The 52,500-nt window shown below is 74.5% G+C and carries 40 protein-coding genes (1 of these 40 cut by a window edge); 20 read left to right on the top strand and 20 right to left on the bottom strand.

Features of this window, described 5'->3' with window-relative positions; all coding sequences use genetic code 11:
* Window positions 1-134 precede the first annotated feature (134 nt).
* On the bottom strand, window positions 135-1,988 hold the full coding sequence (locus ABZ172_RS12270) for a glycoside hydrolase family 3 protein (protein WP_356883002.1): 1,854 nt from the start codon (window positions 1,986-1,988) through the stop codon (window positions 135-137).
* A gap of 134 nt (window positions 1,989-2,122) precedes the next feature.
* On the bottom strand, window positions 2,123-3,055 hold the full coding sequence (locus ABZ172_RS12265) for a LysR family transcriptional regulator (protein ID WP_356883000.1): 933 nt from the start codon (window positions 3,053-3,055) through the stop codon (window positions 2,123-2,125).
* Between the two features lie 99 nt (window positions 3,056-3,154).
* Here ABZ172_RS12265 and ABZ172_RS12260 point away from each other — a divergent pair, with 99 nt between their 5' ends.
* Window positions 3,155-4,057 carry an EamA family transporter gene (locus ABZ172_RS12260; protein ID WP_356882997.1) on the top strand — a complete coding sequence of 301 codons (903 nt, stop codon included), beginning with the start codon at window positions 3,155-3,157 and terminating at the stop codon, window positions 4,055-4,057.
* 1 nt (window position 4,058) lies between these two features.
* Here ABZ172_RS12260 and ABZ172_RS12255 read toward each other — a convergent pair whose 3' ends face one another.
* The 7 genes from ABZ172_RS12255 to ABZ172_RS12225 form a co-directional block, all read right to left on the bottom strand.
* Window positions 4,059-4,847: a sugar phosphate isomerase/epimerase family protein gene (locus ABZ172_RS12255; protein WP_356882995.1), complete on the bottom strand. Its 789-nt coding sequence runs from the start codon at window positions 4,845-4,847 to the stop codon at window positions 4,059-4,061.
* A gap of 107 nt (window positions 4,848-4,954) precedes the next feature.
* Window positions 4,955-5,530 (bottom strand): GAF domain-containing protein, encoded by a 576-nt coding sequence (locus ABZ172_RS12250; RefSeq protein ID WP_356883014.1) that lies wholly within the window; start codon window positions 5,528-5,530, stop codon window positions 4,955-4,957.
* Window positions 5,531-5,534: 4 nt separating this feature from the next.
* A complete protein-coding gene (locus tag ABZ172_RS12245) occupies window positions 5,535-6,416 on the bottom strand; it encodes a S8 family serine peptidase (RefSeq protein ID WP_356882993.1) in 882 nt (293 codons plus the stop codon).
* Window positions 6,417-6,419: 3 nt separating this feature from the next.
* Window positions 6,420-9,542: an adenylate/guanylate cyclase domain-containing protein gene (locus ABZ172_RS12240; RefSeq protein WP_356882991.1), complete on the bottom strand. Its 3,123-nt coding sequence runs from the start codon at window positions 9,540-9,542 to the stop codon at window positions 6,420-6,422.
* 148 nt (window positions 9,543-9,690) lie between these two features.
* Window positions 9,691-9,936 (bottom strand): aroma-sacti cluster domain-containing protein, encoded by a 246-nt coding sequence (locus ABZ172_RS12235; protein WP_356882989.1) that lies wholly within the window; start codon window positions 9,934-9,936, stop codon window positions 9,691-9,693.
* Entirely contained in the window at window positions 9,933-10,667 is a 735-nt protein-coding gene (locus ABZ172_RS12230) for an iron-containing redox enzyme family protein (protein ID WP_356882987.1), read from the bottom strand. The genes ABZ172_RS12235 and ABZ172_RS12230 overlap by 4 nt, the downstream gene beginning before the upstream one ends.
* Window positions 10,664-11,749 (bottom strand): radical SAM protein, encoded by a 1,086-nt coding sequence (locus tag ABZ172_RS12225; protein ID WP_356882985.1) that lies wholly within the window; start codon window positions 11,747-11,749, stop codon window positions 10,664-10,666. The genes ABZ172_RS12230 and ABZ172_RS12225 overlap by 4 nt, the downstream gene beginning before the upstream one ends.
* Before the next feature lie 361 nt (window positions 11,750-12,110).
* Here ABZ172_RS12225 and ABZ172_RS12220 point away from each other — a divergent pair, with 361 nt between their 5' ends.
* The 3 genes from ABZ172_RS12220 (at window position 12,111) to lanKC (ending at window position 16,534) form a co-directional block, all read left to right on the top strand.
* Entirely contained in the window at window positions 12,111-12,266 is a 156-nt protein-coding gene (locus ABZ172_RS12220; RefSeq protein ID WP_356882983.1) for a hypothetical protein, read from the top strand.
* Window positions 12,267-12,509: 243 nt separating this feature from the next.
* Window positions 12,510-13,844: an MFS transporter gene (locus ABZ172_RS12215; protein ID WP_356882981.1), complete on the top strand. Its 1,335-nt coding sequence runs from the start codon at window positions 12,510-12,512 to the stop codon at window positions 13,842-13,844.
* A 53-nt stretch (window positions 13,845-13,897) separates the two neighbouring features.
* Window positions 13,898-16,534 carry a class III lanthionine synthetase LanKC gene (gene lanKC / locus ABZ172_RS12210; RefSeq protein WP_356882979.1) on the top strand — a complete coding sequence of 879 codons (2,637 nt, stop codon included), beginning with the start codon at window positions 13,898-13,900 and terminating at the stop codon, window positions 16,532-16,534.
* Here the strand turns inward: lanKC and ABZ172_RS12205 are convergent.
* From ABZ172_RS12205 to ABZ172_RS12185, 5 genes are all read right to left on the bottom strand, one after another.
* Window positions 16,521-18,404, bottom strand: a complete 1,884-nt coding sequence (locus ABZ172_RS12205) for a BTAD domain-containing putative transcriptional regulator (protein WP_356882977.1) — start codon at window positions 18,402-18,404, stop codon at window positions 16,521-16,523. The two genes, lanKC and ABZ172_RS12205, sit on opposite strands and share 14 nt — an antisense overlap.
* Window positions 18,405-18,619: 215 nt before the next feature.
* Complete coding sequence (locus ABZ172_RS12200; protein ID WP_356882975.1) at window positions 18,620-21,535, bottom strand: AAA family ATPase; 2,916 nt, start codon at window positions 21,533-21,535, stop codon at window positions 18,620-18,622.
* 81 nt (window positions 21,536-21,616) lie between these two features.
* A complete protein-coding gene (locus ABZ172_RS12195; protein WP_356882973.1) occupies window positions 21,617-21,811 on the bottom strand; it encodes a hypothetical protein in 195 nt (64 codons plus the stop codon).
* The gene (locus ABZ172_RS12190) at window positions 21,808-24,942 is read right to left on the bottom strand and encodes a type 2 lanthipeptide synthetase LanM family protein (RefSeq protein ID WP_356883012.1); all 3,135 of its coding nucleotides are present in this window, start codon (window positions 24,940-24,942) and stop codon (window positions 21,808-21,810) included. Before ABZ172_RS12190 ends, ABZ172_RS12195 begins: the two co-directional genes overlap by 4 nt.
* Before the next feature lie 415 nt (window positions 24,943-25,357).
* Complete coding sequence (locus tag ABZ172_RS12185) at window positions 25,358-26,425, bottom strand: LacI family DNA-binding transcriptional regulator (protein WP_356882971.1); 1,068 nt, start codon at window positions 26,423-26,425, stop codon at window positions 25,358-25,360.
* 110 nt (window positions 26,426-26,535) lie between these two features.
* On the opposite strand from ABZ172_RS12185, the gene ABZ172_RS12180 reads away from it, so the two are divergent.
* Genes ABZ172_RS12180 through ABZ172_RS12170 form a run of 3 tightly spaced genes read left to right on the top strand, consistent with a single transcriptional unit; the run spans window position 26,536 to window position 29,656 of the window.
* Window positions 26,536-27,687, top strand: coding sequence for a Gfo/Idh/MocA family oxidoreductase (locus ABZ172_RS12180; protein WP_356882969.1), 1,152 nt, complete (start codon window positions 26,536-26,538; stop codon window positions 27,685-27,687).
* A complete protein-coding gene (locus tag ABZ172_RS12175) occupies window positions 27,684-28,826 on the top strand; it encodes a dihydrodipicolinate synthase family protein (RefSeq protein ID WP_356882967.1) in 1,143 nt (380 codons plus the stop codon). The genes ABZ172_RS12180 and ABZ172_RS12175 overlap by 4 nt, the downstream gene beginning before the upstream one ends.
* A complete protein-coding gene (locus tag ABZ172_RS12170; protein ID WP_356882965.1) occupies window positions 28,823-29,656 on the top strand; it encodes a sugar phosphate isomerase/epimerase family protein in 834 nt (277 codons plus the stop codon). Before ABZ172_RS12175 ends, ABZ172_RS12170 begins: the two co-directional genes overlap by 4 nt.
* Window positions 29,657-29,979: 323 nt before the next feature.
* On the opposite strand, the gene ABZ172_RS12165 is transcribed toward ABZ172_RS12170, so the two are convergent.
* On the bottom strand, window positions 29,980-30,363 hold the full coding sequence (locus tag ABZ172_RS12165) for a helix-turn-helix domain-containing protein (RefSeq protein WP_356882963.1): 384 nt from the start codon (window positions 30,361-30,363) through the stop codon (window positions 29,980-29,982).
* A 121-nt stretch (window positions 30,364-30,484) separates the two neighbouring features.
* On the opposite strand from ABZ172_RS12165, the gene ABZ172_RS12160 reads away from it, so the two are divergent.
* A complete protein-coding gene (locus tag ABZ172_RS12160; protein WP_356882961.1) occupies window positions 30,485-30,892 on the top strand; it encodes a RidA family protein in 408 nt (135 codons plus the stop codon).
* A 230-nt stretch (window positions 30,893-31,122) separates the two neighbouring features.
* Window positions 31,123-32,451, top strand: a complete 1,329-nt coding sequence (locus tag ABZ172_RS12155; protein ID WP_356882959.1) for a hydrogenase expression protein HypA — start codon at window positions 31,123-31,125, stop codon at window positions 32,449-32,451.
* A gap of 39 nt (window positions 32,452-32,490) precedes the next feature.
* On the opposite strand, the gene ABZ172_RS12150 is transcribed toward ABZ172_RS12155, so the two are convergent.
* The gene (locus ABZ172_RS12150; RefSeq protein ID WP_356882957.1) at window positions 32,491-33,255 is read right to left on the bottom strand and encodes a class I SAM-dependent methyltransferase; all 765 of its coding nucleotides are present in this window, start codon (window positions 33,253-33,255) and stop codon (window positions 32,491-32,493) included.
* A gap of 417 nt (window positions 33,256-33,672) precedes the next feature.
* On the opposite strand from ABZ172_RS12150, the gene ABZ172_RS12145 reads away from it, so the two are divergent.
* From ABZ172_RS12145 to ABZ172_RS12135, 3 genes are all read left to right on the top strand, one after another.
* The gene (locus ABZ172_RS12145; protein WP_356882955.1) at window positions 33,673-34,074 is read left to right on the top strand and encodes a hypothetical protein; all 402 of its coding nucleotides are present in this window, start codon (window positions 33,673-33,675) and stop codon (window positions 34,072-34,074) included.
* A gap of 116 nt (window positions 34,075-34,190) precedes the next feature.
* Window positions 34,191-36,422: an ATP-dependent RecD-like DNA helicase gene (locus ABZ172_RS12140; protein ID WP_356882953.1), complete on the top strand. Its 2,232-nt coding sequence runs from the start codon at window positions 34,191-34,193 to the stop codon at window positions 36,420-36,422.
* A gap of 197 nt (window positions 36,423-36,619) precedes the next feature.
* The gene (locus ABZ172_RS12135; RefSeq protein WP_356882951.1) at window positions 36,620-37,918 is read left to right on the top strand and encodes a citrate synthase; all 1,299 of its coding nucleotides are present in this window, start codon (window positions 36,620-36,622) and stop codon (window positions 37,916-37,918) included.
* 1,114 nt (window positions 37,919-39,032) lie between these two features.
* Here ABZ172_RS12135 and ABZ172_RS12130 read toward each other — a convergent pair.
* Window positions 39,033-39,293, bottom strand: a complete 261-nt coding sequence (locus tag ABZ172_RS12130; RefSeq protein ID WP_356882949.1) for a heavy-metal-associated domain-containing protein — start codon at window positions 39,291-39,293, stop codon at window positions 39,033-39,035.
* Window positions 39,294-39,388: 95 nt separating this feature from the next.
* Window positions 39,389-40,243 (bottom strand): TetR/AcrR family transcriptional regulator, encoded by an 855-nt coding sequence (locus ABZ172_RS12125; protein WP_356882947.1) that lies wholly within the window; start codon window positions 40,241-40,243, stop codon window positions 39,389-39,391.
* A gap of 158 nt (window positions 40,244-40,401) precedes the next feature.
* On the opposite strand from ABZ172_RS12125, the gene ABZ172_RS12120 reads away from it, so the two are divergent.
* Together ABZ172_RS12120 and ABZ172_RS12115 are read left to right on the top strand one after the other, a co-directional pair.
* Window positions 40,402-42,657 (top strand): MMPL family transporter, encoded by a 2,256-nt coding sequence (locus ABZ172_RS12120; RefSeq protein ID WP_356882945.1) that lies wholly within the window; start codon window positions 40,402-40,404, stop codon window positions 42,655-42,657.
* Between the two features lie 248 nt (window positions 42,658-42,905).
* Window positions 42,906-43,958, top strand: a complete 1,053-nt coding sequence (locus tag ABZ172_RS12115; RefSeq protein ID WP_356882943.1) for a zinc-dependent alcohol dehydrogenase family protein — start codon at window positions 42,906-42,908, stop codon at window positions 43,956-43,958.
* A 219-nt stretch (window positions 43,959-44,177) separates the two neighbouring features.
* Here ABZ172_RS12115 and ABZ172_RS12110 read toward each other — a convergent pair whose 3' ends face one another.
* Both ABZ172_RS12110 and ABZ172_RS12105 read right to left on the bottom strand, forming a co-directional pair.
* Window positions 44,178-44,369 (bottom strand): MerR family transcriptional regulator, encoded by a 192-nt coding sequence (locus ABZ172_RS12110; protein ID WP_356882941.1) that lies wholly within the window; start codon window positions 44,367-44,369, stop codon window positions 44,178-44,180.
* 155 nt (window positions 44,370-44,524) lie between these two features.
* A complete protein-coding gene (locus ABZ172_RS12105; RefSeq protein WP_356882939.1) occupies window positions 44,525-45,451 on the bottom strand; it encodes a sugar phosphate isomerase/epimerase in 927 nt (308 codons plus the stop codon).
* A gap of 372 nt (window positions 45,452-45,823) precedes the next feature.
* Here ABZ172_RS12105 and ABZ172_RS12100 point away from each other — a divergent pair, with 372 nt between their 5' ends.
* The 6 genes from ABZ172_RS12100 to ABZ172_RS12075 all read left to right on the top strand — a co-directional run.
* On the top strand, window positions 45,824-46,999 hold the full coding sequence (locus ABZ172_RS12100) for a 5-dehydro-2-deoxygluconokinase (RefSeq protein WP_356882937.1): 1,176 nt from the start codon (window positions 45,824-45,826) through the stop codon (window positions 46,997-46,999).
* Window positions 46,996-47,883 carry a deoxyribose-phosphate aldolase gene (locus ABZ172_RS12095; RefSeq protein WP_356882935.1) on the top strand — a complete coding sequence of 296 codons (888 nt, stop codon included), beginning with the start codon at window positions 46,996-46,998 and terminating at the stop codon, window positions 47,881-47,883. The genes ABZ172_RS12100 and ABZ172_RS12095 overlap by 4 nt, the downstream gene beginning before the upstream one ends.
* Window positions 47,884-47,964: 81 nt before the next feature.
* Window positions 47,965-48,852: a 5-deoxy-glucuronate isomerase gene (iolB, locus tag ABZ172_RS12090; protein ID WP_356882933.1), complete on the top strand. Its 888-nt coding sequence runs from the start codon at window positions 47,965-47,967 to the stop codon at window positions 48,850-48,852.
* A complete protein-coding gene (iolD, locus tag ABZ172_RS12085; RefSeq protein ID WP_356882931.1) occupies window positions 48,849-50,762 on the top strand; it encodes a 3D-(3,5/4)-trihydroxycyclohexane-1,2-dione acylhydrolase (decyclizing) in 1,914 nt (637 codons plus the stop codon). Before iolB ends, iolD begins: the two co-directional genes overlap by 4 nt.
* Before the next feature lie 13 nt (window positions 50,763-50,775).
* A complete protein-coding gene (gene mmsA / locus ABZ172_RS12080) occupies window positions 50,776-52,275 on the top strand; it encodes a CoA-acylating methylmalonate-semialdehyde dehydrogenase (protein WP_356882929.1) in 1,500 nt (499 codons plus the stop codon).
* Between the two features lie 72 nt (window positions 52,276-52,347).
* Window positions 52,348-52,500, top strand: the start of a protein-coding gene (locus ABZ172_RS12075) for an aminoglycoside phosphotransferase family protein (protein WP_356882927.1). 891 nt of this gene lie beyond the right edge of the window; only the first 153 of its 1,044 coding nucleotides appear in the window; its start codon is at window positions 52,348-52,350; the stop codon falls past the right edge of the window.

Below are 52,500 nucleotides of genomic sequence, written 5' to 3'. Positions count from 1 at the left end.
CGTCGTCGCGCCTGTTGTGCTTGGGGTCGTGGCCGGGGGCGCCGCGGGCCCTGGCGGGCGTGGCCTGGCTGTGCGGGCTCGTGGGGTCGGCCGGCACCCGGCGGGCACGGCCCGCCGCTCGTCCGCCGGGACGGCTACGGAGCCGAGGACCCGGCGCGGTACGACAGCCCGTGGCCGACCGGGTACAGGTTCCGGTCGGGCGCGTCCGCCCGCTGCACCGGCACCGGGAGCCGCCCCTCGGGCCGGGCCCGCCCCGCGATCACCCGGGCGGCGGCCCGCAGCTCGACGTCCGTCCAGGAGTACGTGGCGAGGCTCGCCGCGTAGCCCGTACCGGCCAGCTGCGCGATGTCGTACGGATTCCGGATCGCCACCGTGACCACCGGGACGCCGGTCGCCGCGAGGGCGCTGACCAGGGTGCGCTGCGAGCTGGTCGCCGTGACGTTGTACGTGCCGACGACCACCGCGTCCTTGCCCCGGGCCGCCGCGACCGCCTCGGCGATCTTCGCCTCGGTGGGCGCCGTGCCGGTGGACAGCGCGGTCGCCGCGAACCCCAGCTCCTGGAACGCCCCGGCCAGCGTGGTGGTCGGAGGACCGGTCGTGCCGGACGGCGAGGCCGGATCGGCGCCGACCACCAGCAGGTTCCGGTGGGACCTGCGGGACAGGGGCAGCAGCGCACCGTCGTCGGCCAGCAGGGTGGTCGTCCGCTCGGCGATCCGGTCCGCGGCGGCGAGGTGCGCACGGACGCCCACCGTGCGGTCGACGCCCCGGCGGGTGACGAACGGGTCCCGGAACAGCCCGAGCCGCGTCTTCAGCCGCAGGATGCGCAGAATCGATTCCTCGATACGGGCCTCGCTGATCTCGCCGCTCTTCACGGCGTCCAGCACGGCGTTCCAGGCGACTTTCAGGTCCGGCGGGTTGAGCAGCTGGTCGACGCCCGCCAGCAGCGCGAGCACCGGGACGCGCTCGTCGCCGTACTTCGTGCGGACGCCCTCCATGCCCAGCGCGTCGGTGACCACGACCCCGTCGTAGCCGAGCTCCTCGCGCAGGATGCCGGTGAGGATCGGACGGGACAGGGTGGCGGGGTCCTCCGACGGGTCGAGCGCCGGCACCACGATGTGCGCCGTCATGATCGAGTCGATGCCCGCGGCCACCGCCGCACGGAACGGCGGGGCGTCCAGCTCGGCCCACTGCTCCCGGGTGTGCGTGATGACGGGCAGCCCGGTGTGGCTGTCGGTGCTGGTGTCCCCGTGTCCCGGGAAGTGCTTGGCCGTGGAGGCGACCCCGGCGCTCTGGTAGCCCTTCACCTGCGCGGTGACCATCCCGGCCACCGACTCCGGGTCGGAGCCGAAGGAGCGTACGCCGATGACGGGATTGGCCGGGTTGACGTTGACGTCCGCGTCCGGCGCGTAGTTCTGGTTGATGCCCAGCGCCGCCAGCTCCGCCCCGGCGATCCGGCCCGCCGCCCGGGCGTCGGAGCGCGAACCGCCCGCGCCCAGGGCCATCGCCCCCGGCAGCAGCGTCGCCGGTTCGCCGACGCGGCACACGATGCCGTGCTCCTGGTCGGTGGAGACCAGCAGCGGCAGCGGGGTGCGTCCGGCGAGCCCGGCCCGCTGGATGCCGTTGGACAGCTCGGCGATCTGGTGCGGGTCGCGGGTGTTGTGCGCCCAGGAGAAGTAGATGATCCCGCCGACGTGGTAGGTCGAGATCAGCTCGGCGGCGTCCCGGACCCCGATCTCGGTGAGGTTGGCGTCGACGTCGGCCTGGTCCGGCTCGGTGGCGGAGTGTCCGTACACCCGCATCACGAAGAGCTGGCCGACCTTCTCCTCCAGGCTCATCCGGGCGATGAGCCGCTCGAGGCGGCTGTCCGACGAGGTGCCGGACGCGGCTGCCTGCGCGGCGCCGGGAAGAGCGGCGACGCCGGTCGCCGCCGCTGCGACGGTCACCGCGGTCGCGGTGAGGAGAGTACGTCTGGAGGTGCGGTGGTGCACGTGAGCCCCTTCCGGTACTGAAAGAAACTTCCAAGAAGGTACGGATATAGGGAAAGTAACTACCAGTCAAGGGGGCGGCCCGAGAACACCGCGACACCCGGAAGGACGGCCGGCGCCCGCACGGCGCCGGAACCTCACCGCTCAGGATCGATGTCGTCGCAGGTCAGACCCGCTCCCGCACCGTGCCTGCGCAGCACCGACACCGCCGCGGTGATCGCGGGCCGCCGCGCCGCCTCCGTCCGCCACAGCGCGTACAGCCGCCGCACCGGCACGGGGTCCAGCGCCACCGCGACGACGCCCTCCGGCAGCGGCCCCCGGCCCAGCCGCGGCATCATCGCCACCCCCAGCCCGGCCGCTACCAGGGCCAGCTGGGTGTGGTTCTCCTCCGCCCGGTGCCGGATGTCCGGCTCGCACCCCGCCGCCCGCAGCGTCCGTACGAGCCAGTCGTGGCACACCGTGCCGGGCGGCTGGCACACCCACCGCTCGGTGCCGAGCTCCTCCCGCCGCACGCCCTCCCGGCCGGCCAGCGGGTGCCCCCGCGGTACCAGCAGATCGCACCGGTCGTCGCCGAGCACCGCCTGGGCGACGCCCTCCGGTGCGGGCAGCGGGCTGATGTCCCAGTCGTGGGCGACCGCGAGATCGGTCACGCCCTTCGCCACCAGGTCGACCGACAGGTGCGGGTCGACCTCGGTGAGCCGCGCGTCCAGGGCCGGGTGCTCCCGCTCCAGCTCCGCCAGCACGCCCGGCAGCAGCCCGCGCGCGGCGGAGGCGAACGCCGCGATGGTCAGCCGCCCGGTGGGGAGCCCCCTGCGCTGCTCCAGCGTCGTCTCGGCCTGCTCCACGATCGCCAGCAACCGCTGGGCGGTGGACGCCAGATGCAGCGCCTCCTCGGTGAGCGCCACCCCGCGCCCGCGCCGTTCCAGCAGGGTCGTCCGGGTCTCCCGCTCCAGCTTGGTGATCTGCTGGGAGACGGCCGACGCCGTGTAGCCGAGCGCGGCGGCGGCGCCCGCGACGGAACCGTGGACGGACACGGCGTGCAGGGCGCGCAGCCGGGACAGATCGAGCACCGGGGCCTCCGGGGGAGCGGGACGCGTAAGCGGCGCTCAATCCAACCATGAAGAGATCCGCGCTGGTGCTACATGGTCACCGCACCGGATGCTCGGTGCATGCGTCCCCTCCACATCGCCCTGGCCGTGCTGGTCGCCGCCGTCTGGGGTGTGAACTTCGTCGTCATCGAGCTGGGCCTCGCCCACTTCCCGCCCCTGCTCTTCTCCGCCCTGCGCTTCCTCGTCGCCGCGCTGCCCGCCGTGTTCCTCGTCGGGCGCCCCACGGTGGCCTGGAGATGGATCGTCGGCGTGGGCCTCGTCCTCGGGGTGGCCAAGTTCGGGCTGCTCTTCATCGGGATGGACCGCGGGATGCCCGCCGGGCTCTCCTCGCTGGTCCTCCAGGCCCAGGCCGTCTTCACCGCCCTGTTCGCGGCCCTGTTCCTGTCGGAGCGGCCCGGCCGGCGGCGGGTCCTGGGGATGGGCGTCGCGCTCGCCGGCATCGGGGTGGCCGCCGTCGACGAGGGGGCGGGCGGACCCGTCCTCGGCTTCGCCCTGGTGATCCTCGCGGCGGCCTGCTGGGGCGTGTCCAACGTACTGACCCGCCGGGCCGCCCCGCCGGACTCCCTCAACTTCATGGTGTGGGTCTCCACCGTGCCGGTGCTGCCGCTGTTCGGCCTCTCCCTGCTCGTCGAGGGCTGGGACCGGGACGCCGAGGCCCTCGCCGCGCTCGATCCGGCCGGCGCCGGGACCGTGGTCTACGTCGCCTGGATCTCCACCGTCTTCGGCTTCGCGGCCTGGGGCTTCCTGCTCCGCCACCACCCGGCCTCGTCCGTGGCCCCGTTCACCCTGCTCGTCCCCGTCTTCGGGATGTCCTCGGCCGCGCTCCTCCTCGGCGAGGACGTCGGCCCGCTGCGCTGGTGCGCGGCCGCGCTGCTGGTCGGCGGGGTGGCCCTGACCTCGCCGGCCCGGTCCCGCCCCGCCGTCGCACCACCGCGGCCGGAGGCCCGGGAGGCGCGCGTCTGAGCTACTGCTTCGGCGCGCCCAGCCGCAGGAGGTGCTCCCGCCCCGCCGCCAGCAGCTCCGGCAGCGCGGCGGCCTGCGGGTACCACCGCTTCTCGTACTCCCAGCAGACCCAGTCGTCCTGGTCCAGCAGGTCCAGGCACGCCTGCAGCGGCAGCACCCCCGCGCCGAGGGCCAGCGGGGTGGTGTCCTCGGCGGAGGCGACGTCCTTCACCTGCACGTATCCCAGGTGCGGGGCCAGCACCGCGTGACTGGCGGCGGGTTCCTCACCGGCCAGCCAGGTGTGCAGGACGTCCCAGACCGCGCCGATCCGCCCGTGCCCCACGGTGCCCACCACCCGTGCCACGTCGGCACCCGCACGGTGCGAGTCGTGGGTCTCCAGGAGGATCCGCACACCCAGGTCGGCCGCGTGCGGGGCGGCGGCGCCCAGCCGGCGGGCGGCGATCGCGTCGGACTCGGCGGGATCCTGGCCGCCGCCCCCGGGGAACACCCGGACGTACCGGGCGCCGAGGTCGCGGGCCAGCTCCACCAGTCCGGCGAGCTCCGCGAGCACCGGTGCGTCGTCCCCCGCGGCGGCGGCCTTCACATAGCCGGCCACGGTGAGGACCTCGACCCCGCCCCGCTCGAACTCCGCCACCACGGAGGCCCGTTCGTGCGACCCGAGGCCGGGGTGCACCGGCTCCTCCGGATGGGCGCGCAGCTCGACCCCCTGGTACCCGTGTCCGGCGGCCAGCCGCACGACGTCCGCGACGGGCATGCCCGGTACTCCGAGGGTCGAGAAAGCGAGCTTCACGAGGTGCGTCCTTCCGCTGGGGCCGGCGCGGGAACGGCCCGGCGCTCTCCCGGCTCCTGCCCGTCACGACCGCCGTCACTCCCGCGCCGCGGCCGGTGTGCGCACCCTCAGCCCGCGCCCCGCAGCAGCCGCTCCAGGCTCCCCAGCAACTGGAGCGCGTCCTCACGGCGTTCGCCCTCCAGCGCCCCGCCGCACGCGCCCGCGGGATGCGGGGCGAGCACCCGCAGGGCCGCCGCCGCCTGCCGGGCGAACATCGCCAGCAGATCCAGTTCGCGCACGCCCGACCGGGCCTGCGGCGAGGGGTCCAGCACCTCCAGCACCCCGAGCACCCGCGCCTCGCTGATCAGCGGGGCGGCCATCAGGGCGTCCGGGACGTACTCGGTCGACTCCGCCAGCGAGCGGTCGAACGAGGTGTTCCGGCTCAGGTCGTCCACCACCATCGGCTCGCCCGACATCGCCACCCAGCCGGCGATCCCGCTCCCCGCCGGGAACCTGCGCCCCACCAGGAACTCCTCGCCCTCGCCGGAGACCGCCTGGAACACCAGCTCGTCCGCCTCCTCGTCGAGCAGGCACACGGAGCTGGCCGCCGCCCCGAAGATGGCGCGCGCCACGTCGACGACCGACTGGAGCAGCTCGTGCCGGGCGGCGTCACCCGGGGCGTGGACGGACGGGGAGGGAGGCATGGCGTCAGTTCTCGGAGTCGTCACGGGTGTCTCCTGCCGCTGTGTGAGGACGCGGGTCCGCGTGCACGTTGGCCGCGGAGAGGTAGAGGGCGTTCTTGAGCTGGAAAGCCGTCATCCGGGGGTGCCCGGAGAGGACGCGGGCGCACAGCCCCGCGACGTACGGGGTGGCGAAGCTGTTCCCGGTGGTGCGGATCGTCCGGCCGCCCAGCCACGGCACGGACACGTTCTGCCCGGGACCGAAGAACTCCACCGGCGGGTCCGGGTTGTAGAGGTGGAGCTCGTCGTCCTCCTGGTGGCTGCCCACGGAGATCACCGAGGCGAACCGCCACGGGAAGCTCTCCACGGGCGTGTTGTGCGCCGAGGCGACGATGACCGTACGGCTGAAGTAGGCCCGGTCGGCGAGGCCGTGCAGCTCGGGGGCGAAGCGGGTGCGGGTGGTCGACAGGCTCAGGTTCACCACGTCGAAGCGCTGCTCCACGGCCCAGCGCAGCCCCGCCATCAGGACGTCGCCGGTGCCGGAGAACCGCTCGCCCAGCACCCGGACGCTGTGGATCTCGCAGTCGGGCGCGGTGCGGCGGATGATCCCCGCGCACGCGGTGCCGTGGCCGCAGGTGTCGCCGGTGTCCGTCGGCTCGACCGTGATCGACCCGCTCTCCGGGTCCTTGACCACCACCCAGGAACTCTCCACCGGGCCGACCAGCGGGTGGTCGAGCTCCACACCGGAGTCCACCACGCACACCCGCACCCCGCGCCCGGTCGCCTGCCGCCCGGGCAGACCGCCCGGCGGCCCCTCGTCCGCGGGCACCGGCACGTCCTCGGGGCCTCGCCCCCGCAGGCTCCAGGTGAGTCCCTGCCCCGGTACCGTGCCTGTTCCGACGGTTCCCATCGGTCAGCTCCTCTCCGTCGTGGTGACCATGGCCTCGTCCGGCACGCAGCCGGCGGCCCGGCGGGCCCCCGGCAGGTGCCCCTTGCTCACGAAGTGCTCCTGTGCCGCACGTGCCGAGGCCAGCGCGGGGGCGTGCCGCCCCAGGGCGAACAGCGTCCGGGCCCGGTCCAGTTCGGCGTTCGCGCGGACCAGCGGGGAGTCCGTGAGCAGCGACGCCCGCACGGCCCGGTCCGCGTGGCCGGCCGCCTCCGCCGGCCGCCCGACGGCGGCGGCCAGCCGGCCCCGCAGCCCGTTCAGGTCGACGGCGTCCGCGGGGCTCAGCCCCGCGGCGTCCCCGATGCCCGCGATCCAGGCCGCCGCCCGCCGGGAACGGCCCGCGTCGAGCTCGATCCGGGCCGCGTCCAGCGCGACCGCGGTCCGCAGCCCGGCCGCGTCGGCCCGCCGGGCGGCCTCGTCGGCCCCGGCCAGCAGGTCCAGGGCCGCCGCACCGTGCCCGAGCAGCGCCTCCACGGCGGCCCGGAACACCGGCAGGAACACCTCGGCCTCGGCGAACCGCAGCTTCCCGGCCAGCTCCCGGGCCTCGGCGAGGCAGGCGTACGCTTCGCGGGGCCGGTCCTGGAGCGCGTAGAGCACCGCCAGCGGGCAGTTCAGGGTGAGCCGGACCGTCGGGCGGCCCTCCCCGTGCGCGGCCAGCAGGCCGCGGCAGCGGGACACCGCCTCGGGGGCGGGCACCGGACCGCGCCACAGCGAGATGCCGATGGCCCCCAGCGCACCGGCCCGTTCCGGTTCGGCGCCGGCCAGCACCGCCTGTTCCAGGGCGCGCGCCTGGTCGCGTTCGGCCTCCTCGTGCCGGCCGGCCTGCTGGAGGTGCTGGGCGAGCCGCAGATGGGACCTGGCCCGGCCGGTCGCGTCGCCCGCCGCCTCGAAGACCGGCAGCACCGCCCGCGCCGTCGCCGTCACCCCCGGGCCGGGGCCCGCGGGGTCCAGCACCGCGAGCGCGAGCCTGGCGTGCGCGGACTCCACCTGCGCCGACTCCGTCGCGGACACCCGGCGCAGCAGCCGCGCCCCGTCGGCGGTCCGGCCCAGTGCCACCTTGACCTCACCGAGCCTGCGGACCGCGCCCACGTCGTCCGGATCCAGCTCCACCGCCCGCCCCAGCAGGTCGTCCGCCCAGGCGAGGTCGGCCCGGGACGCGGCCTGGGCCCCGGCGCGGCCCAGCGCGGCGGCGGCACGGCCGCGCAGCCGCCCGGTCCGGTCGTCGAGCAGCCCGAGCTCCGTCCGGTAGCGGCAGGCGCGTTCGAGATGGCCGCCCACGGCACCGTCCCCGGCCCGCAGCACCCCGGGCAGCTCGGCCGCCCATGCGTGCCGGTCCGCCTTGGCGCGCTTGGACAGCGACGCGTACGTCACCTCGTGCACCAGACCGCTGCTGAAGCGGTACGCCGCCGGCTCCGGGCCCGGCCCCGGCTCCACCAGCCGCCGCCCGGCCAGCGCCACCAGCACCTCCTCGATGAGCCCCAGCCGCTGCGCCCGGTCGGCGGACGGGACGCTCACCGCCGCGGGTCCGCGCAGTTCCGCCAGCCGGGCCGAGGTCTCCAGCAGCAGGAGTTCGGCCGAGGTGAACTCCCGGCCGATCACCGCGGCGAGTCCGACCATGACCCGCTCGTTGCGGGCGAGCGCCCCGATCCGGGCGCCCAGCAGCGCCTGGAGCGTGGGGGGCAGGCCGGAGCCGGGACCGTCCATCCGGCCGTCGACCAGGAGCTGTTCGAGATAGAGCGGATTGCCCTCGGCACGGGCCAGCAGCCGCTCGTCGACCGGCTCCGCACCCCCGTCGAGCCGGTTCAGCAGGGCCGCGAGCCGGGCGCTCTCCGCGCCGGGCAGCCCGGTGAGCTGGAGGCAGTCCACGGAGTCGGCCGTCCCGTCCGGGCGGCCCGCGCAGACGATCAGCACACCGGCGGGCCCCGAACCGTCCGTCAGCCGCTCCAGGGTGCGGGTCAGCAGGGGCGCCGCCTCGTGGGCGTCGTCGAGGACCAGCACGACGGGCCGCTCCCGAGCCGCCCGCCCCAGTGCGGTCGCCAGCGCGGCGCACATGTCCTCGAACGGGGCGTTCGGCGTGCCGTCGCGCAGCAGCCCCGCCGACAGCAGGGCCGTCGCGTCGTCGTCCGCGGCCGGTGCCCCCCGGGGCGCGGCCGGCGCCGGCAGGGCGCGCAGGGCGTCGGCGAGGGGAGCGAGCGTGCCGCGCTCGCCGTGCCCGCGGCACCGCCCGGCGCCGTAGGAGAGGGCGCCCGACGCGGACAAGCCGGCCAGCCACTCCCGCACCAGCCGGGTCTTGCCGATGCCGGGCTCGCCGACCACCCGCAGCAGCCCGGTCCGCCCCGTCCGCACGGTGTCCGCCAGCGCCGCGTCCAGGGCGTCCCGCTCGGCGCGGCGCCCGACGAACGGCACGTCGAAACGGCGCAGCAGCTCGGGATCGTCCGCCCCCAGGGCCAGCAGCCGGTAGGCCTCCACACGGTCCTGCTTGCCCTTCAGCCGCAGCGGCCCGGTGGGTTCGGCGGAGACCGTGGGGCCGGCGGCGAGCAGGGTCTCCGGACCGATCAGGATCTCGCCGGCGCCCGCGTGCTGCTCCAGGCGCGCGGCGATGTTGACGGTCTCTCCCGACACCAGCGCCTGCCGGGCCGACGCGTCGCCCCCGGCCACCACCTGGCCGGTGTTGACACCGATCCGGGTGGCCAGGGTGATGCCGAGGGTGGCGTGCAGCTCCTCGTTGAGCGCGGCCAGCGCGTCCCGCATGCCGAGCGCCGCGGCCAGCGCCCGCCGGGCGTCGTCCTCCCGCACCACCGGCACCCCGAACACCGCCATCACGGCGTCGCCGATGAACTTCTCCGGGGTGCCGCCCCGGGCCACGATCTGGGCGCTCATCGCCTCGAAGTACCGCAGCGTCACCGTGCGCAGGGTCTCCGGGTCGAGCACGCCCGACAGCGCGGTGGAGCCGACGAGATCGCAGAACAGCACCGTCACCGGCTTGCGTTCGTCCTCCTCGGGCACGGCGGCGACCGCGCACGGCGTCCCGCAGGACGAGCAGAACCTGGCGTCCCGCGGCAGGTCCTGGCGGCATGTGGTGCAGTTCATGACGTTCCCTTCTCTCCGGAGGTGGGGGGCCGCGCGGCTGCCGGGCGGGCCGGGCCGGTGCGCCGTCCGTTCCGGCCGCACCGCCCCGCACCCGCCCGGGGCCGCTTCCGCGCGGAGCCCGGAACCGGGCGTCCTGCGCGGACCCGGCTCAGAACAGGGCGCCGCCGGCGATCTCGCCGTGCGCCTGGACCTCGGGCTCCACCGCGTCCAGCCGGCTCTTGATGTCGAGCAGCACGGCCAGCTCCTCCTCCGTCAGCTCGCTGAGCACGAGGCGCTGTTCGTCGGTGAGCGAGTCCACCGGCAGCCCGGCCTCGTACAACGCGGCGGGCAGCGCGGGCCGTTCGGCGCCCCCCGGTGCCCGGGGCGTGCCGTTGCCTTCGGATGGTCGGGTCATGGGGTGACTCCCGTCGGTGAGAGAGGTCCGGCCCCCCGCGGCGACGGCGCCGCCGCGGGGCGCCCGAGCCGGACGAACAGCCGGGTGAGCGCGTCGAGGGAGTGCAGGGCGCTGACCGTCACGTCGGACTGCTGGCCGCGGGTCAGCGGCAGCCGGTCCAGCAGCGCGTACAGCCCGTCCAGGTGCCCCGTGTCCAGCGCGGCGTGCTCCCGCACGGTCCGCAGGGCGGCCTCCGGCAGACCGGTCGAGAGCGCGATGCGCGAGGTCAGGTCCGCGGCGGGCGCGTACCCCTCCAGCACCGCGATGTAGCCGAGCAGGACCACCGGGTGGTGGTGCTCGATCCAGTAGTACTGCGCGCCCGCGAGCGCGGCGACGACCGGCGGCGGCATCGGGCCGAGCGCGTCGGCCGGCAGCGCCCCCGCCGCCCGGATGTCCTCCAGCAGCCAGGCGTCGTGGCCGGCCTCCTCCCGGATGTGCCCGCGCAGGTACGCCGCCAGCGGACCGGCCACCGGGTCGCCGCCGAGCTCCAGCAGCGTGGCCCGCTCCAGGGCGCGCTCCATCAGCGGGACGGAGGCCCGCACCACGGCGTGCATGGCGCACAGGTAGCGCCGGTAGCGCGGCAGCAGCTCCTCGGCGCGCCACATCCGCTCCATCGCGCCCAGCAGCGGCGCGTCCAGCAGCCCCAGGGCGACCCCCAGCCGGGCCGAGTGGCCCGGCCCGGGAGCGCTCACCGGGAACCGCCCCCGGCGGGAACGCGGGCCACGACCAGCGGCGCGTACGCGGAGCAGCCGTGGTGCCGTACGACGCCCACCGGGCCCTCCGCGGCGCCGCGCCGCGCCGCGGTCAGGTCCAGCAGGGCCCCGACGGCCCCCGAGGCCACCGAACGGGCCTCGGCCGCCACCCGGTCGTCGGACCCGAGGGCCCGGCAGCCCTGGCAGTAGGGGGCGCCGTCCGGCACGACCCCGGCGCGCGCGGCCAGATGGGCGGGGCCGACGGTGCGGATCATGCGCAGCACCGGCGATTCCAGGGCGCGTCCGCGTACGGTCGCCCAGTCGTCGGTGCCGATGTGCCCCAGGTACAGGTGGGCGGGGGCCGGCCGCAGGTCCACGGTGTCCTGGTTGCAGCAGGCGAGCACCGCGCCGTCGAAGGCGACCACCGGCCAGGCGGCCATGGCGCACGGGGACAGCGCGCCGGCCTCCGGGCCGGTGCGGGCGGGCGCGGCCCAGGAGGCCGCCCGGCCGAACGGCCGCACCTCGTTGACCAGCGAGGGCACCGCGCCGCCGAACTCCGCGTCGACGGCACGGGTGATGTCGGCGAGGTAGGGGTCGTCCGCCCCCGCACCGGTGAGGTGGAAGCTCACCGCCACCCCCGCCTCCCGGATCCGGTGCACCGCGCGGAACACGTCGGCCCGGGGGATCTCCCGCTCGTGGTGCGCGTCGAGGCTGGCGGAGAAGTGGTCCACGCTCCCGACCGCGCGCAGCACCGGCGGCGGGATCTCCCGGGAGCGGGCGAAGAACATGCCGCTGAGCAGGGCCGTACGCGATCCGGCGGCGCGGGCCCGGGCGCTCAGCCGCTCGACGAGCGCGGGCAGCAGCAGCGGTTCACCGCCGGTCAGCATCACCACGTCGGGACGGTTCTCCCGGGTGAACGAGCCGACGAAGCGCACCAGGTCCGCGCCGTCCGGTTCCTGACGTGTCGTCAGGGACGATCCGGTCGAGCAGTGGGCGCAGCTGAGCGGGCAGCGCCGGGTGAGGCCGAGCAGCAGTCCGGCGGCGGGGAACGGCCGCCGTCCGACGAGTTCGCCGAGTTCCATGCGGGGGCCGCCTCCTTCTCGGGGCCGGAGCGTGCGCACCGGGGACCGTTTCCCGTGGCCCCACCGGCGTGCGCGGACGTGCACCCAGGCTGCGGTGCGGCGGTTCGGCGGCGGTCCGCGGATGCCTCGGAAGCGGTATGGGCGCAGGCCGGACGGTGTCCCGGACCCGCCGCGCGACCGGGGCGCGGCGTCCGGAGCCGTCCTGGACTCGGCCGATACCGGGGCCATACCGCCGCCGAAGCGTTCGCCAGGCGGGCCCTCCTAACTTTCTCGGCAACGGCAGGCAACGGCCCGCCGCACCGGAAACCCGGCACCTCGGGGCCCCCGGAACCAGTGCAGTCACACATGGACGGAGACCACCATGGCCGAGAACACCAAGCCCGCCGCCGACGACAACAACGAGGAGACCCCCGAGGTCGAGGCGCACTCCGTGCTGGACCTCCAGGAGACGGCCGTCGACAAGGTCGTGGCGCCGGGCAGCTGCGTCAGCGTGATCAGCGTCGTCATGGAGAACTGACCGGGCGCACCGGGGCGGCGCCACGGAGGCCGAGGCAGGTCCTCCCGCCGTGGCGCCCGGCCGGCCGGTGATGTGGGGCGGTTCCGTCGCGACGGAACCGCCCCGCCGTCGCTTCCGGCCGGTCCCGCCGCCCTCCGCCGCGTGCTCCCGCCCCGCTCGCGCGGGGGCCGGGTCCCTCCGCATCCCGCGGGCCCGCACGGGCCCGCCCCTCGCCACGGCCCCGACCACCGACGGGAGTTCACGATGACCACGCCGCTGCGCGGCAACAGGGATTTCAGGCTGCTCTGGCTGAGCGGCCTCTTCGCCGTGCTGGGCGGGCAGATGAGCGCCCTCGCCCTTCCTCTGCTGGTGCTCAGGGAGACCGGCTCCGCGGTCCGGGCCGGAGCCGTCGGCACGGTGTCCGTGGGAGCCGTGCTGATCACGATGCTGCCCGGCGGGGTGATGGCCGACCGCGTCGAACGCCGCCGGCTGATGCGGGTGTGCGACGTCGGCAGCCTGACCGTCGTCACGGCCCTGGCCGTCGCCGTCTGGTCCGGGCACGCCCCGATGCCCCTCGTCCTGCTCGTGGCCGCCGCGGGCGCGGTGATCAGCACCGTCTACGCACCGGCCGTCTTCGGCCTGATGCGCGCGATCGTCCCCGCCGACCAGATGGGCACCGCCACCGCCCGGCTCCAGGCCCGCAGCCAGACCGCCCGGCTCGTCGGACCCCTCGTCGGGGGCGCGCTGTTCGGCCTCCACCCGGCCCTGCCCTTCGCGGCCGAGGCGCTGGGCCTGCTCCTGTCGACCGTCTGCGTGGCCCTCGTACGGACCCGCTCCCGGGCCAGGGCGAAGGCGGGCGCGGTGTTCAGCCGGCGCGAGCTCACGGCGGGCCTGACGTTCCTGTGGGGACTGCCCTATCTGCGCACGGTCCTCCTGGTGTTCGGGCTGGGCATGAACTTCGCGTTCGGGGCACTCACCTTCACCGCGCTGACCGCGTTCTCCGACGGGGGCACGTCCGGGATCGGCGGCGGCTTCGTCCTCACCTGCGTCTCCGCCGGGGCGCTGGCCGGGGCGCTGCTCGCGCCGCGGATCGGCCCCGACCGGCACTCCCGGCTGCTGATCGTCGCCACCTGCTGGACCTGCGTGGCCGCCGCCGGGGTGATGGCCTGGGTCGGACAGCCCCTGGTGGCCGGGCTGATGTGCGCGCTGTGCATGTGCCTGTCGACCGTCGCCAGCATCGGATTCCTCTCGAAGCTCCTCGTCGTCACCCCCGAGGAGCGGGTGGGCCGGGTGCAGAGCGCGGCGGGGTTCCTGTCCTCGATGGTCCAGCCGTTCGGGCCGCTGGCCGGCGGAGCCCTGCTGACCGCCTTCGGCGCCCGCTGGGCGTTCGCGCTCACCGGCTGCGTGCTGGCCCTCTCCGCCCTCGTCGTCACCTTCGCCCCCTCCGCGCGGACGGAGCCCTCCGCGCCCGCCGGACCCGCCGAGGCGCCGGAGCCGGCCACCGGGCCCGCGGGGGAGGCGGACGGTGCCGGCCCGGCGGCCCCGGCGGGGCCCGGCCACCCGCCCGCCGCCGCGCGACGTGCCGTCCCCGGGGACTGACCCCCACCGCCACCGTCCCTGCTCCCCAGCGGGCTTCGAGAAGAGAGAGCCGCGTGCCAGGCACCCAGGAAACCCAGCTGTACTGCCTCGCCGACCGTACGTACTTCGACACCCCGGCCCGGCTGCCCGACGGGGAGTCCCGCTACCGGCTCGACACCGATCCGCCTCCGGCGGGCTGGCGCCGCGAGGCCGTGGGCCTGTGGACCTCGCTGGTGCCCGAGGGGGTGCGGCCGGCCGAGCAGGGCTGGAAGATCCACGTGTCCACCGTCCCCGGCGAGGCCGAGGCCACCCTGCGGGACACCGCCCGGATCTGCCTCCGCCACGGGGTGCCCTTCAAGTTCCTGCGCAGCGAGAAGGCGTTGCTGCTGATGGCGGACAAGCACATGCACCGCAGCGGCGCGGGGAAGTTCGTCGCGGCCTACCCGCCCGACGAGACCGCGTTCCTCGCCCTGGCCGACGAACTGTCCCGCGCGCTCGCGGGACGCAGCGGCCCCTACGTCCTCAGCGACCTGCGCATCGGCGACGCACCCGTCTACACCCGCTACGGGGCCTTCGTCCCCCGCTGGTGCGCCGACGCCGACGGCCGCCAGGTCCTCGCCCTGCGGGACCCCTCGGGCACGCTCGTCCCGGACGAACGCGGCGTCGTCTTCCGCGTGCCCTCCTGGGTCGAGGTCCCCGCGGCCCTGCGCCCGCACCTCGCGGCCCGCGCCGCGGCCCGCGACGAGACCTTCCCGTACACGGTCACCGAGGCCCTGCAGTTCTCCAACGCCGGCGGGATCTACCTGGCCGAGGACCGGGGGTCGGGACGGCGCGTGGTGCTGCGCGAGGCGCGCCCGCACTGCGGCCTCGACAGCGCGGGCGACGACGCCGTCACCCGCCTGCACCGCGAGCACCGGGCGCTGACGACGCTCGCCGGACTCGACTGCGTGCCCGAGGTGTACGGGGTGCGGACCGTCTGGGAGCACCACTTCCTGATCGAGGAGCACATCGAGGGGAACACCCTGCTGGAGGAGATCGTCAACCGCTTCGCCCTCGTGCGCGGGGCGGACTCGGCCGACGAACTCGCCCCCTACGTCGCGTGGACCGAGGCGGTCACCGGCCGGCTCTCCCGGGCGCTGGAGGAGATCCACGCACGGGGCCTGCGCTTCGGCGACCTGCACCCCTCCAACGTCATCGTCCGGCCCGACGGCCGGATCGCCCTCGTCGACTTCGAGTACGCCACCGCCCTCGACGACCGGGACACCCCGCTGGCCGGCGCGCAGGGCCTCCAGGCACCCCCGGGCACCCCCGGCGCGGAGGCCGACGCCTACGCGCTCTGGGCGACCTGGCTCTCCCTGCTGATGCCGGTCATGGAGATGGCCGGTCTGGAGCGGGCGAAGGCCCTCACCCTGGAACGCTGGGCCCGCCGCCGCTACGCACTGCCGGCCGGAGCGGGACCCGGCCGGCCCGGACTGCTCCGCGGCCTGGACGCCTCACGACGACGCGAGGCCCGGGTGGCCGCCCTGTTCGACGGCCCGGAGGTGGACTGGGCCGGGCTCCGCTCCGGCCTCCTCGCCGGGATCCGGGCCGGAGCCACCCCCGGGCGGACGGACCGCCTCTTCCCCGGAGCCCCCGCCCTCTTCGCCACCGGCGGCACCGACCTCGCGCACGGCGCGGCGGGTGTGCTGTACGCCCTGCACCGGACCGGCGCCCCGGTCCCCGCCGAATGGACCGACTGGCTCGCGGCGGCGGCGCTGCGCCGGGACCCCGCCGGAGCGGCCGGACTCTACGACGGACTGCCCGGCGTCGCGCTGGTGCTCTCCCTGCTGGGCCGCCCCGGACAGGCACGGGAGGTGTGGGAGCGCGCGGTGCCGGGCGGCGCACCGGTGACGGCGTCGGCATCGGCGGACCTCTTCACCGGACGCGCCGGCACCGCCCTCGCCGCCCTGCGCCTGGCCCGCGCGGGGGGCACCACCCCCGATCCCGGTCTGGTCGACACCGCGCTGGCCACCGCCCGGGATCTGGACCGGCTGGTGCGCGGCGAACCGGTGGACGGCCTGCGCCCGCCGGAGTCCGCCGGACTGCTGCGCGGGCTGAGCGGCGCCGCCCTGCTCCTCCTCGAACTGCACACGCTGACCGGCGAGTCCTGGCTGCTCCGGGCCGCCCGCACCGCCCTGGGACACGAGGCCGGACACCTCGTCACCATGGACGACGGCTCGCTCCAGGTGAAGGACGGCCGGCGCCACCTGCTCTACCTCGGCCAGGGCAGCTCCGGGGTCGCCCTCGTCGCCCGGGCGTACACCGCCCGTCACGCGGACGACGCGCTGAGCGCCCTGGTCCCGGGCGTCGCCCGGGGCTGCGCGATGGAGTTCGTCCGCGAACCGGGGCTGTTCACCGGGCGCGCGGGCCTCGCCGCCGCCGCCGGCCAGCTCGACCCGGTGACCCGGACCGGCCCCGGCGTCCTGGCCTCCGTACGCAACCTCGCCTGGCACCTCGTCGCCGACGAGGACCGGCTGCTCGTCCCGGGGGCGACGCTGCGGCGCTTCTCCGCCGACCTCGGCACGGGCGCGGCGGGACTCCTGCTCGCCCTGCACTTCCTGTCCGGGGGCCGGGACGCCGCCGCCGACACCGCCGCGGACGCCCCGGCCACCGGGGGGAACGCCGCCGGGGAGGGGCTCCCCGGCCTGCTGGACCTCCTCACCCTCGGCTGAGGAGGCGGGCGGCACCGCCCCCGGCGAGGAGCGCCGGCTCCCGCGGGCCGGTCCCCCCGGGGCCCGCCTCCTCACGGGCGTACAGACAGAGCAGCCGCGGCACCTCGTACAGCGCGGCGTGTGCGGTGACCTCGCCCGAGGGCGAGGTCACCGCACCGCTGTCGATGAGCGACTCGACCGCGCGTATGGCACCCCGCTCGTCGCGGTCCAGCGCCGCCATCGCCCGCTCCAGCGTGAAGCCCCCGTCCCACGCGAGGCCCGCGATCCGGACCAGCGCCCCCCGGTCACGGGCCCCCAGGTCCCGCCAGCCCGCGGCGAGCCGGGAGCGTACGGACACGTCGCCGGCCACCAGCTCGTCCAGCGCCCCCGCCGGATCGTCGAGCCGGTCCGCGTACTCCGCCAGCGGGAGGTGCCGCAGCACCCCCAGCCGCATCCCGCTCACCGCCACCGCCAACGGCAGCGCCCCGCACGCCCGCACGATGCGCAGCGCGGCGACCCGGTCCGTCCGCAGCCGGTCCGCGCCGATCAGCGTCCCCAGCAGCTCCAGCGCCTCGTCCTCGCCGGGCGCGGCCAGCGCCGTCCGGTGCACGGCTTCGAGACCGGCGAGCTGGCCGCGTGCGGTGAGCAGCACCGAGCACCGCCCGGACCGGGGCAGCAGCCCCCGCACCGACGCCTCGTCCGCCACGTCGTCCAGCACGATCAGCGCCCGGTGCCGCGCCAGCCACCCCTGCCAGGCGTCCTCCGCCTGCGCGGGGTCCGGCCGGCCCCGGCCGCCCGCCCCGCACAGCCGCCCCAGCTCCTCCAGCAGGTCGACCCGGGTGCGGACGGAGCCGTCCTCCCGCCGCGCCCGGACGTGGAAGCGCCCGTCCGGGAAGCGGTCCGCGAGCAGGTGGGCCGCCCGCACCGCCAGGGCCGACTTGCCCACCCCGGCCGGGCCGGAGACGACCAGCACCGCACCCTCGGGGCCGCCCGACACGTCGACCAGCCGGGCCAGTTCGTCCTCGCGGCCGGTGAAGTGCCTGCTGTCCGCGGGCAGCGACACCCCGCCCGCAGGGCTCCGGGGGGCCGTGGCCCGGGACGCCCGGCCCTCGCCGAGCATCGCCCGGTAGAGACCCGCCATCGCCGGGCTGGGCTCCAGGCCCAGCTCCCGGGCGAGCAGCTGCCGGTAGTCGTCGTACACCGCCAGCGCCTCCGCCTGACGCCCGGTCTGGTGCAGGGAGTTCATCCACGCGGCGCGCAACCGTTCCCGGAGCGGGTGGCGTTCCACCAGGTCCCGCAGCCCGTCCAGCGCGACGCCCGCCCGGCCCGTCTCGATCTCGGCCTCCGCCCAGTCCTCGTAGACCGTGAGACAGCGGGCCTCCAGCCGCTCGGCCTCCTCCGCGACCCCGGCGGAGTCCCGGAGGTCGTGCAGCGGCGGACGTTCCCCCCACAGGTCCAGGGCCTCCCGCAGCAGCCGGGCGGCGGTGCGCAGGTCGCCCCGCTCGGTCGCCGCCCGGCCCGCCCGGGCCAGCGTCCGGAAGCGCAGGATGTCGAGCTCGCCCTCCTCCACCCGCAGCCGGTAGCCGCCGCAGTCGTGCACCACCCGCCCCCGGTCGTCACCCCCGACGGGCCCGAACAGCGCGCGGGCGGCGCTGACGTACACCTGGAGGTTCTTGCGCGCGGTGCGCGGCGGGCCCTCCGGCCACACCACGTCGGTCAGCACGTCGACCGGCACCGGGGTGTTGGGCCGGGACAGCAGCGTCGCCAGGACCAGCCGCTGCTTGCGCGGTCCGAGCGGCAGCGGCCTGCCGTCGGCCACCGCCGAGAGGGGCCCGAGCAACGAGAAGTACACCGCACCGGGTGTGGCGGGGCGGACGGGGGGAAGGGGCATCAGCGGGCCTCCTGGCCGGGGGAGGGGCGACGGGCTGCCGTACTCCGCCGATGCTCCCGCGGCGCGGCACCGGGCACATCGGTGCGCGCCCCGCATCTTCCGGCGGGCGCACCCGACCCCCGCCGCCCGACGCCCCCACATTGCGGGGCCGTGCCCCCATCCCGACGGCCCGCCCCCCGTGGGCGGCCGGCGTTCCTTCGCCGGGGCGGCGCCACTCAGGGCAGGTCGACCACGCACTCCGCCGCGAACTCGCACAGGGCCGAGCGGTTCGCCCGGCCCGTCTTGCTCAGCAGGCTGGCCAGATGCTTCTCCACCGTGCGCGGCGAGATGGACAGCTGCCGGGCGATCTGCTGGTTCCCCGGCCGCTCCGCCAGCAGCACGAACACCTCGTACTCGCGCGGGGTCACCCCGTTGGTCCGCAGCGGCGGGGGGATGCGGTCCCGCCCGCCCCGGTGCTGGGTCACGCTCACCCCCGCCTGCCGCAGCGCCGCCCGGCACGCGGCGGCGGCCGGCTGCACCCCGGCCGAGTGGAAGAACTCCTCGGCGGTACGCAGCCACACGACCGGCTCGCCCCACCCGTCGGCGAGCGCCGCGTCCGCGACCAGCCGCAGACCGAGGTGCCGGGCCACCGGGAAGGCGCCGGACCGGAGGTGGAACGAGGCCATCCGCTGCTCGGCCCCCGCCGCGTCGCCCTCCCTGCCGAGCAGCACCGCCTCGGTCAGGTCGAGGAACTGCCGGTTCCAGGCCAGCGCGGCACCGGACGCCCCGGCCACCTCCTCGTACGCCCCGCGCCCCGCGTCACCCGCCAGCACCCGGAGCAGCGGGCGCAGCCCGTAGCGTCCGCTCAGGTAGTAGTAGCTGGGGTGGTCGCGCTCCCAGGCCAGGGCCGCGTCCAGGGCCGCTGCCGCCCCGGGGCGGTCCTCCTCCAGCAGCGCCCCGATCGCCCCGCAGAACCCCAGCCGCAGCGGCACCAGCGAGGACTGCTCACCGCCCGCCCTGCGGAACGCGGCCAGCGCGCGGTCCGTCTCCCGGCGGCGGCCCCGGTGCGCCGCCGCCGCCGCTCCGGCCAGCAGCAGATAGCGGTGCGCGCCGTGGTTGCCGATCCGGGCGCTCGCCTCCACCGACCGGCCGGTGATCTCCTCCGCCTCGTCCCACCGGGCGCACATCACCGCGTTCATCGCGAGCAGCCCGTCGACCGTCTGCGCCAGCAGCAGGGAGCCCAGCTCCGCCGCCGCCGCGCGCGCCGAGTGCAGACGGGCCGCGTCGCCGGTCCGCATGAAACCGTTCACCCCCAGCCGCACCAGCGCCTCCACCCGCCACAGCGGCAGGGAATGCCGGGTCGACAGGTCGAGCATCCGCTCCAGACACGCGTCGGCGGCGTCGAAACCCCGCTCCCGGTGCAGCAGCGCCAGCAACTGCCAGGCCTGGCAGGCCACCACCGGCAGCCCCTGCGCCTCGGCGGTCGCGGCGGCCTCCCGCGCGGCCCGCTCGGCCGCCTCCGGCTCCCTGCGGTCCTCGCCGGGGAGCAGCGAGAGGTGGCCGTCCACGACGGCGAGCGAGGCGTGCCGGGCCGGGGACGGCGCCGGGCCGAACAAGGCCCGCGCCGCGGCGATCTGACGGGCCGTGTCCTCGGGGCGCTCCGCCATCACGGCCACCCAGGCGATCTTGATGTGGGCGTCCCCGCGCCGGGCGGCCGCCTCCGAGCGGGCGGGCAGCGGCGGCAGGGCGTCGGCCAGCGCCAGCGCCCCGTCCAGGTCGCCGCCCTCCGCCCGGGCCACCGCCAGGGACTCGGTGACGGCCGCCAGATCGGCGTCCGCCGCCAGGGAGCGGGCCCGTTCCAGCAGCACCACCGCCGAGCCGTGCGAACCCGAGGCGAGCATCCGCCGTCCCGCCTCGGCGAACTGCACGGCCGCCCCGGCCCGGTTGCCCGCCGCGAGCTCCAGCGAGGCCACCAGCTGCCGCCGGTCCTCGTCGAGCGGCTCCCCGGACGCCTCGACCGCCGTCGCGGCGCGCCGGGCGAGCGCCGCCCGCTCGGCCGGGGCGAGCGAGGAGACCAGCGCCTCGGCGGTGAGGGTGTGCCGGAAGGCGTAGCGGTCCGGGGCGGCCCCGTCGGGGGCGATCACCCCCGTCTCGACCGCGGACCGCAGATGGGTGAACAGCGCCCGGTCCTCCAGACCGGTGACGGTCTGCAGCACCGCCACGGAGAACTGGCCGCCCAGGGTGGCCGCCGTCAGCAGCAGGTCCCGCACCGGCTCGTCCATCCGGTCCAGCCGGTGCGACCAGCTCCGCAGGATGCGCGACGGCAGGGCCCCGCCGGGCGCGCCGGCCTCCTGCCAGCCGTCCTCGGTGCGCCGCAGCCTGCCGGTGTCGAGCAGGTCGTCGAGCAGCACCTCGACCAGGTAGGGATTGCCCGCCGCGCGCTCCACCAGCCTCTGCTGGACCGCCTCGGGTATCAGCTCGGGCGGCGTCTCCAGGCAGGCGCCGGTCAGGGCCCGCACGTGGGCGTCGTCGAGCCCGCGTAACTCCACCACCGCCGCGGTGTGCCGCTGCTCGGCGGAGCGCACCAGGTCCAGCGCGGTCCCCGGCTCCGGGCGCAGGGTGCCCAGCAGCAGGACCGGGAGGTCCGCCAGGTTGTCGATGACGTACTCGACGACCGCGACGGTCTCCGTGTCGCAGTCGTGCAGGTCCTCCAGCAGCACCACGCAGCCGCTGTCCCGGCCCAGGACCGACAGCAGCCGCAGCAGGGCCTCCGCCAGCTCGACCACGGTCTCCGTGTAACCGGCCGGCGCCCCGCTCCGCCACTCCGGCACCAGCCTGGCCAACGCCGGGTGGTACGGGGCGAGTTCCGGGTCCTTCGGGGTGCCCGCCGCGCGGAAGTGGGACGACAGGGCCTCCACCAGCGGACGGAACGGCACCACCAGACCGGTGGAACCCGCCCGGCCGCGCAGCACCGGCATGCCCAACCCGTAGGCCCGGTAGGCGCATTCGCCCACCAGCCGGGACTTTCCGATCCCCGCCTCACCGACGAGGAACAGCGCGCGCCCCGAACGCCGGCGTGCGGCGTCCAGGGCGCTGCTCAGCAGACCGATCTCCTCGTCACGCCCGACGACGACCGGCGAATTCGCACGCATGGCCGCAGGCTACTGGAGCTGCACAGAGTGCGGCAGTAGGCACATTCCCGGCCATGACGTGCGCAGTGGCGGGGAAAAGGGTCACATCGGGACGGTGAACGTGGTCCACGGCAGGTCGGGGCCGTCCCCGTACCCGTCCGACGCGCTGAGAAGTCTGGTCCGCAGACCGAGTCCTCCGTTGTTCCCCAACGAGATCCGGCCCGCGGGGTGCTCGGGGGCGCCCTCGTGCGCCGCGGTGACGTCCACGTATCCGGCCGATTCGCTGATCTGCGTCATTTCTGCCTCGTCCTCTGGTCGTTGGTCGGGAAGGTCATGGGCGCGTGGGTCCGGTCGGACCCCGCGGAGTGGCGCATGAGCAGTGCCGGGCCGATCCGGTCGGGGAACCCCGCCCGCAGCAGCCCGTGTCCGATGCCCGCCAGGCCGGTGAGCAGCCCGGGGTGAGGTACGTGTCCGGGCGTCCCGCAGTGCGGCTGCGCCCGGTCGGCGGCGGCCAGCAGGGTGCCGGTCCGGCGCAGCCAGTGGGGACGCAGCCGGGGGAGGGAGGCGTGGCCGAGGAGTTCCAGCACGCCCAGTTCGCCGTGGCACAGGCTGTCGTCGCCCTGCGGCGCCGCCCGGGCCACCTCACCGGCCCGCTCGGCGAGCCAGTCGCGCAGCTCCGGGTCGGCCAGCGCCTCGGGGCTGTCGGCGACCGCCAGGGCGACCCCCGACACCCCCGCGCACCAGGACCTGGCGGGGCCCGCGCTCCGCACGGCACGGCGCAGCGCGTCCAGCCCGGCGGACCGGTGGCGCGGGCCGCCGCCCGCCGCGGCGAACCGCAGCAGCGCCCAGCCGACGCCCGCCGCCCCGTCCGCGAAACCCCCCTCGGCCGGGCCCCGGTGCGTGTCCCCGGGCGCCGCACCGGACGCGTCCCCCGACGGGTCGGCAGCGGCCGCGAGCAGCCGCTCGGCGCAGCGCTCGGCGCCGCGCCACGCCTCGGTCCTGCCGGTGGTCCGGTGCACCGCGAGCAGCGACACCAGCCCGCCGGCCGCGCCGCCGCGCACCCCGAGCCCCTCCTCGGCCGAAGCCGCCGCACAGGTCAGGCGGGTGGCGGGGCCCGCCCAGTCCAGCACCCGGCTGTCGTCCAGCAGCGTCCCGACCTCCGTCAGGGCGTACGCGATCCCGCCGAGACCGGCGAACGCGCCGGAACCGAGCGCCCCGAGCTCGTCCCCGCGCAGATGCAGCGCGTCCAGCAGGCCCGGCAGGGGCGCCAGAGCGGCCCGGGCCGCGTCGGCGTACCTGGCCGCCCCGGTCAGGGAGGCCAGTTGCGCGAGGAACAGCGCGGGCCCGGTGTAGCCGCCCGCGAGGTCGGCGGCCAGCGGGGTGAGACGCCAGTAGCGCTCGCCGAGCAGCTCCAGGCCGAGCCAGTTGGTCCGGCTGCCGCTGTCGTACGCGAGCGAGACGAGCTGGTCGCCGACCGAACGGGCGGCGGACAGCAGCCGCTCCGGCTCCGGCGCGGTGGCCTCGGTGCGGGGCCGCGCGGACCCGGTACCGCCGTGCGGGGGCTCGGTGGAGGTGCTCACCATGGCCGTACGGATGATCCGTTCCTGGTCCAGCCGGTCCACGGTGTCCAGGGCGCGGACCTTCGCCTCCACCCGTGCCAGCCCGGAGGGCCCGGCGGGCCCCGGCAGTCCGCGCCCGCCGCCGCTCCACACGTCCGTGCGGTCCGGGCGGGTGGTGAACACCGGGACGTCGCCCTGCCAGAGCTCCGCGATCTCCTCGTCCTCCAGGCCGGCGAGTGCGGGGGTGCCCAGCGCGCCGGTGCGCAGCAGGGCGAACACCTGCTGGCGTTCGGCGGCGTCCCGCATCAGGTCGGGGTGGGTCGACTCGTGCAGCAGCGTGGCGTAGGTCCAGGTCGGCCGGGGCACGAAGCGGGTCTCGTCGTCCGCGAAGAGGCGCAGCAGCCCCTTGGGCCCCAGCAGTTCGTCCCGTGCGTCGGCGACGGCGGTGTAGGCGGCCCGGAAGCCGTCGCACAGGGCGTCGGTGAACCGGAACGGATCGGCGGGCGCCCCGTCCAGGGTGGGGCGGTTGGCCGAGGCGGCGAACCGCCCCGTGGCGCGCACCAGATGCATGGTGTCGGTGCCCGCCGCCGCCCAGGAGGCCGTCTCCAGCGGGGAGGAGGCCGCCCGGCCGCCGCCGACCGCGGACATGTCGAGCGCGGTGGCGTCCCCGATCAGCAGCTGGGGGAGCAGCCCGACGCGGTGCACCGAGCCGTGCAGGGCGCGGGCGGCCGGATCGGCGTGCGGTACCTGGGTCAGCGGCGGGTGGAACAGCGTCTCCACGTCGACCAGGACGGGATGCGCCCCGCACGCGATGAGGTTCTCGTGGTGCAGGTCCGTGCCGTCCAGGACGTGCAGCAGGGCCAGCAGCGCGCCCAGGCGCCGGTAGAAGAGCGTGGTCTCGGACGCCGAGCGGCAGGGAGCGCCCTCGACGAACTCGGCCCAGCCGTACGTGCCCCGGTCCAGGACCCGGGGCACCCGCAGGCCGGGCGTCCCGGGAAGGGAGTCGAACCACCGCACCACACTGCCGAAGTGGCGGTGCGCGGCGAGCGGGCGCGGCTTGTAGACCAGCCGGGCGCCGTCGGCGAACCGCAGCAGCATCACCGACCGCCCCCCGCGGTGGCTGTCGCCGGTCCCCGGATCGACCTCGGTCAGGCTGTCCGGACCGCGGCCGGCGAACCGTCCCGCCCCCCGGTCCCCGGGCACCGGCGCGGAGCCGAGGAGATCCCCGCCGCCCGGCGCCGGGAAGGAGCCGAGGAGATCGCCGTCCGCCGCGAGCCTGCCGAGCATCTCGGCGAACGCGTCGGCCGCGTTCATGGCCGACCGCGCCAGCACCCGGGCCAGCACCGGATAGGCGGTGACCAGCGAGGACAGGCCCGCCCGGCTCGCGGTCAGCCGCAGGAAGTCCCGGAAGCGCTCGTGCGGCCCGGACCCCGTCAGCCTGCCGCCGATCCGTGCCTCGTGCAGTTCCGACACGAGGGTCCGGGCCGCCAGCACGGCCAGGCGCCGTTCCACGTCGCGCCGGAAGCCGTCGCGGACCGCGGCGGAGCAGGCGGCCGGACCGGGCACCGTGCCCGCCATCCGGTCGGCGGCCCGGGCCGCGAACGGGGCGACGACCAGGGCGAAACCGGTCAGGTCCGGATAGTCCCGGTCCGCGATCCGCGGCGAGCGCGGCGCCCGGGCGACGGCCTCCCGGACGAACCCCGCCCACGCGGGCTCGGCCGCCGGACGCGGTCCGACGGTGCCGGGCGCCCACCAGGGGTCGCCGTGCTCCCGGAAGCCGAGGAGGCCGGCGGTGTCCGGTACGGCCGCACGGCCCCCGTCGTCCGTGTCCCCCGACAACGCCGTACCGCCGATCGCTTCCTTCTCCACCACCGCGTTCACCTCCCCGGCCCGGGGAGCCCCGGCGGTTCTCCCGTGCCCATCCTGGAGTGCGGCCGGGCCCGGCACATGGGGGAGTCGCCCCCATCTTTCGGGGTACGGCACCCCGGCGGCCCGGGCGTACCAGGTCAACGTGGGTCCGGGGCCCGACGCGACGGGCGCGTAGGGAGTTCACCGGGTGCCGGGACGGGTGCCTACGGGATCCGGAGCGGTCGGGATGCGCGTGGGTACGGGATCCGGGGAGGCCAGGGGTGCGCGTGCGTAAGGGGTCCGGGGCGGTCAGGGATGCGTGGGGGGAGCGGTCCCGGGCGGACGGTGGCGCGTGGGCCGGCACGGGTCCGGGGCGGCGGGGGAGTGCGCACCGACCCGTCGTGGCGGGCGGGCGCGGGCGCGTACGGGCCCCGGGTCAGCCGGCCGCCGGGGCGGCGGTCGATCCCCGTTCCATCAGCTCGGCGGCGATGGTCGCGGTGCCCCCGGGCGGCGGCGTCTCCTTGCCCATCGCCAGGCGTCCCGCCCGCGCCCCCGCCTCGAACAGCGGCAGCCGTACGGTCGTCAGCGCCGGGACGGCGTCCACCGAGAACGGCAGGTCGTCGAAGCCGGCCACCGAGACGTCCTCGGGGATCCGCAGCCCCAGGTCCCGCACCGCCGCGCAGGCCCCCAGCGCCACCGTGTCGTTGGCGGCGACGACGGCCGTCAGCCCGGGCTCGCGGCGCAGCAGCCCGAGCGTGGCGTCGTAGCCCGAGGCCCGGTCGTAAGGACCGTGCACGGTGACGCTCTCCTCGTCGCCGTACAGCCCGGCCGCCTTCATGGCCGCACGGTGGCCCTCCAGCCGGTGCCGGGTCGTGGTGCGTTCCCGGGGCCCGGCGACGTAGCCGATCCGCCGGTGCCCCAGGCCGATCAGATGCGCGGTGAGGCGTCGGGCGCCGCCCCGGTTGTCGAAGGCCAGCGCCGCGGTCACCGCGTCGGTGTCCGGCAGCGGGGGGCGCCCGCACAGGACGATCCGGGTCCCCGCGTCCGCGAGCTTGGCCAGCTTCACGGCCATCGCGGCCTGGTGGGCCGGGTCCTCCAGGGCGCCGCCGGTGAGGACCAGGGCCGCGGCCCGCTGGCGCTGCAGCAGGGTGAGGTAGGTGAGTTCACGCTCGGGGGAGCCGCCCGTGTTGCAGACCACCGCGAGCTTCTCGCCGCCGGCCCGGCCCGATCCGTCGCCCGGCCCGCCGATCTCGCTCTGCGCGGCGCCCGCCATGATGCCGAAGAAGGGGTCGGCGATGTCGTTGACCAGGATGCCCACCAGGTCGGACGTGGCGGCGGCGAGCGAGCTGGCCGGGCCGTTCAGCACGTAGTCCAGCTCGTCGACCGCGCGCAGCACCCGGTCCCGGGTGGACGACGCCACCGGGTAGTTGCCGTTCAGGACACGGGACACGGTGGCCGGGGACACCCGGGCGCGGGCCGCCACGTCCGCCAGGGTGACGGTCATCGCTCTCCTCCGAGGAGTCGTGGAGCGCCCCTCTTGTCCGGGCCGCTGTCGGCAGGCTAGCGTCATACCGGATAGAAAGCGCTTGCTACGGCTGTACGGAGGGAACTTTCGTGACACGCAGGACAGTGCGCATCGCCATGAACGGCGTCACGGGACGCATGGGGTACCGGCAGCACCTGGTGCGCTCGATCCTCGCGATCCGCGAGCAGGGCGGCCTCGACCTCGGTGACGGCGAGGTGCTCTGGCCGGAACCCGTGCTCGTCGGCCGGCGCGCCCACGCCCTGGAGGCCCTCGCGGACCGGCACGGGCTGACCGAGTGGTCCACCGACCTGGACGCGGTGCTCGCCGACGAGTCGATCGACGTCTACTTCGACGCCCAGGTCACCTCGGCACGCGTCGACGCGATCAAGAAGGCCGTCGCCGCCGGCAAGCACGTCTACACCGAGAAGCCCACCGCCACCGACGTCGAGGGCGCCCTCGAACTGGCCCGCCTCGCCCGCGACGCCGGCATCAAGCACGGCGTCGTCCAGGACAAGATCTTCCTCCCGGGCCTGATCAAGCTGAAGCGCCTCATCGACGGCGGCTTCTTCGGCGAGATCCTCTCCGTGCGCGGCGAGTTCGGCTACTGGGTCTTCGAAGGGGACTGGCAGGAGGCCCAGCGCCCCTCCTGGAACTACCGCGCGGAGGACGGCGGCGGCATCGTCGTCGACATGTTCCCGCACTGGGAGTACGTCCTGCACGAGCTGTTCGGCCAGGTCACGACCGTCTCGGCGCACGTCACGACGCACATCGCGCAGCGCTGGGACGAGCAGGGCAAGCCCTACGCCGCCACCGCCGACGACGCCGCGTACGGCATCTTCCAGCTGGCGGGCGGCGCCGTCGCCCAGATCAACTCCTCCTGGGCGGTCCGCGTCAACCGCGACGAGCTCGTCGAGTTCCAGGTGGACGGCACCCACGGCTCCGCCGTCGCCGGGCTGCGCAACTGCCGTGTCCAGCACCGCTCCGCCACCCCCAAGCCGGTCTGGAACCCCGACCTCCCGGTCACCGAGCCGTTCCGCGACCAGTGGCAGGAGGTACCCGACAACGCCGAGTTCGCCAACGGGTTCAAGGCGCAGTGGGAGCTCTTCCTGCGGCACATCGCCCTCGACGAGCCCTACACCTGGGACCTGATGGCGGGCGCCCGCGGCGTCCAGCTCGCCGAGCTCGGGCTGAGGTCCGCCGCCGAGGGCCGCCGCTTCGCCGTACCGGAGCTGAACCTGTGACCATCCACCTCCCGCAGGGCCCGTACGAACCCCGCACCACCCCGCTCGACCTGGCACCCTCCGGGGCGCCGCTCGTCTCCCGTACGGTCTTCTCCGCCGCCCACGTGGTGGCCGACCCGTACGCCGACGTCAGCCCCGGCGACCCGGCCGCCGTCGACTGGGACGCCACCCTCGCCTTCCGCCGCCACCTCTGGTCGCACGGCCTGGGCGTCGCCGAGGCCATGGACACCGCCCAGCGCGGCATGGGCCTGGACTGGGCCGGCGCGGCGGAGCTGATCCGCCGCTCGGCCGCCGAGGCCAGGTCCGTGGGCGGCCGGATCGCCTGCGGCGTGGGCACCGACCAGCTCACCGGACCCGCCACCCTGGCCGAGGTGCGCGCCGCGTACGAGGAGCAGCTCGCCCTGGTCGAGGAGAGCGGGGCGCAGGCGATCCTGATGGCCTCCCGGGCGCTGGCCGCCGCGGCGAAGGGCCCCGAGGACTACCTGGAGACGTACGCCCACCTCCTGCGCCAGGCCACCGAGCCGGTGATCCTCCACTGGCTCGGCCCGATGTTCGACCCGGCGCTCGACGGCTACTGGGGCAGTACGGACCTCGACGCCGCCACCGGCACCTTCCTGAAGGTCATCGCCGAACACCCGGACAAGGTCGACGGCATCAAGATCTCGCTCCTGGACGCCGAGCGCGAGATCGACGTACGGCGCCGCCTCCCGAGCGGGGTGCGCTGCTACACCGGCGACGACTTCAACTACCCCGAGCTGATCGCGGGCGACGACCGGGGCTTCAGCCACGCCCTGCTCGGCGTCTTCGACCCGCTCGGCCCGCTGGCCGCGCACGCGGTGCGGGTCCTGGACACCGGGGACCCGGCCGGCTTCCGCGCCCTGCTGGACCCCACGGTCGCGCTGTCCCGGCATCTGTTCGAGGCCCCGACCCGCTTCTACAAGACGGGTGTGGTCCTCCTCGCCTGGCTGGCGGGCCATCAGGACCACTTCACGATGGTCGGCGGTCTCCAGTCGGCCCGCTCGCTGCCGCACCTGGCGAAGGCCTACGAACTCGCCGACCGGCTGGGCCTGTTCCCGGACCCCGGGCTGGCCGAGTCCCGGATGCGCGCCCTGCTGACCGTCCACGGGGGAAACCGATGAGCAGCGAGCTGTCCCGCCTGTCCGTCAACCAGGAGACGGTCCGGCAGCTGTCCCTGCCCGAGCTCGTCGCGGGCTGCGCCGCGGCGGGCGTCGGCAGCGTCGGCCTGTGGCGCGCCCCGGTGCAGGAGTACGGCGTCGAGCGCGCCGGGCGGCTGATGAAGGACGCGGGCCTCACCGTCACCAGCCTCTGCCGCGGCGGCTTCCTCACCGCGACCGACCCCGCCGAGCGGGCCCGCGCCCTGGACGACAACCGCGCGGCGGTCGACGAGGCCGCGGGCGTGCACACCGACACCCTGGTCCTCGTCTCGGGCGGACTCCCCGCCGGGGACAAGGACCTGCACGCGGCGCGGGAGCGGATCGCCGACGCCCTGGCCGAACTGGCGCCGTACGCCGCCGAGCGGGGCGTCCGGCTGGCGATCGAGCCGCTGCACCCGATGTTCGCCTCGGACCGCTGCGTGGTCTCCACCCTCGCCCAGGCCCTGGACCTCGCGGAGCGGTTCCCGGCCGAGCAGGTCGGGGTGGTCGTGGACGCCTACCACGTCTGGTGGGACGACCGGGTCGCCGCCCAGATCGCCCGGGCGGGCGCCGGCGGACGGATCCACTCCTTCCAGCTGGCCGACTGGATCACCCCGCTCCCGGCGGGCGTCCTGGTGGGCCGGGGACAACTCGGCGACGGCTGTGTGGACTTCCGCGCCCTGCGCCGCCAGGTCGAGGCCACCGGCTTCGACGGCCCGATCGAGGTCGAGATCTTCAACGAGGGGCTCTGGGCGCGTGACGGCGCCGAGGTGATCGCCGAAGTGGCCGCACGCTATCTGGAACACGCCTGCTGAGAGGCGGTCGACGACGTAAAGGTAAAGAGATCGTCAAGGCGTGCAACCTTTGCGTACCCTCCCCGGTCGTACTCTGCGTCGGGACTTCCGGGGAGGGGTCCGGGGGGATTCGGGAAGCCCGACGGAGGGGGAGAGCGAGGGGGGTCCGGCCTCATGGCCGGGCCCCATTCCGCTTTCTGCGCACCCCGTCCCGCGTTCTGCCCGGAGCCCCGTGCCCGGCGCAGCCGCACGGTCCCGGACGCCGCTCCGCGCGCCGGCCGGACGCGGACCGGCGCCGGAGGCCCCGCGGCTCCGCTGCCGGCGCGCCTCGGGCGCCGGAGGTCTCAGCCCTCGAAGGCGCGCCGGGACGCCTCGATGTGGCCGAGGTGCCGGTGGGTCCAGTCGCACATCACGTCGACCGTCCTCCGCAGCCCCTGGCCCGGCCCGGTCAGGGTGTACTCCACCTTCGGCGGGACCGTGGGGTGCACCGTCCGCTCGACCAGCCCGTTGCGCTCCAGCATGCGCAGGTTCTGGGTGAGCATCTTGTGGCTGATGCCCTCGACCTCGGCCCGTACCTCGCTGAAGCGCAGGGTGCGCTCGCCCAGCGCCTCGATGATCAGTAGCGCCCACTTGTTGGCGACGTCCGAGAAGATCTCCCGCGCGAGCGAATCGGCCCGCCGCAGATCCGCCTGCTCCTCGGGCGAGCCGCTGAACTGCTTGGTCACCATGAGGTTCCCCTGTCACCGAAAAGTGCGTTCTTCCACGTCAGCCCACACTCTCCTACGGTGACCGAGTATCCACAAGAGAGCACGTGGGCCGGCCGGCCCACGCGAGGAGGAGGCACAGAGCATGACCGTCACCCTGATGAACCCCGCCGGACTGCCCGCGATCGACGTCTACCGCCAGGTGTCCGTCGCGACCGGCTCGAAGCTGGTCTCGATCGCCGGCCAGGTGGCCTGGGACGCCGACGGCGTCACGGTCGGCGAGGGCGACCTGGCCGCCCAGGTCGAACAGTGCTACCGCAACATCGGCACCGCCCTGGCCGGGGTCGGCGGCTCCTTCGACGACGTGACGAAGCTGACCGTGTACGCCGTCGACTGGACCCCCGACAAGATGCCCCTGCTCCTCGCGGGCATCGCCCGGGCCACGGAGCGGCTCGGGATCACCGCCGCCCCGCCGGCGTCACTCCTGGGGGTCGCGGCGCTGGACGTCCCCGCCCACCTGGTGGAGATCGAGGCCACCGCGGTCATGGACTGAGCGCGCAGGGGCGTGCCGTCGGTGCCGGACTCCGTCGGCCGACCATGGCCGGCGCAGTTCCTGTACCGTCGTGCCAGGTCCGGGCCGTTGAGGCACATCAGCCCTCGCTCTCCGTCAAGGCGCCTGCTGGGCAGAGGACTTCGCCCACCCGGTGGCCGAGGAGGGTGGGCCCGGTCGCGCGTGGCTGCGGAGCGTGGAAAACGACGCCCCCTATGAGTGAAGGAAGTCGCATGGCGCGTGAGCATGATCCTTCCAGCCCCGTACCGCCGAGGTCGGGCACGTCCTCCGGCGCCTCCGACGCGTCCGGGCCCTCGTCGCCGCCGGACCACCGGACGGTGCCGGCGCAGGACGCGGCCGGAGACCACGGTGGTGCCCTGGAGCCGGGCGGCGGGCGCGGCGACGCGTCGGCCGCAGCGGCCGGGCCGGACGCCGGTGGACACGGTCCGGCGAGCGAGGGCGCCGGGAACAGGGCTCCGGAGGGCGCGGACACCGGGGCACAGACAGCCGGGCGGGCGGCTGCCGGCGAGGCCGCAGCTCCTGCCCGCGGCGCCGGCGTCCCGGAGCCGTCGACGGAGGAGGCGCCCGGAGCGGCGTCGGCCGACTCCGGCGGGAGCACCGCTGCTCCGACCTCGGCGGCGTCCGCGACCGGCGCCGTCGGCGGGTCCCCGGGCACTGCGGTGGCGGTGGCGGCGGTCGGGAGTGGCGGCGCGGGTACGCGGACGGCCGGCGAACTGCTGGGCAGCCGCCCGAGGAAACCGGTGCTGGCCGCGGCGGCGGTCATCGGCGCGCTCCTGGTCTCCGTCCCGTTCCTCGTGGCGGGCCAGGACGACCGCGAGCCCGAGAAGGACCGCACGCAGAACGCGGCGGTCACGGTCCTGGGCGCCGAACGCTCCGAGGAGCCGGAGGCCTACACCAGCAAGTCGCCGACCCCTTCCGCGACTCCGAGCGAGGAGAAGCGGAAGGAGAAGCCGGAGCCGTCCGAGCCGCCGGCCCCCGAGCCGGTGAAGGCCTCGCCGTCGGCCGAGCCAGAGCCCGAGCCCAAGCCGAAGGCGGCCGCGGCCAGGGTGATGACGAACACGGCTGCCGGCGCGTTGAAGGGCCTCGCCGCGAGCGATCCCGGGGGGCGGCACATCTGCTACCGGGCCTTCGTGCCGGGGAGCGGCTGGCAGACACCGGTGTGTGACGGGACGATGACCGGCACGGCGGGCCAGGGCAAGAAGATCACCGCCCTCAACATCGCGGTGTGGAACGTCGGCGGGTCCTCCGCCAACGCCCTGCTGCACGACCCGGGTGCGAGCAACGGCAACGCCACGTGGGCCCCGAGCTGGACGGCCGTCGTCGCGGACGGCAAGGACAACTACATAGGCAGCGCGAAGAACGGCGCCCCGTTCCTGACGGGCTTCGCCATGAACGTCGGCAAGGGCGGCGTCTGCCACACGGCCAAGATGGGCGACGGCGGCTGGGGGCCGCAGTACTGCAAGAACAGCCGGCCCGAGTACATGTTCGTCGGCACCACCGACAACAACCGGTGGTTCGAGGCCGTGAAGCTCACGGTGTGACCCCGGGGCTCCGGCCCGCGCGGTGGAGCCCCCCGGTCGTCACCGGGGGGCTCGTCCGGACGAGGGTGCCGGGCCGGGCCCGTCCGGCTTCCTGAGGAGCGCGGCCCAGAGGAAGTCCTCGCCGAAGCACGGCGATCCGGCCGGCTCGTCCCGCATCCGCCGCAGTTCGACCTCCTCCATCCCGGAGAAGATCCAGCGCAGCGACTCGGGCGTGTAGGCGAGGCCGCCCTGGAGCCCCGCGGCGCCGTAGAGGTCGGCGTCGGACAGTTCGGAGCCCATCGCGCCGGAGGCGAAGCACGTCAGGACGAGGTGCCCGCCCGGGACGAGGGACCGCTCCACGAGCCGGAGATAGCTGACGCGGCGGTGGGGCGGCAGGTGATGGAAGCAGCCGGAGTCGTGGATCAGGTCGTAAGGACCGTCCGGGGCGTCCGGCGCGAAGGCGTCGCCGTGGTGGAAGCGGACGGCGGCACCCGCCTCGGCGGCCCGCTCCCCGGCCCAGGCGAGGGCCCCGCGCGACAGGTCGACGGCGTCCACCTCGAATCCCCGCGAGGCCAGGAACAGGGCGTTGCGTCCCGGTCCGCAGCCCAGGTCGAGTGCGCGGCCGGGCGTGATCAGGCCCCGGTCGAGCGCGGAGACGAGGTGCTCGTCCGGCTTGTCCACGAAGAACGGCACGGGCTGCGACCGGTCCGCGTAGAACGCGTCCCACCAGGCGCCCGCCCCGCCGGTCCAGCGGTCGGCCTCCGGTGCGAACAGCCTGTCCATGAGCGCCAGTACGTCGTCCACCGAGCGTACGGTCCGGTCCATCCGGAACCCCCTTCCCGAACCCCCGACCTTAGGGCCCCACAGGGGTACGGGCCGTTCGGAGCGGGTGCGGGCCGGCGCCGGAGCGCCCGCCCGGACGTGTCCGGAAGCAGGCGGGAGGCGACCCTCGCGCCGTGCGCGTCCGTCCGCCCGCGGCCCGCCCGGGCGGCGCCACGGGCCCGTTCCGGGCGGGGCCGAGGTGTCTTTTTCCCGCTCACCGCACGCACCGGGAGCCCCACCCGCCCGTACCCGCGGAACGCGGGGCCCCGGCCACCCGGGAGGCGGGGTCGTCGTACGGAGGGCGGCAGTCCCGAAAACACCCTCACCACCCGCGCCGAACCGTGACATTCTGCGGCCTTTCCCGCGGTTCGTGCCCGACAGCGGCAGGAGCCGGACCCGAACCCGACAAGGGGCACACATATGCGCGTTCACCGTCCGGCCGCACTCCTCCTGGCCGCGGCCGCCACGATCTGCTTCGCCTCACCGGCCCAGGCGAAGGAGATCGACACGATCATCTGGGAGCGGCCCGCGTCGCCGTTCAACACCCACGGCCGCGTCTACTTCGCCACGGACGGCGACCACATAGGGATCTACGACGACTACGCGGACGGGGAGTCCGTCTGCATCGACTTCTACGCCACGCCGGTGTCCACCGGCAAGAGGAAGCTCTACTCGCGCTGCAACTCCGGTGGAAAGGGCTCGCGGAAGGACTTCGACTTCGACTTCGTGGAGAACACCGAGGTCAACATCCGCGGCTGGATGTACGACCAGTCCGCGGGCTACGACCACGCCTACGGCGAGTGGTACTCCACGATCGCCTGACCTCTGACACGGGGCGTCCGGTACGCGGTGCGCGGGGGCCGGGTGGTGCCCGTTCCCCGCACCGCGGCCCGCCGGCCGGGGCCCGTGCTGTCGTACCCGCCCGATACCGTCGACCCATGTCCCACACGGCCGTACTCGAAGGCGTCCTGGAGCGCATCACCTACGCCAACGAGGAGAACGGGTACACCGTCGCCCGCGTCGACACCGGGCGCGGGGCGGGTGACCTGCTCACCGTCGTCGGTTCGCTGCTCGGCGCCCAGCCCGGCGAGTCCCTGCGGATGGAGGGGCGTTGGGGCTCCCACCCGCAGTTCGGCAAGCAGTTCCAGGTGGACAACTACACGACCGTCCTCCCGGCGACCATCCAGGGCATCCGCCGCTACCTCGGGTCGGGGCTGATCAAGGGCATCGGGCCCGTCATGGCCGACCGCATCACCACCCACTTCGGCGTCGACACCCTGGACATCATCGAGCAGCAGCCGAAGCGGCTCGTGGAGGTGCCCGGACTCGGCCCGAAGCGGACGAAGATGATCGCCGCGGCCTGGGAGGAGCAGAAGGCGATCAAAGAGGTCATGGTCTTCCTCCAGACCGTCGGCGTCTCCACCTCGATCGCCGTCCGCATCTACAAGAAGTACGAGGACGCCTCGATCTCCGTCGTGAAGAACCAGCCCTACCGGCTGGCCGCCGACGTCTGGGGCATCGGCTTCCTCACCGCCGACCGCATCGCCCAGGCGGTCGGCATCCCGCACGACAGCCCCGAGCGGGTCAAGGCCGGACTCCAGCACGCCCTCTCCCAGTCCTCCGACCAGGGGCACTGCTTCCTGCCCGAGGAACGGCTGATCGCGGACGGGGTGAAGCTGCTCCAGGTCGACACCGGGCTGGTCATCGACTGCCTGGCCGAACTCGCCGAGGACCCGGAGGGCGTCGTCCGGGAGAAGGTGCCGGGCCCCGAGGACGGACAGCCCGTCACCGCCGTCTACCTCGTCCCCTTCCACCGCGCCGAGGTCTCCCTGGCCGCCCAGGTGCAGCGGCTGCTGCGGACGCCGGAGGACCGGATGCCCGGCTTCCAGGACGTGGACTGGGACAAGGCGCTCGGATGGCTCGCCGGACGCACGGGGGCCGTGCTCGCCCCCGAGCAGGAGGCGGCCGTGCGGCTCGCGCTCACCAGGAAGGTCGCCGTCCTGACCGGCGGTCCCGGCTGCGGCAAGTCCTTCACCGTGCGCTCCGTGGTCGAACTGGCCCGCGCCAGGAACGCCAAGGTGGTGCTGGCCGCCCCCACCGGCCGGGCGGCGAAGCGGCTCTCGGAGCTGACCGGGGCGGAGGCCTCCACCGTGCACCGGCTGCTGGAGCTCAAGCCCGGCGGGGACGCGGCGTACGACCGTGAGCGCCCGCTGGACGCCGACCTGGTCGTCGTCGACGAGGCGTCGATGCTCGATCTGCTGCTGGCCAACAAGCTCGTCAAGGCCGTGGCACCCGGTGCCCATCTCCTGCTGGTCGGCGATGTGGACCAGCTGCCCTCGGTCGGCGCGGGGGAGGTGCTGCGGGACCTGCTGGCCGACGGGGGACCCGTGCCCGCCGTCCGGCTGACCACCATCTTCCGCCAGGCCCAGAAGTCCGGCGTCGTCACCAACGCCCACCGCATCAACTCCGGCGTACCGCCGCTGACCCAGGGGCTGGACGACTTCTTCCTCTTCGTGGAGGACGAGACGGAGGACGCCGGAGTGCTGGCCGTCGATGTCGCCGCCCGCCGCATCCCCGCGAAATTCGGCCTGAACCCCCGCCGTGACGTGCAGGTGCTCGCCCCGATGCACCGCGGCCCGGCCGGGGCCGGCCATCTCAACGGGCTGCTCCAGCAGGCCATCACCCCCGGGCGGCCCGGACTGCCCGAGAAGCGGTTCGGGGGCCGGGTCTTCCGGGTAGGCGACAAGGTGACACAGATCAGGAACAACTACGACAAGGGGGAGAACGGCGTCTTCAACGGCACGGTCGGCGTCGTGACCGCACTCGACACCGACGAGCAGAAGCTGACGGTCCGCACGGACGAGGAGGAGGAGATCGCGTACGACTTCGACGAGCTGGACGAGCTCGCCCACGCCTACGCGATGACCATCCACCGCTCCCAGGGCAGCGAGTACCCGGCCGTCGTCATCCCGGTCACCACCAGCGCCTGGATGATGCTCCAGCGGAACCTGCTCTACACCGCGGTGACCAGGGCCAAGAAGCTGGTCGTGCTGGTCGGTTCGCGCAAGGCCATCGGCCAGGCGGTCCGCACCGTTTCCGCCGGCAGGCGTGGTACGGCACTGGATTTCCGACTCCGCGGCGGTACGGCGGAAGACTTCCCGAAAAAATGATCGATCAAAACGGTGGGAAACATCACTGAGCTCTTCCGGAACTGCGGGACAGGGGGCAGGATGAGAAAGTTGGCGGCACTCAGTGCCGTCGATAGGTCCAATGGACGACCCCGAGTGCACTCTCCTGAGCCGAATGGGGGAGGGTGGAGACAGTCAGGGCACCTCGAAGAAGAGGCACTACGTCGGTGAGGGATGACGTGAGCGAGCACACCAACAAGGCTGTAGTACTGCGGTACGGCGACGACGAGTACACCTACCCGGTGATCAACAGCACCGTCGGCGACGAGGGCTTCGACATCGGGAAGCTCCGGGCCCATACGGGCCTGGTCACGCTGGACAGCGGATACGGCAACACGGCCGCGTACAAATCCGCCATCACCTACCTCGACGGCGAACAGGGCATCCTGCGCTACCGCGGCTACCCGATCGAGCAGCTCGCCGAGAGCTCGACCTTCCTCGAGGTCGCCTACACGCTGATCAACGGCGACCTTCCCAAGGTCGACGAGCTGTCGGCCTTCAAGAACGAGATCACCCAGCACACGCTGCTGCACGAGGACGTCAAGCGCTTCTTCGACGGCTTCCCGCGCGACGCCCACCCGATGGCCATGCTGTCCTCGGTCGTCAGCGCGCTGTCCACCTTCTACCAGGACAGCCACAACCCGTTCGACGAGGAGCAGCGCCACCTCTCGACGATCCGGCTGCTGGCCAAGCTCCCGACCATCGCGGCGTACGCGTACAAGAAGTCGATCGGCCACCCGTTCGTCTACCCGCGCAACGACCTCGGCTACGTCGAGAACTTCCTGCGCATGACGTTCTCCGTCCCGGCCCAGGAGTACGTGCCGGACCCGGTCGTCGTCTCGGCGCTGGAGAAGCTGCTCATCCTGCACGCGGACCACGAGCAGAACTGTTCGACCTCCACCGTGCGTCTGGTCGGCTCCTCGCAGGCGAACATGTTCGCCTCGATCTCCGCCGGCATCTCCGCCCTGTGGGGCCCCCTGCACGGCGGTGCCAACCAGTCGGTCCTGGAGATGCTGGAAGGCATCCAGGCCAACGGCGGCGACGTCGACTCCTTCATCCAGAAGGTGAAGAACAAGGAGGACGGCGTCCGCCTGATGGGCTTCGGCCACCGGGTGTACAAGTCCTTCGACCCGCGCGCCAAGATCATCAAGGCCGCCGCCCACGACGTGCTGTCCTCGCTCGGCAAGTCCGACGAACTGCTGGACATCGCGCTCAAGCTGGAGGAGCACGCGCTCTCCGACGAGTACTTCGTCTCGCGCAACCTCTACCCCAACGTGGACTTCTACACGGGCCTGATCTACCGCGCCATGGGCTTCCCGACCGAGATGTTCACCGTGCTGTTCGCGCTCGGCCGCCTGCCCGGCTGGATCGCCCAGTGGCACGAGATGATCAAGGAGCCGGGATCCCGCATCGGCCGCCCGCGCCAGATCTACACCGGTGAGGTCCTGCGCGACTTCGTCCCGGCCGAGGGACGCTGACGCCCGAGAACCACCGCTCCGCCTCCGGCCGTCCGCGGCCGGCATCCTTCGCCCCGCGTGCCGCGCTCGCCCAGTCCCGAGCGCGGCGTCCGGGGCGTTTCGGCGTTCCGGGGGCCGGTCGCGCCGGGCGGCCCGTCGTGGCGGTGACTCCGTCATGCGCCCCTGGCACATGCGAGAAACGCCCCGCCGCCGATCCCCCCACGGGTCGACGGACAGGGCGCTTCCCATATCCCGGAGCGGATTCCCCCCACGGGATCCGGCCGGGCGTCTGCAGGGAGCCTGAACTCCCGTTGTTGAGCGGTGGTGCCTATTCAGTTCGGTCCTGCTGTGCGGCTGCCGGGGTACGTACGGACAGGAGGGCCGCTCAAAGCTCCCCGGTGCACGTGCCCCGGCCAACGCTGCCAGGAGCGTCCCCCAAGACACTCCATCGGACGTCCCCCAAGACATCCTTGGCATCGCACTCTTAGACTCACCAACCCATCAGATGGTTACCCTCGAATCGGTGTGATCTAAGTCTCTTTGTGGAAATCGTGTGAAGGGGTGCGACCCCGGGCCGCCCTTCGCGGCGGAGACCCGTGCGAACGCCCGTCGCCGACCTCTGTGATCATGGCTCTGATCAGCCCGAACGCAGCGGAAGGCAGTGCGGTCACGCGGTAGCCGGAAGCGTGGAGGATTGCTTCTGATGCTGCACAGAATACGCCCCGACAGGTGGAAAGCGGCAGGGTTCACCTTGAGATCTCCATGAACCTGCGCGCGGCCGGGCCGTCGCTGCTCCCGATCGCGACGGGCGACCGGCCTTGGCCTGAAAGTACCGTACGGCCTCCGCCCGCTCGCAGGGGAGGTCTCCGGGGGTGCGGGAGTGTCCTCCCGTCCCGGGGCTGAAGCCCTCCGCTCCCGAGTTCCGGGGGTGCGGGAGCCGGGGCGCGGGAAGCCGGGCCGGCAGCCCCTCCCGGGTGCGGCGGGCCGGTGGGTCCGGGGTGCTGCCGGCCGATGGGCCGGCGGGGCCGGGAGGGGGAAGCCTGTGGGGGCCGGGCCGCGATGGGCCGGTGGGCCGCCGGGGCGCAGCGGACCGGTGGGTCGCCGCCGGGCCCGGGGTGTGGCGGGGCGGCCGGGCTCAGGTGCGGCCCACCAGCTCGTATCCGGCCTCGTCGACGGCTGCGCGGACGGCCTCGTCGGTCAGCGGCGCGGCGGAGGTCACGGTCACCCGGCCCGCTGCCGCCTCCGCCTTCACCGAGGTCACGCCCTCGATCGCGGAGAGCTCCTCGGAGACCGCCCCCTCGCAGTGCCCGCAGCTCATGCCCGTCACCTCGTACACCGCGGTGACGCCCTCCGCTCCGGTGCCGGCGGTCCGGGGCGTGTCTGTCTCGGTGGTCATGACGTTCTCCTCTTCGCAGGCACACAAGGTGTGACGGATGTGGTGCGAGGGTGTACCGGGAGTCCGGTGAGCCTGCCCGCAAGGCCATGGTACCCCTAGGGGGTATGGGGCGGTCGAGTCGCCTCCGTGTCGGGTGTGTCGCACACCAGGGGTTCCAGGTAGCGGCGCATCACGGCCTTCAGCTCCTCCGTGTACGCCTCCCGCTCGGCGCCCTCGTGTGCCATGACCAGGTCGAGTCCGGCCTTGAACAGGACGAAGGACATCTCCGCGGTGCGACTGACCTGGTCCGCGGGCAGCTCCGGCAGGTAGGCGCCGAGGAGCTCCTCCGTCCTGGTGAGCATCGAGGCGTGCAGGGCGTCGTGCTCCCGTGTGATCACGCCCGGGATCTCGGAGCCGTGGGTGAGCACAGCGAAGGCCGGGTTCTCGCAGTTGAAGGCGATGAGGGGGTCGAGGACCGTGTTCAGCATCTCGTCGAGGGGCAGCTCGATGCGGCTGACGACGAACGCGGCGCCGTACGTCTCCCGCCAGCGGTGCAGGAGCTGTTCGCCGAGCTTGATGGCGATCGCTTCCTTGTTGGGGAAGAACTGGTAGAGCGTGCCGGGCGAGACGCCCGCCTCGCGGGCGATGGCGTTGGTGCTCGCGCCGTTGTACCCGCTGGCGCAGAAGACCGCCGCGGCGGCCTCCAGCAGCTGGGCGACGCGGGCCTCGCCGCGCGCCTGGCGGCGGCGCGGCCGGCCGGTGGTGCCGCCGGGCGCGGCCCCTGCGGGGGAAGCCTCGTCCGCCGGCGCCGCTGCGGGGGGAGTCCCGTCCGTGGCTGCCCCGGCTGCGGCAGTCCCGCCCGCATCCGTGTCGGGCCGCTCGGGCCCGCCGGGTGCGCCGTCCTGCTCGCGCGCGCTTCGCCCGCCGCTCCGCACGGTCGCGGTCGCTTCTTCCGCTCTGGCCTCCGGCACCGTGGATCCCCAGCTCTCAAGACGCGGTTGACAAACACGAGCGGTCGCTCGCATTCTGATGAAACACGAGCGAGGACTCGTGTTTGCCAGTGTACGTGGCAATGGCCGACCCATGCTGCCCTGTGCTGCCCGGGTCCCGGTGAAGGGGACACCGCACCATGTCGGAAGTCAACAGCTCGGAGCGCGTCGGGGGGTGGACCCGCCTCGTCACCGCGCGGCCGCGGCTGACGCTGCTGGCCGCACTGGTGATCACGGCGCTCGCCGTGTTCGCGGGCGGCGGGGTGGCCGACCGGATGGGCAGCGGTGGCTGGGAGGCGCCCGACGCCGAGTCGACCTACACGACCCAGGTGCTGGAGCGCGAGTTCCCCGCGTCCCAGCCCAACCTCCTGCTGCTCCTCGACAGCGGTGACACCTCGGTCGACGACCCCGCGGTGGCCGCCGAGGCGGCCCGGCTCACCGACCGGCTCTCGGCCGAGCCCGGCATCACCGGCGTCGGCTCGTACTGGCGGACGAAGTCCCCCGCCCTGCGCTCCTCGGACGGACACGAGGCGATCGTCGCCGCCCGGATCGAGGGGGACGAGAAGGCGGCCGGCGAGACCCTCGACCGGATAGCCCCCCTCTACCGGGGCGCGCACGGCCCGGTGCAGGTCTCCGTCGGCGGGCCCGTCGCCGTCCGGCACGAGATGCAGAACATCATCCAGGAGGACCTGCTGAGGGCCGAGCTCATCGCTCTGCCGGTCACCCTGGTGCTGCTGGTCATGGTCTTCGGCAGCGCGGTCGCGGCCCTGCTGCCGCTCGGCGTCGGGATCGTCGCGATCCTCGGGACCAACGCGGTGCTGCGGGGCATCACCGAGTTCACCGACGTCTCCGTCTTCGCCCAGAACCTCACCACGGCCCTGGGGCTCGGACTCGCCATCGACTACGCCCTGTTCCTCGTGCGCCGGTTCCGTGAGGAGCTCTCCGCCGGGGCCGACCCGCGGGTCGCGATCGGCACCACCCTGCGCACGGCGGGCCGCACGGTGCTCTTCTCCGCGCTGACGGTGGCGGTCTCGCTGGCCGCGATGATGGTCTTCCCCCAGTACTTCCTGCGCTCCTTCGCCTACGCGGGCATCGCCGTGGTGCTGCTGGCCGCCGCCGCTGCCCTCATCCTGCTGCCGGCCGCGCTGATGCTGCTCGGCCCGCGGGTCAACGCACTGGACCTGCGCCGGCTGCTGCGCCGCCGCCGCGGGAAGCCGGTCTCCGCACCGGAGGGGTCCGGGGGCCCGGGCAGCGGATGGGCCCGCTTCTCGGTGCTCGTGATGCGCAGGGCCCCCGTCTTTGCCGTGGTCACCACGGTGGGGCTCGTGCTCCTGGGACTCCCCTTCCTCGGGGTGAAGTTCGGCACCGCGGACGACCGGCAGCTGCCGGCCGCGGCCGAGTCCCGTGTCGTCCAGGAACACCTGCGGGACGGCTTCCCCGGGAGCCCGGGAGGCGGCATCGAAGTCCTCGCGGAGGGCGCCGTGAGTCCCGGCCGGTACACCGGCTTCAAGGAGCGGATCGAGGCGCTCCCCGGGGTGCTGCGGGTGGACGGCCCCGTGGTGGGCGACGGCTTCGCGTACTACGACGTCCTGCCCGAGGGCGAGGCCGTCGGCCAGGGTGCCCAGGACCTGGTCCGGGAGCTGCGGGCGGTACCGGCCCCCTTCGACACCACGGTCACCGGCACCGCGGCCGTCCTGGTCGATTCCAAGGACGCCATAGCGGACCGGCTGCCCTGGGCGGTGGGCATCATCGTCGTGGTGACCCTGCTGCTGGTCTTCCTGCTGACCGGCAGCGTCCTGATACCGCTCCAGGCGGTCGTGCTCAACGCGCTCAGTCTGACAGCGATGTTCGGCGCGGTGGTCTGGGTCTTCCAGGACGGACACCTCTCCGGGATCCTCTCCTTCACCAGCACCGGTGACATCGAGACGACGCTGCCCGTGCTGATGTTCTGTGTGGCCTTCGGCCTCTCCATGGACTACGGCGTGTTCCTGCTCTCCCGGATCAAGGAGGAGTACGACCGGACCGGCGACCACGAACACGCGGTGACGTTCGGACTCCGGCACACCGGCGGCCTGATCACCGCGGCGGCCGTCATCCTGGCCGTGGTGATGGTCGCCATCGGTACCTCACGGGTGACCAACACCAAGATGCTCGGGCTCGGGATCGCGCTGGCCGTGCTGATGGACGCCATGGTGGTGCGCAGTCTGCTGGTGCCGGCCGTGATGAAGCTGACGGGCCGGCTGACCTGGTGGGCCCCCACCCCGCTGCGCGCCTTCCACCGGCGGTTCGGGCTGAGCGAGGGGGAGTCCGCCCCCGCCCCGGAGCGGCATACGGGGGAGCGGTCCGAGCCCGCCGGGCGGGAGCAGGAGCGGGACAGCGTCACGGCCGGGGCGTAGATTCGCCTGACCCTGCCCCTGCCCCAGGGCCCCGCAGGGAGCCTGACCGGGGGCCGGGCGGCGGTGCCTGCCGGGGACCGGGGCGAGGTCCGGGCCGCGGACGGTGGTCGCCGGGCCGGTTGCCGGGCAGGTCGTCGGTCCGGTCGCGGGGGGCCGGTCTCGGGGCGGGTGACCGAGGAACGGCGGTCCGGGGGCGGTCGGGGCGGGGTACGGCGGGGCGAGCGGGCGGATCAGGGAAGGCGGAGCCGATGCGGGCAGTGGTGTTCGAGGAGTTCGGGCAGGAGGCCCGGGTGCGGGACCTCCCGGATCCCGCACCCCCGGCCGGGGGAGTGGTCGTCCGGGTCGAGGCCACGGGGCTCTGCCGGAGTGACTGGCACGGCTGGATGGGGCACGATCCCGGTATCGCCCTCCCGCACGTCCCCGGGCACGAACTGGCCGGAGTCGTCGAGGAGACGGGGTCCGGCGTGCACAACTGGCGCGTCGGCGACCGGGTCACCGTGCCGTTCGTCTGTGCCTGCGGCCGGTGTCCCGCCTGCGCGGCCGGCGCCCAGCAGGTCTGTGAGCGCCAGACGCAACCGGGCTTCACCCACTGGGGATCCTTCGCCGAGTACGTGGCGCTGGAGCAGGCCGACGTGAATCTGGTCGCGGTGCCCGAAGGGCTGTCGCCCGCCACCGCGGCCGGTCTCGGCTGCCGGTTCGCCACGGCGTTCCGGGCCGTCGTGGGGCAGGGCCGGGTGGCGCCGGGGGAGTGGGTCGCCGTGCACGGCTGCGGCGGGGTCGGGCTGTCGGCCGTGATGATCGCGGTGGCCTGCGGAGCCCGGGTCGTCGCGGTCGACGTCTCGCAGCGGGCCCTGGAGCTGGCGCGGGCGTTCGGCGCCGCCGCGTGCGTGGACGCCTCCGCGCACCCTGCCGGCGCGGACGAGGCCGTACGCGAACTGACCGGCGGCGGGGCCCATCTGTCGCTGGACGCGCTGGGCTCGACGATCACCTGCGCCGCGTCCGTCCGGAGCCTGCGCCGACAGGGCCGGCACGTCCAGGTCGGGCTGCTGCCGTCGGTGGCCGGTGACCCCGTCGTCCCCATGGCACGGGTGATCGGCCTGGAGCTGGAGATCCTCGGCAGCCACGGCATGGCCGCCCATGACTACCCGCCCATGATGGACATGGTCCGCGCGGGCACCCTGCGACCGGACCTCCTGGTGACCTCGGCCATCGGCCTGGACGCCGCCCCGGCCGCGCTCGCCGCGATGGACACCACACCCGGAGCGGGAGTCACGATCATCGAACCGGCGAAGAGGGCCTGAGCCATGGGGTGAGGACCGGCGCGGTACCTCCGGGGCCGCCGGATCTCCAGGGCCGCCGGGACCTCAGGTATATCCCGGGCCTCCGGGCGGCGGGGCCCGGGGACGGGCCGCGGGTGCGGCCCGGGGCGAGGGGCGGAGGAAGGCCGGGGGCGGGCCTGCGGGCGGCGGGAAGCCCGCAGGCCCGCCCCCGGTTCGACGCCCCAGGTTCGACGCCCCGGCTCAACGCCCCCGGTTGCTGGGCCGGGAAGCGATCCACGCGAGGACGGTGTCCCCGAACCAGAAGGGCTTCCCGTGCCGGACATCGTCGGGAGGCGGCAGCAGCCCGTGCTTCCGGTAGGAGCGGACCGTGTCCGGGCGGACCTCGATGTGCGCCGCGATGTCCTTGTACGACCAGAGCGTTCTGTCCGTCATGAATGACCCCTCTCCGTACGTCCGTGCACCTCTGCCGTAGAACGAGAGGCCGCCCGGACCGGGCAGGGGGTGTCGCCGGGTCGTGACACGGCGCGGGCGGAATCGGGACATACGTCACCGGAAGATGACCGGCCCGGCGCAACCGGGCCCCGGGCTCAGGAGGACGGCCGGGCGGGTCCGCAGGTGCGGAGGAACGCCCGGGTGCGGCGTGCGATGGGCAGCGGCCGGTCGGGCGGACAGGGATACATGTCCTGCTCGACGATGGCGAACAGGTCGGTGTCCAGGGCGCGCGCGGCGTCCAGGACCGGTTCCAGCGCAGGCACTCCGTCCGGCGGTTCGCACATCACTCCGCGGGCCACGGCCGGCCCGAACGGCACCCCGTTCGCGACGACGTCGGCGAGCACCACCGGGTCGACCTGCTTCAGGTGCAGGTAGCCGATCCGCTCGCCGTAGGTCCGGATGAGCTTCACGCTGTCCCCGCCGCAGTACGCGTAGTGGCCGGTGTCGAGGCAGAGGGAGACCAGCCCGGGGTCGGTGGCGTCGAGGAAGCGGTTGACGTTCTCCTCGCTGTCGATGTGCGTGTCGGCGTGCGGGTGCACCACGATCCGCAGCCCGTAGCGGTCCCGCACCTCGCGGGCCAGGCGCTCCGTCTGGGTGGTGAGGTCACGCCACTGCGCGGCGCTGAGCGTACGGTCCTCCAGCACCTCGCCCGTCTTGTCGTCCCGCCAGAAGGACGGGATGACCACCAGGTACCCGGCGCCCATCGCCCGGGTGAGCGCCGCGATGTCCGCGACATGCGCCCAGGTCCGGTCCCAGACCGCCGGGCCGTGGTGCAATCCGGTGAAGACCGTGCCTGCGGAGACGGCGAGATTCCGGCGGGCGGTCTCGTCCGCGAGCCGGGCGGGATCGGTCGGCAGGTAGCCGTAGGGGCCGAGCTCGATCCACTCGTACCCCGCCTCGGAGACCTCGTCGAGGAACCGTTCCCAGGGCACCTGTTGCGGATCGTCGGGGAACCACACCCCCCACGAATCGGGTGCCGAACCGATGCGGATGCGGGCCGAAGAGGGCGTGGAGGAGGTCATATCGCCCACCCTCCGGCCCTCGGGAAACAGTGTCAAGAGTTCGTCCGAATGTCCGGACAAAGTGTTGACAGTCTTTCGGGTGAGGGCTAGACCTGGGGTCGGCCGTCCGGCCGTGGCCGGCTCCCGTCGCCCGGTCCCGGAGGCCGGCCGGCGGGACGGATGGGCTGACAGGACGGACCGGCTGACAGGGCCGGGCGACGGGACGGGCGCAGAGACGAAGCACCGGCACGCCATACAGGGCCGACGGCACGACATACAGGACCGAAGCACCGGCACGAAGCACCGGCACGAAGCACCGGGCCCAAGTGCCGGGCGGGGCGCCGGGATGCCGGGACGGAGTACCGGTCGGAGGACCGGGTCGAAGGGATGCGTATGCCTGAGCCGTACGACGTGATCACCATGGGGCGGATCGGGGTGGACATCTACCCGTTGCAGACCGGTGTGCCTCTGGCCCGGGTCGAGACCTTCGGGAAGTTCCTCGGCGGCTCACCGTCCAACGTCGCCGTGGCCGCCGCCCGGCTGGGACGGCGGACGGCGGTGATCACCCGGACCGGACGGGACCCCTTCGGCGACTACCTGCACCAGGCGCTGGGGGAGTTCGGCGTGGACGACCGGTGGGTGACCGCCGTGCCGGAGTACCCGACCCCGGTCACCTTCTGCGAGATCTTCCCGCCGGACGACTTCCCCCTCTACTTCTACCGCCGGCCCCGGGCCCCCGATCTGGAGATCCGCGCCGAGGAACTCGACCTGGACGCCGTGCGGGCCGCCCGGGTCTTCTGGATGACCGGCACCGGGCTGTGCGCCGAACCCAGCCGCACCGCGACCCTCACCGCACTCCGGGCCCGCAGCGAGGCCCTGGACGAACGGGCACCCGAAGAGGCCCCGGGCCAACGGACACCCGAACAGGCCTCGGACGCCCGCACCCCCGGCGGACCCCCGGACGGCCGCACCCCCGGGGAGGGCGCGCACGGCGGTGCCCGTGGTGCAGCCGTGCGCGGGTCCGGTCCTCCGCGGGTCACCGTCTTCGACCTGGACTGGCGTCCCGTGTTCTGGGGCGAGGTGAAGGAGGGGGAGGACCCGGCCGCCCGCGAGGGGGACGACGAGGCCGCCCGCGTCCACTACCGCGAGGCGCTCGCCCACGCCACGGTCGCCGTCGGCAACCTCGACGAGTGCGAGGTCGCCACCGGGGAGCGCGATCCGCACGCCGCCGCACGCGCCCTGCTCGCAGCCGGACCCGAACTCGCCGTCGTCAAACAGGGACCGGCAGGGGTCCTCGCCGTCCACCGCGACGGCACCACCGCCGAGATCCCGCCCCTGCCCGTCGACGTCGTCAACGGCCTGGGAGCCGGGGACGCCTTCGGCGGCGCCCTCTGCCACGGCCTCCTCTCCGGCTGGGACACGGAACGCGTCATGCGCTACGCCAACGCGGCCGGCGCCATCGTGGCCTCCCGGCTCGCCTGCTCCTCCGCCATGCCCCACCCGCACGAGGTCGAACAGGCCCTCGCCGACGGCGCGGTGACCGCGGCCGCCCCGGGGACGGCCCCGTGAGCCCCGCCGCGGCCGGCGCCGCCGACCTCGTCCGGATCCGCGCCCACCGGCCCGAGGCCGTCGCCGAGGCGGCCGCGGCCCGCCGCAGGCGGCCCCTCCTCGGGCCCACCGGACGGCTGATGATCATCGCGGCGGACCACCCGGCCCGCGGCGCCCTCGCCGCCGGCGGCGACGACCTGGCCATGGCCGACCGCTTCGACCTGCTCGAACGCCTCCGTGTCGCACTGGACCGGCCCGGCGTCGACGGCGTGCTCGCGGGCGCCGACGTCCTGGAGGACCTGCTGCTCCTGGGCGCGCTGGAGGACAGGATCGCCATCGGCTCCATGAACCGCGGCGGACTCGCCGGCGCCTCCTTCGAGCTGGACGACCGCTTCACCGGCCACCGCGCCCTCGACCTCTCCCGGCAGGGACTCGACGCGGGCAAACTGCTCCTGCGGATCGACCACCACGACCCCGGCTCCCTGGACACCCTGCACACCGCCGCCCGCACCGTGAACGCCATGGCCGACCACCGGCTGCCCGTCTTCGTCGAGCCCTTCCTCTGCCGGCGCACCCCCGCGGGGATCCGCACCGACCTGCGGGCCGCCGCCGTCACCACGTCCATCGCCATCGCCTCGGGGCTGGGCGGCACCTCCGCGTACACCTGGCTCAAGGTCCCCGTGACGGAGGACCCCGAGGACATGGCGCGGGTGATGCGGACCTCGACCCTGCCCGCGGTGCTGCTCGGCGGTGAGGTCGGGGACGACCCGGACACGGCGTACGAACGGTGGCGCGGCGCGCTGCGGCTGCCGACCGTCCAGGGGCTGGTCGTCGGCCGTTCGCTGCTCTACCCGGCCGACGGCGACGTGGCCGGTGCCGTCGACACGGCCGTGGGACTCCTGTGAACGAGGCCCGGTCCGCCCCCGTGAGCGAGGCAGGGCGGTGACTCCGGTGAACGAGGCCCGCCGACGGGTAGGGATGGAGCCATGACGACGACGTCCGACGAGCAGCAGAGGCACCACCTCCGGGCCGGCCGCGCGGCGAGCGGTCCCTACGCCCTGGACATCGGCCCGGAGCGGGCCGGCTGGGAGCGGTCGAGCCTGCGCGTCCTGGCACTCGAACCGGGCGGTGTTCACACGCTGGCCACCGGGGAGAGCGAATGGATCGTCCTGCCGTTGTCCGGTGGCTGTACGGTGCGGACGGCAGGTGAGATCTTCGAACTGCGGGGCAGGAACAACGTGTTCGGCGCCGTGAGCGACTTCGCCTACGTACCGCGCGACGCCCGCGTCCAGATCTCCTCCGGCGCAGGAGGCCGCTTCGCCCTGGCAGGAGCGAAGTGCGAGCGACGACTCCCCGCTCGCTACGGCCCCGCGCCGGAGGTACCGGTCGAACTCCGCGGCGCCGGATCCTGCTCCCGCCAGGTGAACAACTTCGCCGCCGCCGACACGTTCGACTGCGACCGGCTCATCGCCGTCGAGGTCCTCACCCCGGGCGGCAACTGGTCCTCGTACCCGCCGCACAAGCACGACGAGCACCGCCCCGGTGCCGAGTCCGTGCTGGAGGAGATCTACTACTTCGAGGTCGAGGGCGACGGCCTCGGCTACCACCGGGTGTCGCCGTCCCGCGAGGGCGGCACCGACGTCCTCGCGGAGGTCGCCACCGGGGACGCCGTCCTCGTCCCGGACGGCTGGCACGGCCCGTCCATCGCCCCGCCGGGACGCACCCTGTACTACCTGAACGTCATGGCGGGCCCGGGCGAGACGCGCGAGTGGCTCATCAGCGACCACCCGGACCACCGCTGGATCCGCGACGAGTGGCCCGGCCGGCCCGTCGACCCACGACTGCCGTTCCACGGCCCGGAGGCCGCCCGGTGACCCCACCACGCCGTACGTCCGACACGACCGCGCCCACCCGCAGGCTCACCACCGCACAGGCCCTGATCGCCTTCCTCGCCCGGCAGTACACCGAGCGCGACGGCCGCCGCCACCGGCTGATCGACGCCACCTGGGGCATCTTCGGCCACGGCAACGTCGCCGGTGTCGGGCAGGCACTCGTCGAGGCCGGCCCCGCGATGCCGTACCTCCAGGGCCGCAGTGAACAGGCCATGGTGCACGCCGCCGTCGGGTACGCCCGCCAGTCGGGGCGGCTCTCCGCCCACGCGGTCACCACCTCCATCGGCCCCGGCGCCACCAACCTCGTCACCGGCGCCGCGCTCGCCACCGTCAACCACCTGCCGGTGCTGCTGCTGCCCGGGGACACCTTCGCCACCCGCCCCGCCGACCCCGTGCTCCAGCAGCTCGAAGTGCCCCACTCCGGCGACGTGTCGGTCAACGACTGCCTGCGCCCCGTCTCCCGCTACTTCGACCGGATCACCCGCCCCGAGGCGCTGATCCCGGCCGCCCTGCAGGCCATGCGCACCCTCGCCGATCCCGCCGGGACGGGCGCCGTCACCCTCGCGCTGCCGCAGGACGTGCAGGCCGAGGCGTACGACTGGCCCGCGGAGTTCTTCGCGCCGCGCGTCTGGAACGTACGCAGGCCCGCCCCCGACCCGTACGAGCTCGACCGGGCCGTCCGGGCCGTGCGCGCCGCACGCCGGCCCCTGATCGTCGCGGGCGGCGGCGTCCACCACAGCGCCGCCGAGGAGGCCCTCGCCGCCTTCGCCGCGGCCACCCGCATCCCCGTCGCCTCCACCCAGGCCGGCAAGGGATCGCTGCGCCACGACCACCCGGCCGACGTGGGCGGCATCGGCCACACCGGCACCGCCACCGCCGACGGACTCGCCCGCGAGGCCGACCTGGTGATCGGGATCGGCACCCGCTACACCGACTTCACCACTGCCTCCGGCACCCTCTTCGCCGATCCGGCGGTCCGCTTCCTCAACCTCAACATCACCGGATTCGACGCCCACAAGCTCGCCGCCCTGCCCCTCGTCGCGGACGCCCGCACCGCGATCGAGGCGCTGGGGGAGGCCCTGGCCGCGTGCGGGTACCGCGTCGACCCCGCCCACGAGAGCGCGTACACCGAGGCCAAGGAGCGCTGGGAGCAGCGCGTCGACGCCGCCTTCGCGGCCCCGGACCCCGACGCCCGCCCCACCCAGGCCCAGGTCCTCGGACTCCTCGACGACCTGGTCACCGAGGACGACGTCCTGATCAACGCGGCGGGCTCGCTCCCCGGCGACCTCCACAAGCTCTGGCGGGCCCGCTCCCCGCGCCAGTACCACGTCGAGTACGGCTACTCCTGCATGGGCTACGAGATCCCCGCCGCCCTCGGGGTCCAGCTCGCCGCGCCGGACCGGCCGGTCTGGGCCCTCGTCGGGGACGGCACCTACCTGATGAACCCCACCGAGATCGTCACCGCCGTGCAGGAAGGGCTCCCCGTGAAGCTCGTCATCCTGCAGAACCACGGATACGCGTCCATCGGCGGCCTCTCCGAGAGCGTCGGCGCCGAACGCCTCGGCACCGCCTACCGCTACCGCACCCCCGAAGGGGACTTCACCGGCCCCCCGCTGCCCGTCGACCTCGCCGCCAACGCCGCCTCGCTCGGCATGCGGGTGCTGCGCGCCGGGTCCGTGGGGGAGCTGCGCCGGGCCCTCGCCGAGGCACGTGGCGCGGACCGTCCCACTTGTGTCTACGTCGAGACCGAAACGGCAGACACAGTGTCGGGGCCTCCTCCGGCGCAGGCGTGGTGGGATGTCCCCGTAGCCGAGACCGCGACCCGCCCGCCGGCCGTCGGGGCCCGGGAAGAGTACGACCGGCAGACCGCAGCCCGACGCCGCCACCTGTGAAGGAGACCCCGTCATGAAGACCGTCAACCACTGGATCGGTGGCAAGACCGTCGAGGGCACGTCGGGCAACCACGGGCCGGTCACCGACCCGGCGACCGGCGCCGTCACCACCCGGGTCGCGCTCGCGTCCACCGAGGAGGTCGACGCCGCGGTCGCCGCAGCGAAGACCGCGTACGAGACCTGGGGCACCTCCTCGCTCTCCGCCCGCACCGCCGTCCTCTTCCGCTACCGGGCCCTGCTCGACGCCCACCGCGACGAGATCGCCGCACTGATCACCGCCGAACACGGCAAGGTGCACTCCGACGCGCTCGGCGAGGTCGCCCGCGGCCTGGAGATCGTGGAACTGGCCTGCGGCATCACCACCCAGCTGAAGGGCGAGCTGTCGACGCAGGTCTCCAGCCGGGTCGATGTCGCCTCGATCCGCCAGCCGCTGGGCGTCGTCGCGGGCATCACGCCCTTCAACTTCCCCGCCATGGTGCCGATGTGGATGTTCCCGCTGGCCGTCGCGTGCGGGAACACCTTCGTCCTGAAGCCCAGCGAGAAGGACCCGTCGGCCGCCAACCTGCTCGCCGAGCTCGCCGCCGAGGCGGGACTGCCCGACGGGGTGCTGAACGTCCTGCACGGTGACAAGACCGCCGTGGACGGCCTCCTCGCCCACCCCGACGTCGCCGCCGTCTCCTTCGTCGGCTCCACACCGATCGCCCGGTACATCCACACCACGGCCTCCGCCCACGGCAAGCGCGTCCAGGCGCTCGGCGGCGCGAAGAACCACATGCTGGTCCTCCCCGACGCCGACCTGGACGCCGCGGCCGACGCCGCCGTCTCCGCCGCGTACGGCTCCGCAGGTGAGCGCTGCATGGCCGTCTCCGCGGTCGTCGCGGTGCGTTCCGTCGCGGACGAGCTGGTGGCCAAGATCCGCGAGCGGGCCGAGAGGATCACGATCGGGCCCGGCACGGACCCCGCCTCCGAGATGGGCCCGCTGATCACCGCCGCCCACCGCGACAAGGTCGCCTCCTACGTCACCGGCGCCGCCGCGCAGGGCGCCGACGTGGTGCTCGACGGCACCGGCCACACGGTCGAGGGCTTCGAGGACGGCCACTGGATCGGCCTGTCCCTCCTGGACAACGTCTCCACCGACTCCGACGCCTACCGCGACGAGATCTTCGGCCCGGTGCTGTGCGTCCTGCGCGTCGACACCTACGAGGACGGCGTCGCCCTCATGAACGCCTCGCCCTTCGGCAACGGCACCGCGATCTTCACCCGGGACGGCGGCGCGGCCCGCCGCTTCCAGCTGGAGATCGAGGCCGGCATGGTCGGCGTCAACGTGCCGATCCCGGTGCCGGTCGGCTACCACTCCTTCGGCGGCTGGAAGGACTCCCTCTTCGGCGACCACCACATCTACGGCAACGACGGCGTGCACTTCTACACGCGCGGCAAGGTGGTCACCACCCGCTGGCCCGACCCGTCCGACGCCCCGGCCGGCGTGGACCTGGGCTTCCCCCGCAACCACTGAGCCGGTCCACCGGCTCCGGCGCCCCCGGAAAAATCCTGGGGGCGCCGGAGCCCGGAGTGGAACACTGGCCGCATGGAGACGGCGCCGCGACTTCCGTTCGGTGAGGTACTGAGAGACCGGCTGGGCCCGCCCGCGGCTGACCCGGTCCTCCTGGAGAGCAGCCCCCGCTCACGGGTCTGGCGCATCGAACTGACCGGCCGTCCGGCCGTGCTGAAACAACTGGTG

Source organism: Streptomyces sp. NPDC006296, assembly GCF_040613235.1.
GTDB lineage: Bacteria > Actinomycetota > Actinomycetes > Streptomycetales > Streptomycetaceae > Streptomyces.
The sequence above is the reverse complement of the archived record's forward strand: the minus strand, read 5'-3'. Positions and strand labels throughout refer to the sequence as shown.

What these genes read in the sequence shown, in the direction of transcription:
- ABZ172_RS12120 (WP_356882945.1), top strand. Translation starts at nt 40,402, where the DNA reads ATGTCGGAAGTCAACAGCTCGGAGCGCGTCGGGGGGTGGACCCGCCTC.
- ABZ172_RS12260 (WP_356882997.1), top strand. Translation starts at nt 3,155, where the DNA reads ATGCGTCCCCTCCACATCGCCCTGGCCGTGCTGGTCGCCGCCGTCTGG.
- mmsA (WP_356882929.1), top strand. Translation starts at nt 50,776, where the DNA reads ATGAAGACCGTCAACCACTGGATCGGTGGCAAGACCGTCGAGGGCACG.
- ABZ172_RS12165 (WP_356882963.1), bottom strand. Translation starts at nt 30,363, where the DNA reads ATGGTGACCAAGCAGTTCAGCGGCTCGCCCGAGGAGCAGGCGGATCTG.
- ABZ172_RS12185 (WP_356882971.1), bottom strand. Translation starts at nt 26,425, where the DNA reads ATGACCGTCACCCTGGCGGACGTGGCGGCCCGCGCCCGGGTGTCCCCG.
- ABZ172_RS12220 (WP_356882983.1), top strand. Translation starts at nt 12,111, where the DNA reads ATGGCCGAGAACACCAAGCCCGCCGCCGACGACAACAACGAGGAGACC.
- ABZ172_RS12155 (WP_356882959.1), top strand. Translation starts at nt 31,123, where the DNA reads ATGGCGCGTGAGCATGATCCTTCCAGCCCCGTACCGCCGAGGTCGGGC.
- ABZ172_RS12215 (WP_356882981.1), top strand. Translation starts at nt 12,510, where the DNA reads ATGACCACGCCGCTGCGCGGCAACAGGGATTTCAGGCTGCTCTGGCTG.
- ABZ172_RS12130 (WP_356882949.1), bottom strand. Translation starts at nt 39,293, where the DNA reads ATGACCACCGAGACAGACACGCCCCGGACCGCCGGCACCGGAGCGGAG.
- ABZ172_RS12240 (WP_356882991.1), bottom strand. Translation starts at nt 9,542, where the DNA reads ATGAACTGCACCACATGCCGCCAGGACCTGCCGCGGGACGCCAGGTTC.
- ABZ172_RS12145 (WP_356882955.1), top strand. Translation starts at nt 33,673, where the DNA reads ATGCGCGTTCACCGTCCGGCCGCACTCCTCCTGGCCGCGGCCGCCACG.
- ABZ172_RS12250 (WP_356883014.1), bottom strand. Translation starts at nt 5,530, where the DNA reads ATGCCTCCCTCCCCGTCCGTCCACGCCCCGGGTGACGCCGCCCGGCAC.
- ABZ172_RS12100 (WP_356882937.1), top strand. Translation starts at nt 45,824, where the DNA reads ATGCCTGAGCCGTACGACGTGATCACCATGGGGCGGATCGGGGTGGAC.
- ABZ172_RS12170 (WP_356882965.1), top strand. Translation starts at nt 28,823, where the DNA reads ATGAGCAGCGAGCTGTCCCGCCTGTCCGTCAACCAGGAGACGGTCCGG.
- ABZ172_RS12115 (WP_356882943.1), top strand. Translation starts at nt 42,906, where the DNA reads ATGCGGGCAGTGGTGTTCGAGGAGTTCGGGCAGGAGGCCCGGGTGCGG.
- ABZ172_RS12160 (WP_356882961.1), top strand. Translation starts at nt 30,485, where the DNA reads ATGACCGTCACCCTGATGAACCCCGCCGGACTGCCCGCGATCGACGTC.
- ABZ172_RS12150 (WP_356882957.1), bottom strand. Translation starts at nt 33,255, where the DNA reads ATGGACCGGACCGTACGCTCGGTGGACGACGTACTGGCGCTCATGGAC.
- ABZ172_RS12205 (WP_356882977.1), bottom strand. Translation starts at nt 18,404, where the DNA reads ATGCCCCTTCCCCCCGTCCGCCCCGCCACACCCGGTGCGGTGTACTTC.
- iolB (WP_356882933.1), top strand. Translation starts at nt 47,965, where the DNA reads ATGACGACGACGTCCGACGAGCAGCAGAGGCACCACCTCCGGGCCGGC.
- ABZ172_RS12105 (WP_356882939.1), bottom strand. Translation starts at nt 45,451, where the DNA reads ATGACCTCCTCCACGCCCTCTTCGGCCCGCATCCGCATCGGTTCGGCA.
- ABZ172_RS12195 (WP_356882973.1), bottom strand. Translation starts at nt 21,811, where the DNA reads ATGACGCAGATCAGCGAATCGGCCGGATACGTGGACGTCACCGCGGCG.
- ABZ172_RS12235 (WP_356882989.1), bottom strand. Translation starts at nt 9,936, where the DNA reads ATGACCCGACCATCCGAAGGCAACGGCACGCCCCGGGCACCGGGGGGC.
- ABZ172_RS12200 (WP_356882975.1), bottom strand. Translation starts at nt 21,535, where the DNA reads ATGCGTGCGAATTCGCCGGTCGTCGTCGGGCGTGACGAGGAGATCGGT.
- ABZ172_RS12140 (WP_356882953.1), top strand. Translation starts at nt 34,191, where the DNA reads ATGTCCCACACGGCCGTACTCGAAGGCGTCCTGGAGCGCATCACCTAC.
- ABZ172_RS12245 (WP_356882993.1), bottom strand. Translation starts at nt 6,416, where the DNA reads ATGGGAACCGTCGGAACAGGCACGGTACCGGGGCAGGGACTCACCTGG.
- ABZ172_RS12110 (WP_356882941.1), bottom strand. Translation starts at nt 44,369, where the DNA reads ATGACGGACAGAACGCTCTGGTCGTACAAGGACATCGCGGCGCACATC.
- ABZ172_RS12225 (WP_356882985.1), bottom strand. Translation starts at nt 11,749, where the DNA reads ATGGAACTCGGCGAACTCGTCGGACGGCGGCCGTTCCCCGCCGCCGGA.